The organism is Arthrobacter sp. 05T444 (genome assembly GCF_056395905.1).
In genome coordinates this window covers 56,769-112,280 of record NZ_JBFTKK010000001.1, presented here as the reverse complement: position 1 = coordinate 112,280, position 55,512 = coordinate 56,769, and the positions used below count along the sequence as shown (strand labels likewise).

The following is a 55,512-nucleotide window of genomic DNA, read 5'->3' as shown; positions in this document are numbered from 1 at the left end:
ACAACCGTGCCTGCGGCCAGCACGGCCACCCCTCCAGCCAGGCCGGCCAGCTTCAAGGGGGCCGTCCGAGGCGCCGGCGCGGCAGGCGCCATGGCGAGCTGCTGCGTCCGGAGCAGCAGCCGTGCCGTCAGTTCATCGCTGGCCGCGGGGACGGCAGCATCGCGGAGCTTTTCAAGGTACTGGCGCTGTCGGCGGAGTGCAGCGGCGCATTCGCTGCACTGGCGGACATGGTCGGGCGTGCCCGGATGCTGCCTCCCTGCCCCGGGCAGGGAGGCAGACAATTTCCTGAGGTCCTCCAGCAAGCGGTTCAGTTGACGCATGGCGCCGATCAGAGAACTCCGGCGATGCGGGGCATCTTGAGCCGCGGCTTGCGCGACTGCTGGGGACGCGGATCGCGGTGGGCAAGCTTTTCCCGCAGCATGGTCCGGCCACGGTGGATTCGCGAGCGCACTGTCCCCAGCTTCACGCCCAAGGCCTCGGCAACCTCGTCGTAGGACAGGCCCTCCAGGTCACACAGCACCACGGCGGCACGGAAGTCCGGCGGGAGCTCCTCCAAGGCGGCCTGGACGTCGAGGTCCAGGTTGTTGTGCTCGAAGCTTTGCTCAGGGCCCGGCTCCCGTCCCGGCAAGCGTGATTCGGCGTCCTCCGCCAGCGCGTCGAAGCGGATCCGGCTCTTGCGCCGGGCCTGGTCGAGAAACAGGTTCGTGGTGATCCGGTGCAGCCAGCCGTCCAATGTTCCCGGCTTGAAATTCTCCAGGGAGCGGAAGACCCGGACGAACACCTCCTGAGTGAGGTCCTCGGCGTCGTACTTGTTGCCGGTAAGACGGTACGCAAGCCGGTAGACCTTGGCAGAATGGTTGGTCACCACTTCTTCCCAGGTGGGCCTGACCCAGTCAGCCCCCGGTTCTTCAACTGCAGGGACAGGTGCCACAACTGATCCTGACATCGTCCACTCCCCTCGTGGATGTACTAACGCCTGATGCGATTTACATCATTGGTTCGGCGCCGATCACCACTTGGATGAGCGGATACTTATCATGTCAAATTTGGCTGGGAATTTCCTGACTGTGGGGCCCCCTTTAGCCGTGGGCGCAATGAACGCGGAGCGGTGGCAGCGGGGACGTCCAGCAATGGCATGCCGGGCCCTCTTCAGGGCCCCGATGGGGGGCACGGAGACGTCGGCTCCGGCTGCCCGCACGGAAGTAGCCGCCATCACAGCCGGCCCCGCCGTCACCTTCCGGCGGCACACCGCCGGACACAGTACGCTGTAAGAAACATCCCCCCTGCCGCCCAGAAAGCGAAACACATGAGCGCCGACAAGTCCACGAGCTGGTCCTACGCAGAAGATCTGCCTGCCGAGGATGAGGTCCTGCTGCGTGCCAGGGAACGCTCCTTCGAACTGGGTGTGACGCCTATCGGCCGGGGCGTCGGGGCCGTGCTGACTGTTCTGGCTGCGGCGTCGAAGGCGCAGACCGCCGTCGAAATCGGCACGGGCGCGGGCGTCTCCGGCGTCTGCCTCCTTCGCGGGCTCGGGCCGCAGGCCGTGCTGACCACCATCGACGTGGATGTCGAACACCTCAAGGCAGCACGCGAGGCCTTCCAGGAATCCGGCAGCCCGGCGAACCGGACACGAACCATTTCCGGCCGGGCCGGGGATGTTCTGCCAAGGCTGACTGACGCTGCCTACGACCTCGTTTTCATCGACGGGGACAAGCCCAGCTTCCCCCGCTACGTGGAGCAGGCCGTGCGCCTGCTCAAGTCCGGCGGTCTCCTCATCGTCAACGACGCTCTGGACAAGGACCGCGTGTCCAACCCCGCCGCCCGAGACTCCACCACTGTGGTGCTGCGGCAGGTGGGCAAGGCCGTCCGCGACGACGACCGGCTGGCCTCCGCCATGCTGCCCACCGGTGACGGGCTGCTGGTAGCGGTTAAGAAGTAAGGCCGGATGTTTCTTCGTTAAAGACGAAACGATCGTTGCAACTCCCAAAATCTCGGGGGTTGCAACGACCGCCAGAACCCAAGCCTTCCGGCTGCAGGCCCTGCGTGGCAATCTATTCGGTAACGCCTACGAGGCATTCCTTGAGGTTGGCCGCCTCAGCAGCATTGAGTTCGACCACGAGCCGACCTCCGCCTTCGAGCGGCACACGCATAATCAGGCTGCGGCCCTCCTTGGTTACTTCCATAGGGCCGTCGCCGGTGCGTGGTTTCATAGCCGCCATGAGGAAATTCCCCTCCAATAGTCCCAGGACTGAGCAGCCCGGCCGGGCTGAGTCCGCATGATCAAACAAGCCGCTATGGCGGCCCGTTCGGCAGCCGCCATGACTGAACGCTTCGAATGCTTTTGTCCTTGCTTACCCCCTATTATCCTGTAATTACCCGTCTGTAGCTAATCGATGGACATTCGATGCGGCTGGACGATAACCCGCGTGCCGACTCTGGGCCGGCATCGATCTCACGGCGGGTAGTCGCCTCCGCCTGGCAGTTGGGCCCACGCCCACAACCACACCACCCACACGATCTGTAGCAGGACGAACATGGTGATAACGGCCCCGCGGTAGGCGCGCGACCTTGAGACCATCGCCGCTCCCAACGCGAGCGGGAACAGCGGCAGCAGCATGCGGAAGGTGCTGGTCTGCGGATGCAGGAATACCAGCAGATACCCCATGTAGCAGGCGCACCACAGTCTGAGTTCCGTACCGAGTTGCAGCACAGGCCTGGACATCATGAGCAGCGCGAACGCAGCGACGAAAATGAACGGCGCCGCCAGGCCCAGCACCGGCCCGAACAGCAGCACGCCGGTGTCGAACCACGGTTTGACAGGCACCAGGTCGTGCCCGCGCCAGACAGTTTCGGTCTTGGTGTAGGCCTCAATGTCGCCCGTTGTTATCCAGGCGATGGCAGGCCACAGGAGCGCTGCTGCCCCACTGGCGGCGGTCAGCGCAGCCAAGGACCACAGTTCCCTGGGGCTATGCACGCGCGGTGCAGGTTCAGGGACCGCGACGCCCTTGCTTCGGCCGAGGATCCATACCTCCGCCGCCCGGTACAGGAAAAGAATCCCGGCCATCGCGGCAAAGGGTACCCCCGTGGGCCGGGAGAGGCACATCGCCAGGACCACCGGGATGGCCCAGATGTACTGCCTCCGGAGCACGAGCAGCAGGGCCGAGGCCAGCAGGAGGATGTTCAGGGATTCCGCATAAGGAACCTGGAGCACCGGGGAAACCGGAAACGCGGCAAAGAACGCAACGGCCCACAGGGCCGGCCCGTGTTCCGTCCGGCGACGGAAAAGGGCGTAGACCACCACAGACGCGGCGAGGCCGGCGAGCATCGCAATGACCGTGAGGGAGGCCGCGGGGCTGATACCCGTGGCAGCCGTGAGAGTCCGCGCCAGTACCGGGAACAGCGGATAGAACGCCCAGGTGTTTTCCTTGACGCTCCCGGCGCCGTCCACCGGCAGCTCCGACGGATAGCCATTCGCGATGACCTCGCCGTACCAGCGGGCATCCCAGATATTGATGAAGTTCCAATAGTCGGGTTTCGCCGGGAACCACGGATTGACCCCCTGGTGCAGCGCCGCCGACATGAAGATGCCGGCGCTGACCAGCCGGGCCGCCATGTAGATCACCATCACCTGGACCCACCACGGCCAGCGCGCGGCCCCTGCCGACAGCCGCGCCGTGGCCAGGCCGATCGTGCTGGCGGCGGCAGAACCGGTCAAGACCTGTCCTCGGCAGCAGTAAGGTCGTCGGCTGCGGGCCTTTCCTCAGCGGTGGCACGGGCCACGGCCGCAACGCCGGTGCCGTCGATACGGAGGCGGGCACGCAGCCGCTCGATTTCTGCGTCCTTGACTGCAAGCTGATCGCGGAGTTCATCGAGCACCTGGTCTACCTGGTCCATCCGGTAGCCCCGTAGCCCAAGGGCGAACCGCACGTGGTCGACATCGGCCGGCTTGGCGTCAGCCGGCAGCAAGACCGGCGGCAGGGAAGGTACAGGCTCATCGAAGCCGTCGTCAATCAGCCGGCCGCCCGGGCGGCTCTTCCGCAAAATGCCGGCCCCGATGTCTGTCCCGATGACGGCGGTGATGCCAATCAGGACTATGGCAAGGAAGACGAGGAAGAAACTCACATCACCCATCGTGCCAGACCACGGTCCCGCCGCTACTCAGGCCGCTGGTCCCCGTTGGTTGAGGGCGGGCGGACGTGGCCGTGGAGGACGAGGTTGACGGCCTCTTCGGGGTCGTCCACCACCTGCACCAGATCCAGGTCTTTCTCGGACACCATGCCTTCGGCGACCAGGGTGCCCTTGATCCATTCGATCATGGGCCCCCAGAACGACGAGCTCAGGAGAACGATGGGGAAGGAGGTCACCTTCTGCGTCTGGACCAGGACCATGGCCTCGAAGAGCTCATCAAGGGTGCCGAGTCCCCCTGGCAGGACGATGAAGCCCTGTGCGTATTTCACGAACATGGTCTTCCGCGCGAAGAAGTACCGGAAGTTGATGCCGAGGTCCACCCATTGGTTCAGGCCCTGCTCGAACGGCAACTCGATGCCCAGGCCGACGGAGACGCCATTGCCTTCCACAGCTCCCCGGTTGGCGGCCTCCATGGATCCCGGTCCGCCTCCGGTGATGACAGCGACGCCGGCCTCCGCCAGTTTGCGTCCCACTTCAACGCCCATTTCGTAGAACACGCTGCCCGGCTTGGTGCGCGCCGAGCCGAAGACGCTGACCGCCTGTCCCAGGTCAGAGAGTGCCCCGAAGCCTTCAACGAATTCGCTCTGGATCCGCATCACCCGCCACGGGTCGGTATGGATGAAGTGGCCCGGCCCCTTGGTATCGAGCAGCCGCTGATCCGACATCTCCACGGCAGCCTGTTTGCGGCGGAGCTCGAGGGGCCCCTTGCGGCGCGGCTGGACGGATTTAGACGGATCTGCGTTGATGCTCATCATCCAAGGCTAACCTGCCGCTGAACTGCAGGTATCTCTTGAATTACGATCAGCAGGAAGTCGGAGTGATTGCGGTCATAAGTCGCTGATGTTCGCTAGATTCTTCTTATGACTACTCAAGTGCCCGGCAATGCGCTCGTCTCCCTGAATGCCGTGAACAAGCATTACGGCCAGCTGCATGTTCTGAAGGACATCAATCTCCACGTCCGCAAGGGCGAGGTCGTGGTGGTCATCGGGCCTTCAGGCTCGGGCAAGTCCACGCTGTGCCGCGCCATCAACCGCCTCGAAACGATTGACGACGGCGACATCTCGATTGACGGCAAGATGCTGCCCGAGGAAGGCAAGGAGCTCGCGAGCCTTCGCGCCGACGTCGGGATGGTTTTCCAGTCCTTTAACCTGTTCGCCCACAAAACCATCCTCGAGAACGTGACGCTCGGACCCATTAAGGTCAAGGGCGTCGCCAAGGCTGAGGCGGACAAGGAAGCCATGGCCCTCCTGGAACGTGTCGGCGTCGGCCATCAGGCACCGAAGCTGCCGGCCCAGCTCTCCGGTGGCCAGCAGCAGCGCGTGGCCATCGCCCGCGCTCTGGCAATGAAGCCGAAGGTCATGCTGTTCGACGAGCCGACTTCGGCGCTGGACCCGGAAATGATCAACGAAGTCCTTGACGTCATGATCCAGCTGGCCAAGGAAGGCATGACCATGATCGTGGTGACCCATGAAATGGGGTTTGCCCGCAAGGCCGCCGACCGTGTGGTGTTCATGGCGGACGGCCAGATCGTGGAGGATGCCACGCCGGAAGAGTTCTTCAACAATCCGAAGAGCAGCCGTGCCAAGGATTTCCTGTCCAAGCTCCTCACTCACTGAACCCCCGAGTTCGCACCCAGGCCGTCTTCGGCGGCCGCCCAATGAAAGGAATGTCATGAAGGCATTTTTGACCCGAAGGAAATCCCTTCTGGTAGCAGCATCCGCAGCCTTGGCGCTGACCCTGAGTGCCTGCGGTGGTGGCGGCACCGGCGGCGGCACCAACCCCACGCCCGTCGAGAAGCCCAGTTTTGCCGCCGGCTCCACCATGGAAAAGCTCGCTTCTGCCGGCAAGATCACCATTGGCACCAAGTTTGACCAGCCGCTGTTCGGCCAGAAGGGCCTGGACGGCAAGCCCGTGGGCTTCGACGTGGAAATCGGCAAGCTCATCGCAGCCAAGCTGGGAATCCCCGCCGACAAGATCGAGTGGGTTGAAACGGTTTCCGCCAACCGCGAGCAGTTCATCAAGCAGGGCAAGGTGGATCTGATCGTTGCGACGTACACCATCAACGACAAGCGCAAAAAAGAAGTCAGCTTTGCCGGCCCGTACTACGAGGCAGGCCAGGCCCTCATGGTGAACAAGGACAACACGACCATCACCAAGCCTGAGGACGTAAAGGGCAAGAATGTCTGCTCCGTGACCGGCTCCACTCCCGCGGCCACGATCGTGGAGAAGTACGGCGCAGTCCTGGTGCCGGCCGCAACCTACTCCGCTTGCCTCGAGCCGCTGCGCAACAAGCAGGTGGAAGCCGTCACCACCGACAACGCCATCCTGGCCGGTTTCGTCAACAAGGAACCGGACGCCTTCAAGCTGGCATCCGAGGAGACCTTCACCAAGGAGCCCTACGGCATCGGCCTGAAGCTGGATGACACCGAATTCCGCAACTGGATCAATGACCAGCTGGAAAGCTTCGCCAAGGACGGGTCCTACAAGAAGGCCTGGGAAGGCACGGCCGGCGCCGTCATCAAGACGGCACCGGAACTTCCCGCCATCGACCGCTACTAGAACGGGCCTGGCGGTCACCGGCTGCCGGAAATCTTTCCGGCAGCCGGTGACCCCGCTCCCGTCTACCGCACATCCCCACAAACGCAGCTGAAGGATCCTATGGACGTCATCATTGAAAGCCTCCCGCAGTACTGGGACGGCTTTCTCAGAACCCTGTTCCTGGCCGTCGTTTCCGGCATCATTGCCTTGGTGGTGGGCACGCTCCTGGCCGCCGCCCGGGTATCACCGGTGACGGCCCTCCGCGGATTCAGCATGGCCTACGTGGAGGTGGTGCGAAACACTCCGCTGACCATCGCCTTCTTTTTCGCCGCGGTCGTTTTGCCCCGGCTTGGCGTCACGTTCCAGCAGTTCGAAATCGCGGCCATCATCGCGCTGAGCGCCTACACCTCGGCGTTCATTGCCGAGGCAGTGCGCTCGGGCGTCAACAGTGTCCCGGTGGGCCAGGCTGAGGCTGCGCGCAGCATCGGCATGAAATTCAGCCAGGTGCTGTCCCTCATCATCCTGCCCCAGGCGCTCCGCACAGTGATCCCGCCCATGATCAACATCCTGATCGCGCTCGTCAAGAACTCCTCCGTGGCCGGCGCTTTCTACGTGCTTGAGCTGTTTGGCTACGGCAAACAACTGGCGAACGAACACGGCGATGCGGTCATGTGGGTACTCGTGGGCGTTGCCTTCTTCTATCTCCTGATCACCGTGCCGCTGGGCTACGTGGCTCACCAGGTCGAACGAAAGGTGGCGATTGCACGATGACTTCTGTTCTCTACGACGTCCCGGGCCCCAAAGCCCGCAGAGTTTCCCTGATCGGCTCGATCATCGGCGTGGTGGTCATCGGCGCCCTTCTCGCCCTTGCCCTCGTCACACTTGCCCAGCAGGGAATCTTCCAGGCGCAACGGTGGGCGATCTTTGGCCAGGCGGACGTCTGGTCGCTGATCTTCAACGGCATCGGTGCAACATTGAGCGCCGCCGCGATCGCGGCAGTGATCGCCTTCCCGCTGGGACTCCTGCTCTGCCTAATGCGCATTTCCGATGTAGCCTGGATCCGGGTTCCCACAAGAATCGTGCTGGAGTTCCTCCGCGGCATGCCCGTGGTGCTGATGATGCTGTTCGTCCTGCTCGTGTTCGCCACAAGTTCGTTCATTGCCGTGGTGGCCGGGCTGGTGCTCTACAACGCGGCCATCTTCGCCGAGATCATCCGCGCCGGCATCCAGTCCCTTCCCAAGGGCCAGCGCGAGGCCGGCCTGGCGATCGGCCTGACCAGCTTCCAGTCACGGCTGAGCGTCGAACTCCCGCAGGCCATCCGGCGCATGCTCCCGTCCCTCGTGGCTCAGCTCGTCGTCCTGCTGAAGGACACCTCCCTGGGCTACATCGTTGCGTACGGCGAACTGCTCCGCGCGGTGCAGGTCATGGCGGACTTCCTCGGCCCGCAGTTCCTGTTCCCCGTGTTCTTCGTGGCTGCAGCGATCTACATCGCCATCAACCTTGCGGTGTCCCGCCTGGCCATCTGGATTGAGCGTCGCGGGTCCAAGAAGGCGGCCGGCGGCGTGGCGAAAGCTCCCACCGCCGGGGTGTCCACCATCGTGAAGTAGGCCCCCGGGCACGTTGACTGCAAACGACAGAAGGTCCGCAACCATCCCGGTTGCGGACCTTCTGTCATTACGGGCTGCTGTCCTGCGGCGTCAGGCCAGCCAGTTCTGCAGCGCACGGAGGCAGGCACGGATGGCCTCGGCCTCAACGTGCTCGTTGTCCTTGTGCGCCAGCAGCGGATCGCCGGGGCCGAAGTTCACCGCCGGGACTCCCAGCTCACTGAAACGCGCGACGTCGGTCCACCCGTATTTGGGTTTGGGCTCGGCTCCGACTGCGGCCACAAAGGACGCGGCGGCCGGGTGGTTCAGCCCGGGCCGGGCGCCTGCCGCGGCGTCGGTGCGGACCACATCGAATCCCTCCAGCAGCCCGCGCACATGTGCCTCAGCCTGGTCAGGTGACTTGTCCGGCGCGAAGCGGTAGTTGATCTCCACCACGCAGCGGTCCGGAATGACGTTGCCCGCGGTACCGCCATGGATTTTCACGGCGTTAAGGCTTTCGCGGTACTCCAGGCCGTCCACGTTGATGGTCTGCGGGCTGTACGCCGCAAGCCGTTGCAGGATGGGCGCAGCGGCGTGGATGGCGTTGCTTCCCATCCAGGCACGCGCTGAATGGGCGGCTTCCCCGAGTGTCGTAGCCTCAAGCCGCATGGTGCCGTTGCAGCCTCCCTCCACGGTGCCGTCCGTCGGCTCCAGCAGGATGGCAAAGTCGCCCTTGAGCAGGTCCCCGTGGTTCCGCACCAGTCTGCCCAGGCCGCTTTTGACGGCTTCCACTTCCTCGTGGTCGTAAAAGACGAAGGTGACGTCCTTGGACGGCGACGCGCCGCCGTCCAACATGGATGCCGCAAGCGCAAGCTGGACGGCGACGCCGCCCTTCATGTCCGTGGCTCCGCGGCCGTAGAGGACGCCGTCGCCAGGAATGCCCGATGGCCAGGTGGACGGGACAGTTCCCAGGGAGCCGTCCGTCACCGGCAACGGCACCGTATCCAGGTGCCCCGCGAGGATGACTCGCTCAGGGCGGCCGAGGGACGTGCGGGCGATGATGGAATCCCCGTCCCGGATTAGCTCAAGGCCAGGGAGCTGCCGGAGGGCCAGCTCGACGGCGTCGGCAAGCTCAGCTTCGTTGCCCGACACGCTGTTGATGTCGAGCAGCTTGGCGGTCAGCAGGGCAACGTCCTGGCGCAGGTCGAGGGTTACGGGGGCAGTTTCGGCAATCATCATCCAACTCTATCTCCCGGGCCCTGCCCGGTCGGGCAGCAGCAAATCCTCCATGTTGGCTACTTAACGGCGTCAAATGCGACCAGCCGGGCACGGATTCATTTCGGCGCGTGCACGACGGCTCGATACACTGGGGCCATGACTGAAACCGCTTCTTCCGCCGTGCCCGCTGCCCAAACGCTGTCCGACGATTCCCGCTCGGCCTACGGATTCGGAGTGGCCACCGTTGCCACCCGCAACGGTGAAGCCACGGTGCTGGATGTCTGGTTCCCGGCCCCCGCCCTGGGCGTGGCAGCCGAAAGCCTGCGCGCAGTCGAGAACGCCGATGAAACCCTTGGCGACATCGCGGCCGGCGGAGCGGACGCGGACCGCGGTACTGAGCAGAAGGTCGTGTTCGTCCAGATCAACCTGGACGAGGCACCGGCGGACACGGCGGATGCCTACCTTCGGCTGCACCTGCTGTCGCACCGACTCGTCCGTCCCAACACCATCAACCTGGACGGCATCTTCGGCAAGCTCCCGAACGTCGTGTGGACCAACTTCGGCCCCTGTGCCGTGGACGGCTTTGAGCTGACCCGCGCCAAATTGCGCAAGCGTGGCGCCGTGACCGTCTTCGGCGTCGACAAGTTCCCGCGCATGGTGGACTACGTGGTCCCCGCCGGCGTCCGCATTGCCGACGGGGACCGCGTCCGCCTGGGCGCGCACCTCGCCGAGGGCACCACTGTCATGCACGAGGGCTTCGTCAACTTCAATGCCGGCACGCTGGGCACCTCCATGGTCGAAGGCCGCATCTCCGCCGGCGTCGTGGCCGGGGACGGCACGGACGTCGGCGGCGGCGCCTCGATCATGGGTACCCTCTCCGGCGGCGGCAAGGAAAAGGTCGCCCTCGGCCAGCGGGTCCTGCTGGGCGCGAACTCCGGAGTCGGCATCAGCGTCGGCGACGACTCCGTGGTGGAGGCCGGGCTTTACGTCACTGCGGGCACCCGGGTACGGGTTATTGGCCCGAAGGACGCCGACGGCGAGGACACCAGCCGGATCGTCAAGGCCGTGGAGCTGTCGGGGGTTCCGAACCTGCTGTTCCGCCGCAACTCCACCACCGGCGAGGTGGAGGTACTCCCCCGCAAGGGCCAGACTGTGGAGCTGAACGACGCCCTGCACGCCAACTGACCGTCCAGGAGCGGCCGGCACCCGAACCGGCCGGCCGCCCCGGACCAAGGGAGTAACCTCGTGACACGCCGACGCAAGCTGCGCGGAGCGGTCGTTGTGCTGCTCTCCGTCGTGCTCGTCGGCGGCGGCATCTACACCGCCGTGGCCTTGCTGCAACAGTCGGAGCAGCTGGTCACGGAAGAATGTACCGCCGCCGTCGGTTCACAGCGGGCAGAACTCGCCACCGACCAGGCGGCAAACGCCGCCCTGATCACCGCCATTTCGGTGCGGCGGGGACTGCCGCCGCGCGCCGCAAGCATCGCCCTGGCGACTGCCATGCAGGAATCGAAGCTGCGGAACATCGAGCACGGCGACCTGGCGGGTCCGGATTCCCGGGGGCTTTTCCAGCAGCGCCCTTCGCAGGGCTGGGGCACCCTGGAACAGGTCATGGATCCGCACCACGCAACCAATGCCTTCTATGACGCGCTGGTCGAAGTGCCTGGCTACGCAGAGATGGACATCACCGAAGCAGCGCAACGTGTGCAGCGTTCGGCCTACCCGCGCGCCTACGCCCAGCACGAGGAGATGGGCCGGGCCTTCGCCTCGGCGCTGAGCGGCCAGGCGCATACTGCACTGGACTGCACTCTTCGCTCACCGGAGCGGGCCGGTGAGCCCGAGGCCTTGCTCCAGGAGCTCGAGGCCGCGTACGGCAGCATCCCTTCCTCGACCTCCGGCCCGACTCTGGTACTTGAGGCCACGGGCGACCTGGCGTGGTCGCTGGCCCACTGGGCAGTGGCAAATGCCAAGGAATTTGCGGTTGCACAGGTGGATGTGGACGGAAAGAGCTGGGACCGGCGGGCACGGAACGGGTGGCAGGATTCACCAGGCTCCGACGGTACGGTAACAATCACCTTTGCCGAGGCACCCGCCTGATGGTTCCCCGAACGGCCGGGATTCCCGCCCGGCCGGGTCACTCTTCCCTCAGACGAGAATTTCCACGACAGGCTGCACGTAGCTCCGGAACACTTCAGGCTGCTGCAGCAGACCATGGCTCATGATGATCTTGTCCGGTTCGAGGAACCATGCGCGCTGTTCGTCCAGCGGCAGTTCGATGATCGTCAGGTCGAAGTCGCGTGAGTTCCGGCCCACCTCCAGCAGCCGGTCCTCCACGATGTCTTCCAGCAGGTGCACCGATCCTCCGGCCACCCGCTCGGCCTCCAGTTCCGCATACTCCTTACGGCGTTCGCGCGCCCAGGTGAGCGCTGCGCCGAAATGTGCCTGCAGGACCCTCCGCAGCGCCGGGGAATTGGCGAACGACCGGAATCCGGGCGGCGACATTTCCGGGGACATTTGCGGATGCGCCTTCAGCAGTTGCTCCCACCACGCTTCCCACTCGGTCTTGAGGGCACTGATCCCGCCCACCTCGGCGGTCAGGTGGGAATGGTCCGCGTGCCTGACTTTCGGGGCGGCGTGGGACAGTGCCGGAAAGCCGGCACCGTCCAGCCCAGCGACGTCACGTATGTAAAGAGCAATGAGCATGGGCCCCGACGTGTCCATGGTGATCCGCCAGCCTGGACCGCCTGTGTGCTGCATCCGTATGCCTCCCTTGGCATGTTCCTATCCGCCCCCGATTGACGCGGCATCCCGCTCTCCGGCTCCAGTCTATTCCCCCAGCCCGGGGACGTTAATGCTTGGGTGCCAGCGGTCCTTCCAGCCCTGCCAGATGGGATTCAAGCACGTCCTGGCACATCTCCAGGGTCATCCACTCCGGCTGCAGGAGGGCATGCATCGTCAGGCCATCGAGCGTGGCGAGGAGCCGCTCCGCTTCGGTGACCAGCCGCTGTTGCCCGCCACCATCATCTTCGACAAGACCGGTGATCAACTGCCCGACGACGGCGGCCACCGCCCGGTGGCTTCGATCCGCCTCGGCAGCAAGGAACGGCCGGATTCTCGCGGCATTCTTGAAGGCCAGCCAGGCGCAGGCGTCCAGCGCGCGTTGTTCGTCCAGCGGAAGGAATTCACCCAGCAGGGTTAATACCGCCGAGCGCTGCGTCTCGCTGCCGGCTGACGAAGCGGACACGCCGGCATACGCGCCGCTCAGTCGTGCCACGATGCGGTCCACCACGGACGCAAAGGAGAAGGCCAGCAATTCCTCGCTGCTGGCGAAATAGTGCCGCACGGATCCGACCGCCAGGCCTGCTTCGTCGGCCACTTCCCGGAGGGATGCCCGCTCCAATCCGTCGGAGGCGATGATCCGGCAGACGGCATCTACGATCTCCTGGCGCCGGGCGGCGGCATCCACAATTTTCGGCACTCTTTGTTTTTAGCACGGATGTGCTGCAGGGATAGGCCGCCCCGCCGCAACGTGACCGGCCACACACAACGGACACATTCAGCGGGGTCCCTGCCTGCTGGGATAGCGTGGGAGCATGAAAATTCTGGTCACGGGTGGCACCGGCTACATTGGCTCGCACACCGTCTTGTCCCTGCAGGAAGCCGGTCATGAAGTCGTGGTGATCGACAATCTGGTGAACTCCAGCGAGGAGTCCCTGCGCCGGGTGGCTGAACTCACCGGCAAGGAAGCCGTCTTCCACCACGTGGATCTCGTGGACGAGGCCGCGGTCGGCGCCGTGTTCGACCAGCACGCCATCGATGCGGTCATCCACTTTGCCGGCCTCAAGGCTGTGGGCGAATCCGTCCGGGAACCGTTGAAGTACTACCACAACAACCTCGTCGGCACCCTGAACCTGATCCGTGTGATGGACCGGCATGACGTCCGCTCGATCGTCTTCAGCTCTTCGGCTACCGTCTACGGCGAGCACAATGCCGTCCCGTACGTAGAAAAGATGGAAATCGGCGCGAACAACCCCTACGGCCGCACCAAGGAGCAAATCGAGGACATCCTCGCCGACCTCGGTGCCGCCGACGAGCGCTGGCACATTGCGCTGCTGCGCTACTTCAACCCGGTCGGCGCCCACCCGTCGGGCCGGATCGGCGAGGACCCCCAGGGCATCCCGAACAACCTCGTGCCGTTCATTGCCCAGGTCGCGGTCGGCCGGCGCGAGAAGCTCATGGTCTTCGGGGGCGACTACGACACCCCGGACGGCACCTGCCTGCGCGACTACATCCACGTCGTGGACCTCGCCGACGGCCACGTCGCCGCCCTGAATCATGTGGCAGACCGCACCGGCGTGTTCCGGTGGAACCTCGGCTCCGGCAGGGGATCCTCTGTCCTGGAAGTCATCCGTTCCTTCGAAAAGGCCGTCGGGCGCCCCATCCCCTACGAAATCACGGGACGTCGCGCCGGCGACCTCCCTGCCTTCTGGGCAGACGCCACCTCGGCCCTCGCCGACCTTTCGTGGTCCACCACCAAGACGGTGGACCAGATGTGCGAGGACCACTGGCGCTGGCAGAAAAACAACCCCCTGGGCTACAGCTCCTGACCCCCCGACATCGGGGACAACGACGGCGGCCGCCCACCTCGGAAGGTGGGCGGCCGCCGTCGTTGTTGCTTGTGTCCCTGCTGCCTTAGCGTGCCGGGTACTGGCGCTCGGGCTCTCCTGTGTAGAGCTGCCGCGGGCGGCCGATCTTCGTATTAGGATCGCTGATCATTTCGCGCCACTGGGCAATCCAGCCCGGCAGGCGGCCGATCGCAAAGAGCACCGTGAACATCTTCTCGGGGAAGCCCATGGCCTTGTAGATCAGGCCGGTGTAGAAGTCCACGTTCGGGTAGAGCTTGCGCTGGATGAAGTAGTCGTCATTCAGGGCCTTCTCTTCGAGACGCAAGGCGATGTCCAGGAGTTCGTCGTTGCCGCCGAGCTTGGTGAGGATCTCGTGCGCCGTGGCCTTGACGATTTTGGCACGCGGGTCGTAGTTCTTGTAGACCCGGTGTCCGAAGCCCATGAGGCGGACGCCATCTTCCTTGTTCTTGACCTTCTCCATGTAGTCCTCGGGCCTGGTGCCGTCGGCCTGGATCTGGCGCAGCATCTTGAGCACGGCCTCGTTGGCGCCGCCGTGGGCGGGGCCGAAGAGGGCGTTGATGCCGGCGGAAACGGAGGCGAAGAGGTTGGCGTTGGAGGAACCCACGAGGCGCACTGTGGAGGTGGAACAGTTCTGCTCGTGGTCTGCGTGCAGGATCAGGAGCAGATCCAGCGCCTTGGCGACGACCGGGTCCACCTCGTACTGCTCGGCCGGAAGGCCGAAGCTCAGGCGCAGGAAGTTCTCCACGAGGTTGTGGGAGTTGTCCGGGTAGAGCATGGGCTGGCCGATGCTCTTCTTCAGGGCGTAGGCGGCGATGACCGGCATCTTGGCCAGCAGTCGGTAAGTGGAAACTTCCACCTGCTCGGCGTTGAACGGGTCCAGCGAGTCCTGGTAGAACGTGGACAGCGCCGACACAGCGGAGGAGAGCACCGGCATGGGGTGCGCATCGCGGGGGAAGCCGCTGAAGAAGCCCTTGAGCTCTTCGTGCAGCAGAGTGTGGTGGCGGATGCGCTGGTCAAAGGATTCCAGCTCAGTGGGGGTGGGCAGGTTGCCGTAGATCAGCAGGTAGGACACTTCCAGGAAGCTGGAGTGCTGGGCAAGCTGCTCGATCGGGTAGCCGCGGTACCGCAGGATCCCTGCGTCGCCGTCGATGTACGTGATCGCGGAGGTGGTGGCAGCGGTGTTCATGAAGCCAGGGTCAAAGGCAACGGCGCCGGTCTGCTTCAGCAGTTTGGAAACGTCGTAGCCTTCGTTTCCCTCTACAACCTTGATGCGCGGGAGCTCGAGCTCGCCGCCTGCGTGGCGCAGGGTTGCGCTGGTGGTCTCAGTCATGGAGTCCCCTTCATGAGGCATCTGGGCCTCTGTAGAAAGCTTGATCCAACATCAGGTGAGCCGCGCGGGGATCCCGCACAGGCGGGAATTCCAACGGCCGTGCTGCCTTCTTGTAGAAAGCCACCATTGATAGTCAGTTAAAAAGTACCGTCACTTTCAGCCTGCTACTAATCCGGGACACGCTTATACGCCGCAAAATGCGTCACTTGTGGCGGGTGTCACACCCATTGTTACGGGGCCGTTGCTCCGGAACCGCGGTTAGGCGGTCGCAGCCAGCCGGGCCACGGCAGTGTCGATCCGCTCGTCGCTGCCGGTCAGCGCCACACGAACGTAACCGTTGCCGGCCTCGCCGTAGAACACGCCCGGACCCGCCACGATCCCGCGTCCGGCGAGCCGCTCAATAGTGTCCCAGGTGGCTTCGCCTGCCGTGCACCACAGGTAAAGTCCCGCGGAGGACTCATGGATCTTCAGTCCGAAGCCTTCGAGGGCCGGCACAATCCGCGTCCGGCGGCCGCGGTACAGGTCCTTCTGCGCCTGAACGTGGGCGTCGTCGCCGAGGGCCACGCGCATTGCCTCCTGGACCGGGTAGGGAACGATCATCCCGGCATGCTTGCGGCTGTTCACCAGGTTCGCCATGATGGCCGGGTCTCCGGCCACGAACGCTGCCCGGTAGCCGGCCAGATTGGATTGCTTGCTCAGGGAATAGACGGCAAGGAGCCCGTCATGGGAACCGCCCGCCACCCGGGGATCCAGGATGCTGGGGACTGCCTGCCCGCCCCGCTGAAGATCCCACTCGCCCCAGCCGAGTTCCGCATAGCATTCGTCCGAAGCCACGAGCGCCCCGACGTCCCGCGCCTGGTCGACGAGTTTTTTCAGGGAGGCGGCGTCCCGGACACTTCCGGTCGGGTTGCCCGGGGAATTGACCCACACGAGCCGGACCTTCGCCCGGGTGGCAGCATCGAGTTCGTCGAGATCATCAGCAGCCACTGCCGTCGCTCCGGCGAACGTCGCACCGATGTCATACGTGGGGTAGGCAACGGCGGGACGGACGACGACGTCCCCCGGCTTCAGCCCAAGCAGGAACGGCAGCCATGCCACCAGTTCCTTGGAGCCCACCGTCGGCATGACGTCGCGGGGATCCAGCCCCTCAACGCCCCTGCGGCGTGCAAACCATCCGGCGATGGCCTCCCGGAGCGCCGGGGTGCCGTGCACTGTGGGATAGCCGGGAGCGTCTGCTGCGGCCCGGAGGGCCTCCTGGATCACCGCGGGCGTGGGATCCACCGGCGTCCCGATGGACAGATTGACTGCTCCACCCGGATAATCAGCCGCTTTGGCCAGGTAGGGCGCCATCGCCTCCCAGGGGTAGTCGGGAAGGCTCAGGCCGAAGCTCCGCACAGCTGTTGTCACCGAAGCGCCCGCCTCAGTCCTGGTTCTGCGGCGGCAGCGCGGCAATCATCGCGTGGTCGGTGTGGGTGTTGCCGACCTTCGCGGCGCCGCCCGGGGAACCGAGCTCGTCGAAGAACTCGACGTTGGCCTTGTAGTAGTCGGCCCACTCTTCCGGGGTGTCGTCCTCGTAGTAGATGGCCTCGACCGGGCAGACGGGCTCGCATGCACCGCAATCGACGCATTCATCGGGATGGATATAGAGGGAACGCTCGCCTTCGTAGATGCAATCGACGGGGCACTCCTCAATGCACGCCTTGTCTTTGACATCTACACACGGCTGCGCGATTACGTACGTCACGTCCCTTGCCTCTCCACGTTGGTTCCGGCGCTGGCCGGTTGGTGCTTCCGGCCTGCATGCCGGTCTATCGACTTCCGAGCCTATTATCTCCCAGCACCGTTCCGCGAATGAAGCGCCGCGTCACACTCGGGAAGCGGCATACGATAAACGCGTGAGTCTGACAACGCCCCCGCCCCGCGAGTTCCTGGCCGCCGCGTCCCCCGGGACCCGGGTGGTGGTGCGCTACAGGGTCGACGGCGGTTATACGGATGCGCTGGGAGACCTCCTGGAGTGCCGGGCAAGTGACTGCACCGTACGTACCCGAAGTGCCGACGTCGTGGTTCCCCTCGACCTCGTGGTGGCGGCAAAAGAGGTGCCGCCCGCACCCGCGCGGCGCAGACCGCAAACACGACACTGACTCCCGGTCAGCCTGCCTCGACCTGACTGGGCAGTTTCCGCATGCCCAGCAACGGCGAGAACAAGACCGGTGCGACCGCCAGGAAGCTTCCCGCCGTGCCGATCCAGATCACCGGCACGAGCCCAAGGTGCTCGCCAAGGAGGCCGGAGGCAAGCGCCGCCAGCGGCATCACTCCCCACACAACGAACCGGATGGACGCGTTCATCCGGCCCAGGAGCCTGGCCGGACACACCCGTTGGCGCATGCTGAGCTGCATGATGTTGTAGACCAGGACAACGAAGCCGAAACCGAACTCGGAAAGGAGCAGCAGCGCCAACGAAATCCCGGGCTGGGCAATCATGGCCGCCACTGGAACGGGTATCAGGAACACCGCGCTGACACTGGCGCAGACCGGTATGACGGTGCCCTCGCCGGCCCACTCGGCCAGGCGCGGGGCAGCGATGGCGCCCAGCAGTCCACCGACCGCGCCGGCCGCCATGATGAGACCCATGCCCTGCGGCCCAAGTCCGAGATTCCGGAGAATGAGCACCGGGAGCATGGTGAAAATCAACATGCCGCAGAAGTTCATCGCGCCGGTGCAGACGGCAATCCGGCTGATCAGCGGATGCCGGATCACGAACGAGAGTCCTTCTTTGATCTCGACACTCAGCGGCCGCCTGTCGGCTGCCGGCGCGGCCACCTCGCGGTCACGCGTGCGGGCGAGGAACACTGCGGAGAGCAGGTAGCCGGCGGCCTCCCCTATGAACAGCACCGGCGCAGTGACCACCGTCAGCAGGAGGCCTCCCGCTGCGGGTCCTCCGATTCTGGCTATCTGGGCCGTCGCTTCAAGTTTGGAGTTGGCCTGGCCGACGTTGCCGGGAGAAACGAGAACAGGCACGTAGCTCTGGTACGACACATCAAAGAACACCGTGGCCGTGCCCACTATCGCGGCGACGACGTACAGGTGCCAGACTTCCAGCAGGCCGCCCCACCACAGCAGCGGCACCGCCGCCATGGCGGCGGTCCTGACGATGTTGGCGGCGATCATGGTTCGCCTCTTCAGCCAGCGGTCTACCCACGCGCCGGCTGGCAGCCCCACGACCAGGAACGCTGCCAGGCCGGCAGCATTCAGCACGCCGACCTCGAATGCCGTGGCCTGCAGCATGGCCACGGCAAGCACCGGGAACGCCAACTGTCCCAGCTGGGCACCAAGCTGGCTCATGGTTTGGCCGGTCCAGAAAGTGGTGAAGTTACGGTCCAGCAACAGGGATCTGGTTGCTTCACCTGCAGCAGTGGATTCGGCGGTCACCGCATCAGTTTCCAGTGGTGATTGATATATGTCAATCACTTATTGCTGGCTAGACTTGCGCTATGACACCCGCGCCGGAGAGCGATGAAGCGGACCTGGTGGCGAAGGGCCGCGCGCTCAGCTCCCCGCTCAGGCTTCGGATTCTACGGCTGTGCCTGCACCAGGCCCGCACCAACAAGGAAATCGCAGAACTGCTGGGCATCAATCCCGCTTCCAGCCTTCATCATGTGCGCACGCTGGTGCGGACCGGTTTCCTGCTGGCGGAGGAGCGCCGGAAGGGTCGGCGGGGGGCAGCTGAGGTGCCCTACATCGCAAGCCGCAAGTCCTGGAGCACTCCGGTGGACAACGTCTCCCCCATCCTCATCGAGACGTTCCTGCAGGAAACCCGGGACCTTCCGCCGGAGGACATTGAGGTCTGGCGCCTGGGAGTGAAGTTCAACGATGCCCGGCGCGAGGAAATGCTGGGCAAGCTCCGCGCGGTGCTGGACGAGTACATGGCACTCCCTGCAGACGCCGACGGCCAGGCCACCTCTTTGATGATCGCCCACCACCGGGACCCCACAGCGGACTAGGCTGGCGCTCCGGTTGCCGGGCCCGGCGCGTTTGCGGCCGGAAGCCGGCGGCGGTACCGCCGGCACCATGCCAGCATCAGCACCGTGACAACGGCGATCCCGTAAACCCAAAAGTTCCCGGCGAGGTCCCCGGCAATGAGGCGCTTTCCGGGCTCCATGGCCGACCACCACCCTGCCAGGACATAGCAGAGAACTCCGCAGGCCGCCGTCGGGATAAGCGACCGGAACGCCGCACCCAGGAACAGTTGAAGCGAGCCCAGGAGCGCCAGGGCAGCCAGCGCGCCGAGCGGCAGCGCGACGTCGGCCGCCACCAGCAGTAGCTGGCGGTGCAGTGCCGTGCCGGCAACGGCAGCAAAAAGAGCTGCCGGCACGGCGGCGGCAACGCCGCCTGCCATGCCGGCAGCTCTATTGTTCACGAGGGTGATGACCGGAACGTGCCTGGATCAGACCTTCGCGCGGGCGCGGTTGGCCTTGGCGCGCTCGTTGGTGTCAAGGATGAGCTTGCGGATGCGGATGGACTCCGGGGTCACCTCAACGCACTCGTCCTCGCGCGCGAATTCGAGGGACTCTTCGAGGGTCAGATCGCGGGGCGGCGTCAGGTTCTCGAAGGTGTCAGAGGAAGCGGCACGCATGTTGGTGAGCTTCTTTTCCTTGGTGATGTTCACGTCCATGTCGTCGGCGCGGGAGTTCTCGCCAACGATCATGCCCTCGTAAACCTCGGACGTGGGCTTGACGAAGAAGGAGCCACGTTCCTGCAGGTTGATCATGGCGAACGGCGTCACAACACCGGCGCGGTCGGCGATCATCGAACCGTTGGTGCGGTACTCGATCGGACCGGCCCACGGCTCGTAGCCTTCGGAGATGGAGGCCGCGATGCCGGCGCCGCGGGTGTCCGTGAGGAACTTGGTGCGGAAACCGATCAGGCCACGGGCCGGAACGATGAATTCCATCCGGCACCAGCCGGTGCCGTGGTTGGCCATGTTGGTCATGCGGCCCTTGCGGGCAGCCATGAGCTGGGTGACGGCGCCGAGGTACTCTTCGGGCACGTCGATGGTCATGTGCTCCATCGGCTCGTGGACCTTGCCGTCGATGGTCCTGGTGACCACCTGCGGCTTGCCGACGGTCAGTTCGAAGCCTTCGCGGCGCATCTGCTCAACCAGGATGGCAAGGGCGAGCTCGCCACGGCCCTGGACTTCCCAAGCGTCGGGACGCTCGGTGGGCAGAACCTTGATGGAGACGTTACCGATCAGTTCCTTGTCCAGGCGGTCCTTCACCTGGCGGGCAGTGACCTTGGCGCCCTTGACCTTTCCGGCCAGCGGCGAGGTGTTGATACCGATGGTCATGGAGATCGCGGGATCATCCACGGTGATCAGCGGCAGCGGCTGGGGGTTCTCGGCGTCGGTCAGGGTCTCACCGATGGTGATCTCTTCGATGCCGGCGACGGCGACGATCTCGCCCGGTCCTGCGGACTCGGCCGGAACGCGGTCCAGTGCCTTGGTGGCCAGGAGTTCGGTGATCTTGACGTTCTTGAGCTCACCGTTGGCGCGTGCCCAGGCGACGGTCTGGCCCTTGCGCAGGGTGCCGTTGTAGATGCGGAGCAGCGCGAGGCGGCCAAGGAACGGGGAAGCGTCCAGGTTGGTCACGTGGGCCTGCAGCACGCCGTTCGGGTTATACGTGGGTGCCGGGATGTGCTCAATGATGGTCTTGAACAGGGGCTCAAGGTCCTCGTTCTCGGGCGCTGAGCCGTCGGCCGGCTGCTCGAGGGAGGCGCGGCCTACCTTGGCGGCTGCGTAAACCACGGGAACTTCGAGGATCTTGTCCAGGTCGAGGTCCGGAACCTCGTCCGCGAGGTCGGAGGCCAGGCCCAGGAGCAGGTCCATGGACTCGTGGACAACTTCTTCGATCCGCGCGTCGGGGCGGTCGGTCTTGTTGACCAGCAGGATGACCGGCAGGTGCGCGGCCAGGGCCTTGCGCAGTACGAAGCGGGTCTGGGGCAGCGGGCCCTCGGAAGCATCAACGAGGAGCACCACGCCGTCCACCATGGACAGGCCGCGCTCAACCTCGCCGCCGAAGTCAGCGTGGCCCGGGGTGTCGATCACGTTGATGGTGATGGTCTCACCCTTGGAGGACGGTCCGTTGTAGGCCACGGTGGTGTTCTTGGCCAGGATGGTGATGCCTTTTTCGCGCTCAAGGTCACCGGAGTCCATGACGCGGTCTTCGAGGTGGTTGTGCTCGGCAAAGGAGTTGGTCTGCTTGAGCATGGCGTCGACCAGGGTGGTCTTGCCGTGGTCAACGTGGGCCACGATCGCGACGTTGCGCAGGTCACTGCGCGATGCAGTGGCTACCGCAGTGTTGGTGGTGGTTTCAGACATGCGTTATTGCTCGATTCAGTGGTGAAGTCAGCTGTTGTATCGCGACATTTCCAACTGGAACGCACGACGGATCAGTCCCTTTAACACAGGGCACCTACAGCTAGTCTAAACGCTCTGCCATTTATTGGCCTAAAATCCGAAAGCGCGCCCTCCCCCGGCCCGTTACCAAATCGTGAGTCCGCACGCACGTCACGTGAGCAATCTCACTGGCTTTTCCCGAACTGATCCATCACTATTGCTTGGAACACTACGACCAGGCCAGGAGTCCACGGATGCTGCAAGCCTCAACGCGGGCCGTCCTGATCGCCCCGATCATCGCCGCCGGCGTGTTTTTGGCCGGCTGCGGGACGGCGTCCCCGCCAGCGCCGGGCACGGGCAACCCGGCCACGCCCCGCCCCGCTGCCCTGGCACCGGCCGCAGGGCCCGGCGAGGCCGTTGCCGCAGGCTCGCCCGTGGGAAGGGACCTCATCGCGGCGGACCCGGCAGGCCTTCCGGCCGGATCCCTCTTCCGGAACCCCGCGAACGGACGGGACGAAGTGATCATCGACAATATCGACCGAACGGCCCTGCTGATCGGCGATTCGCAGTCCGAACCGGAGGCAAGCTGGCCGCGCCGGGCCTTGACCGGGCTGGGTTACGAGGTCTTCTTCTGCGGCAAGGGCGGCACCGGCTTCGTTGCCTCCAACGGCACCACGGGAAACTACGTCGACGCCCTGCAGCGGGGCGACTGGCACCTGCCCTATGGCTTTCCTCCGCTCGTGGTCATTGAAGGCGGCGGCAACGACGCCAAGCAGGGCGCCGCTGACCGGGAGATCGTCGCGAATGCGGAGAGCCTGATCACCACACTCAAGCAGCGGTATCCGGGAGCAAAACTCGCCATGGTCGGCACGCTGGCCAAAGGTGCCGGCAACGGCGGCGGGAGGCGCACCGAAGTGGACGCGTTGCTGGGGAAAGTGGCGGCTGCCCATCGCATTCCGTTCGTCGGTGTCGGTGATTGGCTGACCCGCTACGGCCTGGAGGCCTCGCTTGCGGACAAGGTCCACATGAACGACGACGGCCACCGCGCCTTGGGGACGCTGCTGGGCAGCCGGCTCGCGGCCCTCGGGCTCGGCCCCGGCTAGGAGCGGAGAATCCTGGCGCGGAGAAGCCCATGCGGACGACAAAGGAGCCGGTGCGCACCTTCGGGTGGGCACCGGCTCCTTTAATGCGCATACTCTTGCTGCGGGACGGCGCCTAGGCCGTGGCCACCTCGGGAGGAAGCATAAGGTGGGCGCCGGGAATCGCGTTGAGCAAGGCCTTGGTGTAGTCCTGCCGCGGCGAATCGAATACATCATCCGTTGACCCGGTCTCCACCAGTTTGCCCTTCTCCATGACACACACGTGGTCGGCTATCTGCCGGACCACCGCCAGGTCGTGGGTGATGAACAGGTAGGTAAGGCCGAGGTTGGACTGCAGGTCCGCGAGCAGGTTCAGCACCTGCGCCTGGACCAGCACGTCGAGTGCGGAAACAGCCTCGTCGCAGATGATCACCTCCGGGTCCAGCGCAAGTGCGCGTGCGATGGCCACGCGCTGGCGCTGGCCGCCGGAGAGTTCATTCGGGTAGCGCTGCATGGCGGACTGGGGAAGCGCCACCTGGTCCAGCAGTTCGCGCACCTTCTTCTCGCGGCTGGCCTTGTTCCCCACTTTGTGGGTGCGCAGCGGCTCCTCGATGGTCCGGAAGATGTTGTACATCGGGTCCAGCGAGCCGTACGGGTCCTGGAAAATCGGCTGCACCCTGCGGCGGAAAGCGAACAGCTGCCTGCTGTTGAGCGTGGAAGTGTCAACGCCGTCGAAGACGATTTTCCCCGACGTAGGCGCCAGCAGGTTCAGCACCATCTGCGCCACCGTCGACTTGCCGGAGCCCGACTCCCCCACGATGGCTGTCGTCGTGCCGCGCTTGACGCTGAACGAGACGTTGTCCACCGCGGTGAAATCTGTCGACCTTCCGAGTGCGCCGCGGAGCTTGAAGACCTTGGTCAGGTCTTCAACCTTCAGGACGTCCTCGGGCAGCGCTTCCTCCACGACAACGGGTTCCGTCGGCGCCAGCAGGTCCGTGGATTCGACTCCCTGTTCCTTCGCCACCTGGATACGGCGGGAAGCCAGGGAGGGGGCGGACGAGACGAGCCGCTGCGTGTAGGGATGCCGGGGGTTTCGCAGCAGTTCCAGGGACGGGCCAGCTTCAACCACCTGGCCGCGGTACATGACCACCACTTTGTCTGCCCGTTCGGCCGCGAGGCCCAGGTCGTGGGTGATCAGCAGCACGGCAGTGCCGAGCTCGGTGGTCATCGTGTCGAGGTGATCCAGGATCTGCCGCTGAACGGTGACGTCCAGGGCCGACGTCGGCTCGTCGGCAATCAGCAGCCGGGGCTGGCATGAGAGGCCAATGGCGATCAGCGCACGCTGCCGCATGCCGCCGGAGAATTCGTGCGGATACTGCTTGGCGCGCCGCGCCGCATCCGGCAATCCTGCCTGGGAAAGCACCTCGGCAACATCGTCGGGGCCGCTGGGCAGCCCGTTCGCCTTGAGCGTCTCGCGGACCTGGAACCCGATCTTCCACACCGGGTTGAGGTTGGACATCGGATCCTGCGGCACCATGCCAATGTGGCTGCCGCGGAGTTCGATCATCCGCTTTTCGCTGGCGTTCGAAATGTCCTCGCCGTCGAAAAGGATCTGGCCGCCGGCCACCCGGCCGTTGGTGGGAAGAAGGCCGATCGCGGCCAGCGCCGTCGTGGATTTTCCCGAACCTGATTCGCCCACGATGGCGACCGTTTCGCCGGGCATGATGGTCAGGTGCGCATTACGCACGGCATTGACGTCGCCGTGGCTGGTGCGGAAGTTGATTGCCAGGTCTTTGATTTCAAGAAGCGGACGCTCGACGTCGGACCCTTGTTCCCGAAACTGGACAGCGGAGCTCATGGCGTCTCCTTTCATCGCTTGCGCGCTTTCGGATCGAGGGCATCACGCAGGGCGTCGCCCAGCATGATGAAACTCAGGACGGTGATGGACAGCGCAATGGCCGGGTAGATCAGGGGCATCGGGTTGGATCTCAGGGAGGCCTGCGCCGACTGGATGTCGTTGCCCCAGGACATCACGCTGGGCGGCAGCCCGATTCCCAGAAACGACAGCGTCGATTCGGCAACAATGAAGGTGCCGAGGGATATGGTGGCCACGACGATGATCGGCGCCAACGAGTTAGGCATGACGTGGCGCATGAGCGAGCCGAACTTTGAGACGCCCAGGGAGCGCGCGGCCGTCACGAAGTCCGCGTTGCGGACCTCTATCACGGCGCCGCGGGTAATGCGGGCGATCTGCGGCCAGCCGAAGGTGACCAGGATCAACACGAGCGTCCAGGCCGTGCGGTTGGCACGGAACACAGGCAGCTGCATCATCACGATGGCGCCGAGGATCAGCGGCAACGCGAAGAAGATGTCGTTGATGCGGGCCAGGATGGCATCCACCCAGCCGCCGTAGTATCCGGCGAGGGCTCCCGTGATGCCGCCGATCATGAGGACGCCAAGGGTGGTGAAGAGGCCCACAGTCACCGAGGAACGCGTGCCGAAGATGACGCGCGCGTACACGTCGCAGCCCAGCTGGGTGAAGCCCAGCGGGTGTCCGGTCGCCGGTCCGGCATCGGAGTTGGCCAGCTGGCACGCTTCTGAGGCCGGGTCGATGCCGGAAAAGAGCCAGGGGAAGAGTGACACGGCGACGACGACGAGGATCAGGAATGCGGAGATCAGGAAGAGCGGCTGCCTGCGCAGGTTCTTCCAGGCCTCTCCCCAAAGGCTCAGCGGGGCCTGGTCTTCCTGGACCTTGTCGGTTGCTTGCAGCGGTGTCTCGGAAAAGTCGGCAACGAAGTGTTCGACGTGCCGCCTCGCCGGCGCCGCAGTGCGCAGGTCTGGGGTCATGTTCTCAGGCGTCATAGCGGATCCTTGGGTCAAGCCAGGCGTACAGCAGGTCTACAAGCAGGTTGGATACGACATAGATCAGCACCAGCACGGTGACGATCGAGACGACCGTGGGGCCTTCACCCTGTGTGACGGCGCGGTAGAGCCGGTTGCCGACACCCGGCACGTTGAAGATGCCCTCGGTGACGATGGCTCCGCCCATCAGGGCGCCCAGGTCCGCGCCGAGGAAGGTGATGACCGGGATCAGCGAGTTACGGAGGATGTGCACGCGGACCACGCGGAAACGGGACAGGCCCTTGGCAGTGGCGGTGCGTACGTAGTCGGCGTTCATGTTTTCGATGACGCTGGTCCGGGTGAGGCGCAGGACATAGGCGAAGGAGCCCAGCCCGAGGACGATCGCCGGCAGGATTAGATCCTGGACCGTGGCGGCCGAACTGACGGTCGGTTTGGCCCAGCCGAGCTGGACGCCGATGGTGAACTGCAGCAGGAAGCCGAGCACGAAGATCGGGATGCCGATCACGATCAGGGATGCGATCAGGACGGTCGCGTCGAAGAACTTGCCCTTGCGGAGTCCCGCGATCAGGCCGAAGATGATGCCGAAGACGGCTTCGAAGATCAGCGCCATGACGGCCAGCCGGGCCGTCACCGGGAAGACCTCGCCCAGCACTGCGGCGATCGGTCGTCCGGAGAAGTCCTGGCCCAGGTCGAAGGTGAAGATCCCCTTGAGGTACAGCAGGTATTGGATCCAGAACGGCTGGTCAAGGTGGTACTGCGCGCGGAGCTGGGCAGCCACGGCCTCATTGACGGGCTTGTCGCCGAACAGTGCCACGATGGGGTCGCCAGGCAGGCTGAAGACCAGGAAATACACCAGCAGCGTGGCGCCCAAGAATACCGGAATCAGCTGCAGGAAACGCTTGAGGATGTAAGTCGCCATCAGCGAAGGACACCCCCGTCAGCAGGCATCCTGTCCAAGGATGCGGCGGAGTTGTTCATCAAAGAACCTTTTCACTATGGGTGCAGCCGACGCCGGTGCGGTCACGGCGGGCCGGCTGCGAAGTGCACCGGGCGAAGCGGGTGCTGAGAAATTGGGTGGAAGCAAGACAACGGCGGAGGCCCCAATCCAGGCAGCCCCCGCCGTCGTTTTAGTAGTTACTTGCCAGTGATGTTGTAGTAGAGCGGAACACCGTTCCACGCGTAGTCAACATTGGTGACCTGGTCGCTCCAGCCACCCTGGGAGACCTGGTACCACAGCGGGATGGCCGGAAGGTCCTGCAGGAGGATCTCCTGGGCCTTGTTCATCGCCGTGTTGCCCTCGCTGACCGAGGAGGCTTTCAGGCCATCGGAGACGGCCTTGTCGAACGCCGGGTTTGCGTATTCGGCGTCGTTGGAGCCTGCACCGGTCTTGTAGATCGGGCCGAGGAAGTTGTACAGCGACGGGTAGTCCGCCTGCCAGCCGGCGCGGATGGAGCCGGTCAGCGTCTTGGCGGTGGCGTCGTTGCGGGCTTCCTTGAACGTCGCATACGGCTTGCCTTCAACCTTGATGCCGAGGTTGTTCTTCAGCTGGTTGACGACTGCTTCAACCCAGGCCTTGTGGCCGCCCTTGTCGGCGTTGTAGGCAATGGTGAACGTCTTGTTGGCGTCCCACTTCTGGATGGCGTCGGCCTTGGCCCAGAGGTCCTTGGCCTTGGCGGCGTCGAACTTCAGGTTTTCCGAACCCGGGATGCTGTCGCTGTAGCCGTCCAGCACGGGAGCGGTGAAGTCCATGGCCGGCTTGCGCGCACCGTTGAAGATCACCTTGGTGATCTCGTCGCGGTTCATGGCCATGGAGATGGCCTGGCGGCGCAGCTTGCCCGCTTCGCCGCTCCACTCGGGCAGGTATTCCGGGATGGCGATCGTCTGGTTGCCGGCGTACGGCTTCTCGATGGTCCGCTCGCCCAGGTCGGACTTGAAGTTCTTGAGCGCGCTCGTGGGGATCGTCTGCAGCACGTCGAGGTTGTTGGACAGCAGGTCCTGGTACGCGGCGTCGTCGTTCTGGAAGATCTTGAAGGTCACGCCGGCGTTCTTGGCCTTGCGGGGACCGTTGTAGTCCGGATTCGGCACAAGCTGGATCTGCACGTTGTGCTGCCAGCCGCCGTCGGCCATCTTGTACGGGCCGTTGCCGACGGGCTTTTCGCCGTAACCCTTCGGGTCCTTCAGTGCGGCGGACGGAACCGGCACGAATGCGGAGTAACCGAGGCGCAGCGGCCAGTCGGATTCCGGCTGCTTCAGCTCAACGGTGAACGTCTGGTCGTCAACGACCTTCAGGCCGGACATAGTGTCTACCTTGGAGCCCTCTGCGCTGGCTTCGTCGTAGCCCTTGATGCTTTCAAAGAACGCACCGCTGAGCTGCGCGTTCTTCGCGGCGGCGCCGAAGTTCCAGGAATCCACGAAGGTCTTGGCGGTGATGACCTCGCCGTTGGTGAACTTCTGGTCCTTCTTGATCTTGATCGTGTAGTGCTGGGCGTCTTTGCCCTCGATCGACTCGGCGAGTTCGTTGACCGATTTGCCGCTGGGGTCATAGCTGACAAGACCTGCGAACATCATGTCGATGACCTTGCCGCCGCCAACTTCATTGGTGTCGGCCGGCATGAGCGGGCGCTGGGGTTCGGATCCATCGGCAAGAATGACCTTGCTCGAGTTTCCGGCTGCGTTGGAGCTGCCGGAGTTGGATCCGCCGCCGCCGCATCCGGTCAGGGCAAGTGCGGCGATAGCCATCATGCCCAGTGCTTTGGAAGTGCGCGAAAAACGCATTCCGCCTCCTATGTGTTGTGGGAGAGATTCAGGGGATATCTTTTGCATCCCCGCAGTCCAGGCACAGACGTATTGTGTGACGTGGGCTACATGAGGAAGAAGCCTAACCGCAAGTAGTCCAAATAGTGGTACGCCGTTGCCAAACCGTGACCGGGTTCAATCGCTTTAGCGCAGAGACCGCAAGTCACAAGTTACCGTCGAGTACTATACTCCACAAAATGTGGCGCAGGTTACTCCGCCGCCGTGGCGAGCAGCTGCGCCCTCAGCTCGCGCCGTTCGCGCTGCCTTTCCGGATCCGGCAGCGGTACGGCCGCCAGCAGCCTCTGCGTGTAGGGCTCCTGGGGGCTCCTGAGGATCTGGTCGCGCGTCCCCTGCTCCACGATGCGACCGCGCTGCATGACGCAGATCCTGTCCGCCAGGACGTCCACCACGGCAAGGTCATGCGTGACGAAGAGGCAGGCGAAGCCGAGCTCGCGCTGCAGGTTCTGGAAAAGCTCCAGGACCTTCGCCTGCACGGACACGTCCAGTGCCGACGTTGGCTCATCTGCCACCATGAGCTTGGGTTTCAGCGAGAGGGCGCGGGCAATACCCACGCGCTGTTTCTGCCCGCCGGAGAGCTCATGCGGATACCGGTTGCGGTAGTCGCGGGGAAGCTCAACCTGGTCTAGCAGCGCCTCGATGCGCTTCTGCAGGTCAGGACCCTTCGCCACCCCGGCGAGATACATAGGTTCGCCGATGCTTTCCCCGATGGGCAGGCGCGGGTTCAGGGACGAAGACGGATCCTGAAAGACCATCCCGATGTGGCGCCGCACCTGGTGCAGTTGCTTGCCGTTTTTCTTGGCCGCGGAAATATCCTGGCCCACCACGTGCATCTTGCCGGCGGCCACAGGCAGCAGCCCCACGGCTGCGCGCCCAATGGTGGTTTTTCCGGACCCTGACTCCCCAACGAGCCCCACGACCTGGCCGGGGTAGATGGTCAGGTTGGCACCCTCCACCGCCCGGAAGGCGGGCACGCGCCCCTGCTTGGGGTACTCGATGGCGACGTCCGTCAGTTCGAGGACCGGTTCGCCGGAGGCCCTGGCCGCCTCGGCAGCGGCCAGGGCCGCGGCATTCTCGCGCTCCCGGCGGGCCAGCTCCTCGCGGTCCACCGATTCAAGTTCGGCGTGCGTGGCGGCAGCCAGCGCGGCCGTCACGTCCACCTCCCCCTCTGAACCGGCGCCGCCCTGTCCGAGGTGGGGCACGGCGGCAAGCAGCGCCTGCGTGTAGGGGTGCTGAGGGTTGTGGAAGATCTGGTCGGCGGTGCCGGTCTCGACGATCAGCCCGCGGCGCATCACTGCGATCCGGTCGGCGAGGTCAGCGACGACGCCCATGTCGTGGGTGATTAGGACGATTGCACTATCGAGCTTGTTCCGCAGGTTCCTCATCAGGTCAAGGATTTCGGCCTGGACTGTCACGTCGAGGGCCGTCGTGGGTTCGTCCGCAATCAGCAGTTTGGGATCGCAGGAGAGCGACTGGGCGATCATGGCGCGTTGCCTTTGCCCGCCTGAGAGCTGGTGGGGGTATGACTTGAACGCCTTCTCGGGATCCGGGAGTTCCACGAGGTCCAGCATGCGCAGCGCGCGTTCCCGGGCCTCCCCGGGTGACACTTCGTTGTGCAGGCGCACAGTTTCGACAATTTGGGCGCCCACCGTGTAGACCGGGTTCAGGGCGGTCATGGGCTCCTGGAAAATGACGGCCACGTCCTTGCCGCGGACACTGCGAATGTTGGAGGCGTCGCCGCCGAGCAACTCCTTACCCGAGAGCTTGACACTGCCGGAGACCCGGCTGTTGCTGGGAAGCAGGCCCAGCAACGCCATGGAACTGGCACTCTTTCCCGAACCTGATTCACCGACGATCGCCAGGACCTCGCCGGCCCGGACTTCGTAGTTAAGTCCGACGGCGGCCGGAACCCACTTCTTGTCCACGCCGAAGTCGACGCTCAGGTCGCGCACCTCAAGGACGACAGCACCTATATTCTCGGGGCCGGTGAGGGCAGGGCCGTGGCTGATGTAGTCAGACATGTTGGGGTTTTCCTTCCACCCGGGCCAGCGGAGCAGCTGAAATTAGTGCTGCGGCTCGGAATCCTGAATTATTGGGGGCATGAGCACTGCGCCGCACGCCGAAAATGCTGTGATCTTCAAAGCCCGCACCAACAAATGGTTCGCCGGGCTTGCCTGGCTTGTGGCCGGCGTCGGGCTCGTCGGCACAGCAGTGACGGGCGGGGCCGGGTCGATGCTCGGCACCGGCCCGCTGCTCCTTATCGCCTATCTTGGCTGGCTGTTGTTTTGGCGGCCGTCCGTGGTGGTCCACGACGCCGGCGTCCGGCTCGAGAACCCCTTCCGGTCCGTCATGGTGCCCTGGGCTGCCCTCGTCCATGTGGATACGAGGTACGCCCTGACCCTGGTCACACCGTCCAGAAGCTACGGTGCCTGGGCAGCGCCCGCTCCCGGCATCTGGGGCGGACGCAACGCCCGCCCGGAAGACCTCCACGGCCTGCCGGGGACCACCTACGGCCCCGGGAATTCCGTCCGGCCAGGTGACCTGAAAAGCACCGACTCCGGGCAGGCGGCACAGCTGGTCCGCACCCGCTGGCAGCAGCTGGTCGAATCCGGGGCCATTGACGCCGGAAACGCTGCGGCCACCCCGGTGTTGATAACCGTCCGCTGGCTGGAGGTGGGCGGCACCGTGCTGCTCCTTGCGTTCAGCATCTGGGGCGTTGCCCTGCTGTAGCCCTGGGCGCTGCGGTAGCACGTCAGGCTCCCCGGTGTTCGCCGGCCGCGTTCCCGCCCACGGTTCCGCCGTCAATGGCCGTCACCGGCGTTTTCTCCGCTGCTGGAGAGCCGCCTGCGGCCCGCGCCTTCTTGGCATTGAACTTCTTCTGGCGCGGATCAAACGCGTCCCGCAGTCCGTCGCCGATGAAGTTGATGCTGAGGCAAATGAGGACGATGAAGAGGCCCGGGAACCAGAACAGCCACGGCCGGGTCGCAAAGGCTTCCTGGTTCTGCGAAATGAGCAGGCCGAGGGAGGTGTCAGGAGACTTGACGCCGACGCCCAGGTAGCTCAGTGCGGTCTCGGTCAGAATCGCCGCGGACATCGTCAGCGTGACGTTGACGATCAGCACTCCCACGGCGTTGGGCAGGATGTGCTTGAAGATGATCCTGGCGTTGCTCGCTCCCGATATCCGCGCGGCGTCAACAAATTCACGCTCCCGCAGGGAGAGGAATTCACCGCGCATGAGCCTTGCCAGCCCCACCCAGCTGATCAGCCCGAGGAAAATGCCGAGTGCCAGGACGCCGTTGGAGCTGGCGAAGGTGGCAAACCAGCTGCCCTCATCCCGCCGGCCCGCGAACTGGGCCATGACCGCCGCGAGGAGCAGTGCAGGGACGATGATGATGACGTCCGTGAGGCGCATGAGGATGGCTTCCATCCAGCCCCTGAAGTAGCCGGACAGGGCGCCGACGACCACGCCGATGAGCCCGGCAATAAGACCGATGACCAGCATGATGGTGATGGACTGCTGGGCCCCGCGCATTGTCATGGCGAACAGGTCGCGGCCGATCCGGTCCTGTCCGAAAGGATGTTCACCCCAGGCCAGAGGCCAAAGCGAAGCTGTTGGCGCACCGTCGTTGACCAGCGGCGAAACGTCCTCGTGGCCGTAGCGCCACCATCCGGGGATCCCTGCATACCCCACGGCGGTGAAGGCCATGATGAAAATGATGGCAAAGACGATGAGGCCCACGATCGCCCCGGAATGGCCGAGGAACCGCTTGCGGACGATCTGTCCCTGGCTTAGTCCTTTGGCCTCGATAACGGGCTCGATGCCGGCAGCCGCCTGCTGTTTCAGGCTGGCCTGCTCCGCCACGATTTCGTCCTGCTGACTCGGCTGGCTCATGCTTTTACCCTTACTCGTGGATCCAGTGCGGAGTAGGCAAGGTCCGCGATGAGGTTGAACACCATGGCCGTGATGGCGACGCAGATAAAGACGCCCATGACCGGGTTGGGGTCAACGTGCAGAATGCCATCGAGGAACAGGAAGCCCATGCCGCGGACGGAGAACACCGTCTCCGTGATCACGGCACCGCCGATGAGCCCGCCAATGTCGAAGGCAACGATCGTGGCGACCGGGATGAGGGCGTTCCGGAACGCGTGGCGCATCACCACGGTCCGTTCAGAAACGCCTTTGGCCCGGGCCGTTCGAATGTAGTCCATGTTCATGATTTCGAGCATGGAGGCTCGGGTGAACCTGGTGTAGCCGGCCAGCGAGATGAGGATGAGCGCCGTGGTGGGCAGGATCAGGTGGGTGAATGAATCGAGCCCAAGTACCCAGAAATCCCCCTCGATGTTCGGGGTGCCGGCACCGATGGTGGCGATGGGGCGTCCCCGCACCCTCCCGTTGTTGAAGTACGCCGGCCACGCCTGCATGAACCGGTCCAGCAGGACGAGAAATCCCAGGAGGACGGACGTAATGGCTGCGGCGCGCATGGATTGGCCGCGGTCATAGCCGCCCACCAAGTAGCCGATCGCCATGCCGACAAGAACGGTGGCGACGGCGAGCAGCACAATCATGAGGAAGGTCGCCTGATTGAGCAGCGGCTGGATGAGGAAGTACGCGACCACGCCCACGCAGACGGCGATGAGTGCGGACTGCAACGCCTTCCGGTTCCTGAGCCCTGCCGTCAACAGGGTCACCGCAAAGGCGAGTCCGACGCCGGCAATGGCGATGACCACAGGCCCGAGCCCTGGAGTCTTAAACCATTGGGTGACCGAGAAGTAGATGAGCACTGCCGTCACGACGGCGAATACGATCCCGCCCGTCAATACCCGCCGCTTCGTGTCCCCACCTGCAACCACCATGGCCACCAGGCCGAACACCACGCCGATGCCTATGGCCAGCGGAAGCGGTATCTGCGGATTCCTGAGGAAGTCGTTGAAGCCGATGGCGCCGAATTCCTTAAGCAGTACGGCGACCCAGAAAATGGGGAGGGAAAAGAACAGGAAGGCCATGAAAGTCACGCCGTAGTCCAACGTGCTGTACTGCCGCAATGCCGTGATGATGCCGAGCGTAATGCCCACGAGGATCGCCAGGACGGCGGCGCCGGTAACCAGCGTGAGTGTCTGCACGAGGGCATGCCCCAACGCATCGGTTATGGGCTGTCCAGCGATGTTCTTGCCGAGATCGCAGGAGCCGGCGAACGGCACGAGGCACTTGGCGGCGCCGCCGAGCCATTTGAAGTACCGCAGCGGAGCCGGGGTGTCCAGATCCAGGAGTGCGGACCTTGAATCCATCAGCTGCTGTTTATTGGGCTGGCTGCTGGCCCGGAACTCTGCAAGCGGATCACCGGACGCCGCGGTCAGCAGATACACCAGGAAGGATGCACCCAGAAGAATGAGTGCCGCGGTGACTAGCCGCCGGACGATGTAGGTCACCATTTTGATAGAACCTCAGTATTCGGGCCCAGGGATTGCCCGGACCGGTCGCAGGTTTGGCCGTGCCCGCCTGTTGTGTTTCGGCAGCGGCACAGGCGGGAGATGTCGCTGCAAGGCGCCGGGACCATGGTGCTTGATCCCGGCGCCTCAGCTACCTTGTTGCGGTTGTGGTCATCGGCTTACTTCTCGGCCCACTCCCAGAAGTTCCACCAGACGCCCGTCTGGTTCGGCATGAACTTCACTCCGGTGATGCGGTCGCTGTAGGCGTCCACTCCAACGGACTGGAACAGAGGAAGGCCGTAGGCAGAGGCCCAGATCTTCTTGTCGACCTGCTTGATGAGGTCGTCCTGCTTGCCCCGGTCGGTCGTCACGATGAGTTCATCCATCAGCTTGTCGGCCTCGGGATCGCTGAACTTGTTGAAGTTGGAACCGTTGCCCGTCCGGAAGATCTGCGGCACGCCGGAGACTCCAACGCCCGGGTTGATCCAACCGAAGATCGTGGCGTCGTAACCGCCCTTGCCCAGCGCCTTACCCCAGTCAGAGGCGCCAAGGCCGCCGTCGACGATCTTGAAGCCCGCCTTGGTTGCCGACTCGCGGATCAGGGAGAAGGCATCCACACGGTTCGGGTTGTCCTTGTTGTACATGATCCGGATTTCCGGAGTCTTGCCGGCGAGGAGCTTCTTGGCTCCGTCAACGTCAGCGTCCTGGTACGCCGAGGCGCCGTTTTCCTTCACGGAGTCTGCGTAGGCAGGCTGGGCCGGAACAAAGAGCTGCGAATCCAGCGGCTTCGCTTCCGGATCAAGCTTCTTTACGATCTTGTCGACGATGTCCTTGCGGGGAACCGTCTTCATGAATGCTTCGCGGACGTTCTTGTCTGCCAGCGGTCCTGAGAAGTTAAGGTCGATGTGGTCGTAGGAGAGCTGGTTGCCCTGCTCTACGGTCACGCCCTGGCTCTCAAGTGCCTTCAGCTGGTCAAGCGTGTCTGCGGAGGCCTGCGGGGCGATGATATCCGCCTCGCCATTTTTCAGTGCCTGGACCTGGGCAGGAGAGGAACCGATGTAGCGGACGGTGATTTCATCGAGCTTGGCTTCGGGGCCCCAGTTGTAGTCCTTGTTCTTGACCATGGTCAGGGACTGGTCCTGGTTGACGCTCTTGACGATGAAGGGACCGTTGGACAGGAACAGGCTCGGATCACTCGGCAGGGTCTTGGAGTCGAATCCGGTGTTCCAGAGATCAGACATTGCCTTAAGCTTGGCGTCGGCAGGCTTCGGGGCCTTGGAGTCGCCGCGCGGCATGCCCTTGAGGAGGTCAATGAACGCCTGGGTGTCCGCCAGGCCGGCTTTCTTCGCCAGCACGTGCGCCGGGATGTCAATCCCGGGTCCGCCAAGTGCGATTTCCCAGTCAGCGAACGGCTTGGAGTACTTGATGGTCATCGAGTGGTTGTTGTCGCCGATTTCCGGGAAGTCCGTGAGGGCGAGGCCGGTGGGGTCACCCGCGTAGGAGAAGTACGACGTTCCGGCTTTCCCATCGGCGTCGGCGTCGTTGTAGTAGCCGGAGAAGGCAGCCCATTGGAGGAGGAGATCCGCTGCCGTGACGGGCGTGCCGTCCGACCATTTGACGCCTTCGTTGATGGTGTACTTGACGGTCAAGGGATCATCGGAGGTCTTTTCCATCTTGCCGAACTTTTCATTGCGGACAACGTTGAGCTTGTTGTCGATGTAGTAAAAGCCCGAGTGGGTGGCGTAGCTGACCTTCGAGTTGATGTCAGTGTTGCCGTCGGCCGTATTGGGGTTGAACGTATTGAACGCATTCACCTCGACCACAGTGGCGGTGCCCCCCTGTTTGCCGGCCGCGTTGCTTGACGGGGTTGTCCCGGTGTTGGTGCTGGCGCAGGCGCTGAGCGCCAGCGCCGCAGCCGCGGCAACGCCTACTGCTTTGGAAATACGACCAAATCGCATTCCGCCTCCTATGTCTCTTTAGTGTGGAAAGGACCGCCGCTGTAGACGCCGGCCAGACCGCCACATCCCCCCAGTGAGCATGTGGCATGTCTCACATGGGAAGTAGCCTAGACCCGAAGGCGGGGGCTGCGGACCGAAAGTTGTCCCTCAGTAAAGGTTGTTATCGAGATGCAACCTAGGCGGAAACTGGAGGTGGCATTCTGCAAGAAACGCTTGACTGCATCGGTGCGGGTGGGTATGCGCGCCAATCACAGCAAAAGCCCCGATCCTAGGGATCAGGGCTCCTACTTGTTAATTCTCAATCACTGAAGAGTGCGTACCGCAACCTCAGACGTTGAAGCGGAACTCGACGACGTCGCCGTCGGCCATGACGTATTCCTTGCCTTCGATGCGGACCTTGCCGCGGGACTTCGCCTCGGCCATGGAACCGGCATCGATGAGGTCCCCGAAGGAAACAACTTCGGCCTTGATGAACCCGCGCTGAAAGTCCGAGTGGATGACGCCGGCCGCCTGCGGCGCGGTGTCGCCCTGGTGGATGGTCCACGCGCGGGTTTCCTTCGGGCCTGCCGTCAGGTACGTCTGCAGCCCGAGGGTGTGGAAGCCCACTCGGGCAAGTTGGTCCAGGCCGGATTCATCCTGCCCGTTCATTTCCAGCATTTCACGCGCTTCCTCCTCATCCAGCTCCACGAGGTCGGACTCGAGCTTGGCGTCGAGGAAGATGCAGTCTGCAGGCGCGACCATGGCGCGGAGCTCTTCCTGCTTCTCGGGGCTGCCCAGGATTCCTTCGTCCGCGTTGAAGACGTAGATGAAAGGCTTGGCCGTCAGGAGGCTGAGTTCCTTGAGGTGCTCCATCTCAAGCTTGTCGCTCTTGACCGAGGAGAAGATGGTGTCGCCGCGTTCCAGCACCACCTGGGCCGCCTTGATGGCGGCCAGCTCCGCGGCCTCGCGCTTCTTGATCTTGACTTCTTTTTCGATCCTGGGGACGGCCTTTTCGATCGTCTGGAGGTCAGCCAGGATCAGCTCGGTGTTGATGGTCTCCATGTCGGAGCGCGGGTCCACCTTGCCGTCGACGTGGATAACGTCGGGGTCGTCGAACACGCGGACGACCTGGGCGATCGCCTCGGCCTCCCGGATGTTGGCGAGGAACTGGTTGCCCAGGCCCTCGCCTTCGGACGCACCTTTGACGATGCCGGCGATGTCAACAAAAGACACCGCGGCCGGCAGCAAACGCTGGGACCCGAAAATCTCCGCGAGCTGCTGAAGCCGGGGGTCGGGCAGGTTCACGACGCCGACATTCGGTTCGATGGTGGCGAACGGATAGTTCGCCGCAAGCACCTGATTACGGGTCAGGGCGTTGAAAAGAGTTGATTTGCCGACGTTGGGCAGTCCGACGATGCCAATAGTAAGAGCCACGGACATTGATTCTACCCGTTACGGCGGCGCCGGCGGCTACCGGCGCCCCGCTGCCGGACGCGCGGGCCTGCGGCAGACACAGTTCAATTGAGGCCTGCGGCCGTGGCGCCGTTGCCTTCGGCAAAAATGTCGCACCTGCATGCCACAGTGAATGCATGGATTCTTTTTCAGTCATTCTGGCCCTCCTGATGCTGCTGCTCGGCGCCCTGGCGGGGGCAGCCTTCGCCTACACGGTCTTGCGCCGCCGGAGCGCCGCGCTTGAAGCGGATTTCGACGGCGTTTCGGCGCGGCTTTCGGAGGTCAGCGCCCACTACGCTGCTGCCGACGCCGAGCGGAAGCTGCTGGCCGTCCAGAACAGGGAGCTGGGCGAATCCCGGCAGCAGGACGGCAGCGTGCTGCGGGCTTTGGCGCCGGTTGCCGAAAAACTGACGGCCGTCCAGCAACAGGTCTCCCTGCTGGAACGGGACAGGCTCGAGCAATATGGGCAGCTGGCACAGCAACTGCAGGAAGCCAGGCTCTCGGACGAACAGCTGATGAGGTCCACGCACGCACTCGAATCGGCGCTGCGTTCCAACAGCGCGCGCGGCCAGTGGGGCGAGGTGCAGTTGCGCCGGGTGGTTGAAGCCGCCGGGATGCTTCGCCACGTCGATTTCCACGAGCAACTCCACAGCCAGGGTTCTGACTCGTCGGTCCGTCCGGACCTGGTGGTTCAGCTGCCCGGCGACAAGCAGCTCGTGGTGGACGCCAAGGTGCCGCTGTCCGCGTACCTTGAGGCACAGGATCTTGGCCAGCCGGACAGGGACAAGGCTGTGCTGACCCAGTCAACCCAGCAGGCACTCCTGACAGCCCATGCCAAGGCTCTCAAGACCCATGTGGATGCCCTCAGCAACAAGAAGTACTGGGACATATCGGGCAACTCCCCTGAACTCGTCATTTGCTTCCTGCCGGCGGAGTCAATCCTCGCCGCCGCGCTGTCCGCTGATCCCGGGCTTTTGGACCACGCCCTTTCCAAGAACGTGGTCCTTGCTTCGCCCGGCACGCTCCTGGCCGTACTCAAGTCCGTGGCGTTCACGTGGCGGCAGGACGTCCTGACGGACAGTGCCCGCGAACTGTTCGAACTCGCCCGGCAGCTCTACGAGCGGATGGGGACACTCGGCGACAACGTCAGCAAGCTGGGGTCTTCGCTGAAATCGTCGGTCGACCGTTACAACTCAATGGTGGGCACCCTTGAAGCACGGGTCCTCCCCACGGCGCGGAAACTGAATGCCCTTGACGCGGCCGGGCTTGTGACGCCTCCGGCGGTCCAGGTCACACCCCGCTCCGTTTCCGCTCCCGAACTGCAGGCCACCGACCAGACCGGCCGGGAACTCGAGGAAGCGTCCGAAGACGCCGCGTAGGCAGGCGCCACGTCCGGGAGCCGCCGGGCCGACCGCACTTCCGGACACGGCCCCGTCGGGAAGGTGAGTTAGCGCGAGCGCCTGCCGCCGAGGGCACGGGAGACGTCGCCGGCTTCCTTGAGGGTGGCGCGGAGCTCCTTGGGCAGGGAGAACAGCAGATCCTCCTCTGCGGTGACTACCTCCTCGACAGCGCCGTAGCCGTAGTCGGCCAGGAGGCGGAGGACGTCCTTTACCAGCACCTCCGGCACGGATGCACCGGACGTGACTCCAACGGTGGCGACACCTTCAAACCAGGCCTCATCCACCTCGTTCGCGAAATCCACGCGGTAGGAAGCCTTGGCACCATACTCCAAGGCGACCTCAACCAGCCGCACCGAGTTGGAAGAGTTCGCCGATCCGACGACGATTACCAGATCCGCCTGGGGCGCAATCTTCTTGATGGCCACCTGGCGGTTCGTGGTGGCGTAGCAGATGTCATCACTGGGCGGGTCCTGGAGGGTCGGGAACCGAGCCTTGAGCAGCCTAACAGTTTCCATGGTTTCGTCAACGCTCAGTGTGGTCTGGGAAAGCCAGATCACCTTTTCCGGGTCCCGGACGGTCACCTTGTCCACTTCGTGCGGGCCGTTGATGATTTGGATGTGCTCCGGGGCTTCGCCGGCGGTTCCCTCGACTTCCTCGTGGCCGTCGTGGCCGATGAGGAGGATGTCGAAGTCGTCTTTCGCGAAGCGGACCGCTTCCTTGTGGACCTTGGTCACCAGGGGGCACGTGGCGTCGATGGTGCGCAGACCGCGCTCCTCAGCAGACTGGACCACGGCCGGGGACACGCCGTGGGCTGAGAAGATCACCAGGGCGCCCTCGGGCACCTCATCGGTTTCATCGACGAAAATGGCGCCCTGTTCTTCAAGGGAACTGACCACGTGCACGTTGTGGACGATTTGCTTGCGGACGTATACAGGGGGCCCGTAGTGTTCCAGAGCCTTCTCAACGGCGATCACGGCGCGGTCCACACCGGCGCAGTATCCGCGCGGAGCCGCCAGCAGAACCCTCTTGGTGCCGGTAACCGGCGCGGCTGCCAGAACTTCCTCCGGCGGACGCCGCCTGCGCGGGACGGTTGGCATCGAAAGGGAGACTGCTGAGGAGGTCATTTCTCCATGCTACCGGGTGCGGGACTTCGCCCCGGGTGCGCGGCCGCTACTGTAAATCGGCCGCTCCGGTAAATCGGTCGGTCCGGCGATTCAGCCGGTCCGTCACGCCGGGGGTGATCACGGCGAGAGGTGCTCAGCCCTTGCGGGCGCGGGCGCCGATGATCCCGGCCACGAGTCCTGCTGCCAGAAGCGCGGCTCCGGTGATCGCGGCAGCGAGGATCCAGGACCCGAAACCAGCCGTCGATGCTGCCACGAACTCCCGCTTGAACAGGTCCGCCACTTCGTTTCCGCTTGCAGTGCCCACGACGGCGTCCGAGGCCCAGCTTGACCCCAGGTTCCACAGCCCGGCAAGCGCAAGCGCTCCGATACCGATTCCTGCCAGCACTTTCCAGCGGCGCCGGGCAACAAGGAGGGCCAGGAGGAACGCGATTCCTGCCCCGATGGCCAGACTGTAACCGACCGGGGCGTACACGGCGACCCGTTCGATAAGCTGCCGCTGGTTGGACTGGCCGATGTTTACGAGGGTCTGGGCCGGCGCCTCCAGCGGAACCCCCGCCTTGGCCGAGACCTGTTTCGTCACCAGGGCCACGAGTGGCGCCACATCCAGGGTGACGGAAGTCGCGGAGTCGGCGTCGGGCGGAAGGGTGGCTGGGGCTGCAAAGTTGAGGCGGTGGCTCTTTCGCAGCGTCTCTTCCCAGGCTGCAGGGTATCCCGGCAGTCCCGTGAGAGACGCGGCAGCCGATTCCAGCACCGGCCGGACGAGCTCTGACAGGGGTCCGGGGATGCTGCCCGCCGTGTCGATACTCGCCACGGCTGCAGTTGCAAGGCGCTTCTGAAAAGTCGGATCCTTACCCAAGGGGGCGGCCAGTGCCGCAAATCCGTCCTCCTGCACGATATTGCGGTCCACCCAGATGGCCGGGACAGCAATCGCTGACAGCAGCAGGCCAAGGATGACGGCCAAGGCCGAAACAAAAGAGCGCAAGGGGGTTCCTAGCTGGTCGGGGTTCCTGGCTGGCAGTTGGGACACTGCCATCCTAGGGGCGTCGCCGCATGTTCAAAAAATGTCGGCAACCGGTGATAAAGCTATGGATAGAGTTGGTTAACCCACCGCGAAGGCAAAGGACCGCCACATGCATCAGGCAATCACGGCTACCCGGGCAGCGCATGGCTGAAAATGCCACCGTGCCGGCCGGGGGTCCCACAACGGTGCCCGCCACCGCCGCCGATACCAGCCCGGACAACCCGTGGCCGCTGCAGTTGCTGTCCCAAAAACTCAAGACGCACATTGAACGGGCACCGGCCGCGTGGGTGGAGGGACAGGTCATCGAGCTGAACCGCCGCGGCAGCAGCGCATTCCTGACACTCCGGGACGTGGATGCCGAGATTTCCCTTCCGGCTTCCATCTGGTCCAAGGTCCTCGACCGCCAGGAGACCCCGCTCGAACGCGGAAGCAGGGTGGTAGCCCTCCTCAAGGCCGAGTTCTGGCTGAAGACCGGCCGCCTGAACATGTCCGTCAAAGACATCCGCCCGGTGGGCCTGGGCGACCTCCTCGCCCGGATCGAACGGCTGCGCCACGCCCTCGCTGCCGAAGGTCTCTTCGCCGAGTCCCGGAAGAAGCGGCTGCCACTCCTCCCCCACCGCATCGGCCTGATCACCGGCCGGGACTCGGACGCCAAGAAGGATGTCCTCCGCAACGCGGCCCTGCGCTGGCCCGCCGTCGAGTTTGAGGTCCGCGAAGTCGCCGTCCAGGGAAATACAGCGGTTGCACAGATTATTGGTGCCCTGAGGGAACTCGACTCCCGCCCCGACGTCGACGTCATCGTCATTGCACGCGGAGGCGGCGCACTGGAGGACCTCCTGCCCTTCAGCAACGAGGAACTGATCCGTGCCGTCGCCGGCGTCCTGACCCCTGTCGTGAGCGCTATCGGGCACGAGGCGGACCGTCCCATCCTGGACGACGTCGCCGACCTGCGCGCGTCCACCCCGACGGACGCCGCCAAGCGGATAGTTCCGGAGGTCTCTGAAGAGCTCGCCCGAGTGCGCCAGGCCGAGGCCCAACTGCACCGCTCGGTGACGCAGCTCGTTGCCAGGGAGTCCGACCGCCTCGCCGCGCTGAGGTCCCGCCCCGTCCTTGCCGCGCCCGAAGGCATGGTCTCCGCGCGCGCGGACGACGTGGAACGGCTTGGCCGCCGATCGACTGCAGCCATCAGCGCCGCCGTCACAAGGGCCGCCGACCAGCTTGTGCATCTTCAGGCCCAGGTCCGCGCCCTGTCACCCCAGCAGACCCTGGACCGCGGATACGCCGTGGTCCAGCTCGCCGGAGGCAAGGCCCCGGGCACGGAAGGGGCCGTCGTTCGCCATCCGGCCCAGGTTCCGTCCGGGACAGAGCTCTCCGTCCGTGTCGCGGGCGGGCGGTTCGGTGCCACCTCCATTGGAGGGCACCAGGCGTCAGGTGCCTGACCCAGCGAACCCGGCCCCATCCTCCGAATTAATCCCACCCGCGAAACCAGCCAGACCAACCCGACAGGTGAAACCGACATGACAGACCGCTCCGACCAGACCGGCTCCAGCAGCGCGGCAGCGACAGCGCTGCCGGCAGAGATAGAGGCCCTCAGCTACGAGGAAGCCCGCGAACAACTGGTGGGCGTCGTGTCCAAACTTGAAGCAGGCGGCACAAGCCTTGAAGATTCACTAGCCCTCTGGGAGCGCGGTGAGGCCTTGGCCCGGCGCTGTGAAGAATGGCTGGAGGGCGCGCGGAAGAGGCTGGCTGCCGCCCGCAAGGACGGCTAGAACGGCTAGGACTTCTCGAGGAGGCGGCGCTCGGCGTCGACGTCGAAGTCAGCCTTGGGCCACTCCAGCTTGAGGGCCATGAGCGCCTCGAGCAGCAGCTGCTGCACCGCGATGCGCGCATACCATTTCTTGTTCGCCGGAACGACGTACCAAGGGGCGCCGTCCGTCGACGTGGCATCGAACGCAGCCTGGTAAGCGGCCATATAGTCATCCCAGAAGGCGCGCTCCTTCAGATCCCCGGTGCTGTATTTCCAGTGCTTCGCCGGTGTGTCCAACCGTGCCAGCAGCCGCTTCTTCTGCTCGTCACTGCTGATGTTCAGCATGACCTTGATGACCGCGGTACCCACTGCCGTCTGCCTGGCTTCGAATTCGTTGATGGCGGCGTACCGCCGCTGAAGTTCTTTCGGGTCGGCCCAGCCGTGGACACGGTGGATCAGGACATCCTCGTAGTGCGAACGGTCGAAGACGCCCATCGTGCCCGCAGCGGGCACTACCTTTTCAATCCGCCAGAGAAAGTCGTAGGCCTTCTCCTCATCGGTGGGCGCCTTGAACGACTTGAACCTGACCCCTTGGGGATCCATCGCGCCCAGGACGTGCTTCACGATTCCGCCTTTACCTGCGGTGTCCATTCCCTGCAGGATCAGCAGGACCCGTTTGGAGCCGCCAAACTTGGCCTCAGCGAACAGCTTCTCCTGCAGCTCGGCCAGCTTGCCGTCAAGATCCGCGAGCAGCTCCTCGCCGTCGGCTTTCTTCCCGGTGTAGCCAGGCGTCGCATTGGGGTCCACATCCTCAAGCTTGAATCCCTTGTCAACTCTCAAAGTCCCGGAGGGGAACTTCCCGAATTCCACGACGCCGGCCATGGTGACCTCTTTCTGCAGTTGTACGTGGGAACAGGCTAGTTCCCTTGGTACCTGCTGAGGAAGTCTCCCATGCGGCCGATTGCCTCCTCGATGTCCTTGACGTTCGGCAGGGTCACCATCCTGAAGTGGTCAGGCCGCACCCAGTTGAAGGCCCGGCCGTGGGACACCAGGATTTTCTGCTCCCTGAGGAGGTCCAGGACGAACTTTTCATCATCGCGGATGTGGTAAACATCGGGGTCCAGCCTGGGGAACAGGTACAGGGCTCCCCTGGCCTGCTGAGTGCTCACGCCGGGAATGGCGTTCAGCATGTCATAGGCCTTGTTCCGCTGCTCCAGCAGGCGGCCGCCGGGAAGAATGAGGTCGTTGATGCTCTGATAGCCGCCCAGCGCGGTCTGGATGGCATGCTGTGCCGGTACATTGGCGCACAGCCTCATATTGGCGAGCAGATTGATGCCTTCGAGGTAATCCGAGGCGTCCTTCTTCGGCCCCGAGATGGCCATCCACCCTGCCCGATAGCCGCACACACGGTAGGCCTTGGACAATCCGCTGAAGGTCAGGCACAGCACGTCGTCGCCGGTCAGGCTGGCCAGGTTCACGTGAACGGCATCCTCGTACAGGATCTTCTCGTAGATTTCGTCCGCGAAGAGGACCAGACCGTGCTTCTCAGCCAGGGCCACAATCTTCTTGAGGGTCTCCTCCGGGTACACGGCACCGGTGGGGTTGTTCGGGTTGATCACCACGATGCCCTTGGTGCGCGGCGTGATCTTGGACTCGAGGTCCTCCAGGTCCGGCTGCCAGCCCGATTCCTCATCGCACAGGTAGTGCACGGGCCGCCCGCTCGCCAGAGCCACCGAGGCAGTCCACAGCGGGTAATCCGGAGTGGGGATGAGGACCTCGTCGCCGTCGTCAAGGAGCGCCATTAGCGACATGGTGATGAGCTCGCTCACGCCGTTGCCGAGGTAGATATCATCCACGTGGATGTTCTGGATGCCCCGGGTCTGGTAGTACTGCGAGACTGCTGTACGAGCCGAGAAGATGCCCCGCGAGTCGCTGTAGCCCTGGGCATGTGGCAAGTGGCGGATCATGTCCACCAGGATCGCGTCCGGCGCTTCAAAACCGAAAGGTGCCGGGTTTCCGATGTTCAGTTTGAGGATCCGGTGACCCTCCGCCTCCATCTGCTGGGCGGCCTGAAGAATCGGTCCACGGATGTCGTAAAGGACATTATGAAGCTTGGTGGACTGCTTGAATTCTGCCATCCATCAAATATGCCATATGCGGGTTGTACTTCCGGGGAGACTTGGCTCACACGGAACGGCCGGACCATCGCATCCGCTGAGGTCCGTTAAACCCCGACGGCGGCTGCCGGCACCCCCAGCTGGGTCCGGCAGCCGCCGTCGTCGTTAGCTCAAGTGCTGTACCGCTGTTTCAGCGCAGGACAGCAAAGGGTTTACTTGACGATGCCCTTGTCCTTGAGCCAGGCGGCTGCGGCGTCCTTGGCGTTCTGCTTCTGGCTGCCGCTCACTGCCCGGTTGAGGTTGATAAGGTCCTCCGTGGTGAGAGTCTTTGAGACACTGTTCAGCGCTTCCTTTGCCTTGTCTGTCACCTTGGCCTCGTTGTAGAGCGGCAGCACCTGCTGGGCCTTGAAGTTGCTCTTGGGGTCTTCCAGGACCACGAGGTCGTTGTCGGCGATGGACGGTGTGGTGGTGAAGATGTCGGCCACCTGGACCTCATCATTCAGGAGGGCCTTCAGGGTCAGGTTTCCGCCGCCGTCGCTGAAGGGCTTCAAAGCCTTGAGCTCGCAGCCATAGTTCGTCTTCAGGCCCGGGAATCCATAGGACCGGGTTTCGAAGGTGGCCGGAGCTGCCATGGTGAGGTCCTTGCAGACCTTGGCGAGGTCTTCAATGGACTTCAGCTGGTACTTTTCCGCGGTGGCCTTGGTGACCACCATGGCGTCCTTGTCCTCAGCCTTGGAAGGTTCCAGGACTGCGACGCCCTTGGGAAGCTTTTCCGGCAACGCCTTGAAGATGTCGTCCGCCGAAACTTCGGGCGCCTCGGTGTTTACAAAGGACAGCAGGTTACCGGAGTAGTCCGGAACAACGTCAACGGACCCGTCCTGGACAGCCTTGAAGTAGATCTCCCGGGAGCCGATGTTCGGTTTTGTGGTTGCTGTGACACCGGCAGCGTTCAGGGCACCGGCGTAAATCTCGGCGATGATCTGGCTCTCGGGAAAGTCTGCGGAACCGACCACCAGGGAACCGCCGGCGGCCGCACTGCCCGCACTGGTGGTCGGTGAGGACAGCGGACTACCGCTGCTGCACGCGGAGAGGGCAAGGGCAATACCGACACCAGCGGCCAGGCCGCCCAGGCCACGGCGGGTGATGGTCGTGTGGACGGGGTGATTCATTGGGAGCCTCCTTGAACAGCGGCCGCCGCGGGTGCGGCAGCCGTGAGATCGGTGACGGCCTTGCGGCCGCCCTTGGAACGGGTGGAAAGTCCGGGTGACACCAGCAGCCGCTGGGCTGCTGCCAGGATAAGGTCGACGGCGATTGCCAGGCCTGCGATCAGCAGTGAGCCCGCCAGCATCCGCGGAAAGTCCTGAAGGACGAGCCCGTCGAACAGGTAACGTCCGAGGCCGCCGAGCGGAAGGTAGGCCACCACGGAGACAGTGGCGATGACCTGGAGCACGGCGGTGCGGATGCCGCCGAACATCACCTGCAGTCCGTTGGGAAGCTCCACGCTGAACAGGATCTGCAGTTCCTTCATGCCCATGGCGCGTGCGGCGTCCACCACCGTGGTGTCCACGCTCGAGATGCCCGCGTAGGTACCTGCCAGCAGCGGCGGGACGGTGAGGATCACCAGCGCCCATACCGGTGGCATGAGCCCGCTGCCGGCAATCAGGGCGAACAGCACCAGGAGTCCCAGCGTCGGCAAGGCGCGCAGGGCACCTGCCACGGCCACGGCTGCCACCCGGCCCCTCCCGGTGTGCCCGATGTACAGCCCCACGGGAAGGGCGATGGCCGCGGCGATGACAAGCACAAGGCCGCTGTACTGCAGGTGCTCCAGCAGCCGCACGGGGATTCCGGAGCTTCCGGACCAGTGCTTAGGATCCGCGAGCCAGGCGAAGGTATCGGTAAAGATGTCGCTCACGATCCCGCCCCCGCATGGACGTGCGTCTCGGCGATGAACTCAGCACCCGTTTTCACATCGGAGCGCGGCGAGGCGGCCGACGCCCGGGTCCACGGTGTGAGCAACCTTTCCAGCACAACCAGGATCGCGTCCATGAGCAGCGCCAGCAGCAGGATGGCAACGATCCCCACCACCACTTCGGTGACAAAGTTGCGCTGCAGTCCGTCGGTAAACAGCATTCCCAGGTTTCCCACCCCGAGCAGCGCCGCCACGCTGACGAGCGAAATATTGCTGACCGAGACCACGCGGAGACCTGCAAAAAGGACAGGCAGGGACAGCGGCAGGTCGATCTGCAGGAAGCGCGCGCCAGGCTTGTAGCCCATGGCCACAGCCGCCTGGCGGAGGTCGTCATCCACCGAATCGAAGGCATCCATCGCGGCCCGTACCAGGAGCGCCACCGCATAAATAGTCAGGGCGACTACGACGTTCGCAGGGTCCAGGATCCGGGTCCCCAGCAGGGGCGGCAGGATGATGAACAGCGCCAGTGAGGGGATGGTATAGAGCAGCGAACTGATGGTGTTCACGAGCGACCTGAGCGCGGTGTGGCGGCGTGAAAGCTGCGCCAGCGGAATGGAAATCAGCAGGCCAAGGAGCATCGGAACCAGGGCCAGGACCAGGTGCTGCCCCGCCCGTTCAAAGACCATGCCGTTGTTGGCCAGGAACCAGTCCATCAGAGCGCGGCCTGCCGGACCTGGCGGGCAGACTCGATGACGGCCAGCACTTCGGCAGCCTTGACCACGCCCGCGACCCGTCCGTCACCGTCCACCGCGACTCCCAGCCCTGACGGGGAGGAGAGTGCCGAGTCCAGAGCCCGCCGTAGCGTCTCGCCGGACCGGAACAGCGAACCGCCGGGGATGAGCTCCGCATCACGGTCCGGGCTTTCCCAACCCAGCGGCCGCGACTCCTGGTCCACCACCAGGCGCCAGCCGTCAGAAGAATCCGCCAGCGGGGCTGAGCTGTTGCCGCCCCTGGTGACAGTCGGCACAGGATGGATGGTCACGCCGTCGGCCGCGGTGAAGGCCAGGTGCCGGAACCCGCGGTCGCGGCCCACGAAGGAAGCAACAAACTCGTTGGCGGGGGCCCGCAGGATCTCCTCCGGCGTCGCGTATTGCGCCAGTTTGCCGCCGACGGCGAAGACCGCCACCTTGTCCCCCAGGACTGTCGCCTCGTCGATGTCATGGGTGACAAAGACAATCGTCTTCGCCAGATCTCGCTGCAGCCGCAGCAGCTCGTGCTGGAGCTCGTCCCGCACCACGGGATCCACCGCGCTGAAGGGCTCGTCCATGAGCAGAACCGGCGGGTCGGCGGCGAGCGCGCGGGCCACGCCGACGCGCTGCTGCTGGCCGCCGGAGAGCTGCGACGGATACCGCTTCCCGAGCATCGACGCCAGCCCGACGACGTCGAGCAGTTCCTCCGCCCGTTTGCGGGCGTCGGCTTTGGACACGCCGTTCAGGCGCGGCACGGTAGCGATGTTGTCCAGGACCGACCGGTGCGGCATGAGCCCGGAGGACTGCATAACGTACCCCATGGACCGCCGCAGTTCTGCCGCCGGAACGGATGTGACGTCTTTGCCGTCCACGGTGATGGTTCCGGACGTGGGCTCAACCATCCGGTTGATCATGCGCAGGGATGTCGTCTTGCCGCAGCCTGATGGTCCGACGAACACCGTGATGGAGCCTTTGTCGATGGACATGCTCAACTGGTCCACTGCCGGCTGTCCGCTCTGGTACCTCTTGGTGACGCTCTCGAACTCAATCATGGCTTCGGCCATTCCCTGGCTTACCTAACTGTTGGCGGCAACTTTGGACGGTGAAGCGAGCTGATCATAAGCCCGCCCATTTTTAGGTGTAAAGCACGTCTTGACAAAGCGTAACCAGTGCCCGCAGCAATGTAACCGCCGACGCGGATACCGTAACCATTCGGAGACAACGCGGGTTGGGATGGGTCAGCGTTTCCTGGGCCGGTCACCTGCGCGCTGGGTTCTGGCCGCCACGGCGACCTTCTGGTGCCATTCACGCTGGTACGCCCTCCGTGCCGCGGCGTCGTGGCGCCGGTTCAGGGCCGCCAGTTCACGCTGCAGCTTCAGGTAACTCGCCCACCTCCTGGGATCGAGGGAGCCGTCGTCGAGCGCGGTCCGGACTGCGCAGTCAGGCTCCCGGTCATGGGCACAGTCGGAAAAACGGCACTGCCTGAAGAGTTCCGCCAGATCACCGAACATCTCGCCCATGCCGTCATCGGCATCAAAGAGGCCAAAGCCGCGGACGCCGGGCGTGTCCATGAGCACTGCACCGCCGGGCAGCGGCACCAGCTCCCGCGACGTGGTGGTGTGCTTTCCCTTCCCGTCCGCGGCGCGCACTTCCCCGGTGGACTGGACCTCGTGGCCGGCGAGCGCGTTGATGAGCGTGGACTTTCCGGCCCCGGACGGCCCGAGCAACACGAGCGTCCCGCCCGGCGGCACATGGGCCAGCAGCTCGTCCAGGCCGTCGCCCTGCTCCGCGGAGGTGGTCACCACGTCCACTCCGGCGGCCTGCAGGATCACCTTTCCCACGACGTCATCCGCCAGGTCGGACAGATCGGCCTTCGTGATGATCACCAGGGGCACGGCACCGGAATCCCAGGCGGCCACAAGGGTCCGCTCCAGCCTGTTGTGGGTCAGCGGCCGGTCCACCGGGACCACCACGCCAACCACGTCAATGTTGGCGCCGAGAACCTGCGCGTCAGAGGACGCTTCGAATGCCCGCTTGCGGCTCAGCTCGGACGTGCGCGGAAGCACGGCCGCGACACCGGGTCCACCGGCATGGATGGGCCCGAGCCAGACCCAGTCGCCGGTGGCCGGCACCGGTCCGGCAGACGGGTAGGGCACGCTCATCTGACCGTCTGCCGTTGCGACGAGAAGGCGGTTGCGGTCCACCCGCACAACCCGGCCCGGCGTCTGTCCGCCGCCTGCCGGGTGGGCCCTGAAGCGCACGGCGGCACTCTCCGTAAAGCCAAACTGCACGGGTCCCCTCAGCTTTTCGGTGCCGGCAATAGGGGTTGCCGCTTCGCCGTGGCTCGGGGTCGGATCGGAATTGTGGCTTGAACTGGAACCATGGCTTGAACTGGAACTGTTGGTTGATTGCTGCACTGCGGCCGCTAAAGGGCCGGAAGATATTTTCACTGTGAACCTCAGGGTGGGCCCCTGGCACCGCATCGGCCGTCTTGTGCGTTCCGTCGTTGCCCATCAAATGTCCTGGCATTTGTCGCTCAGGCCAACGGATGGAGGGGGGAAGGCTGCGCTGACTGCCGTTAGGCGGTGCGCAATATCGGGGCAGGATTAATGAAGGAGACTTTGCTGGTGCGCGGCGCGCACAGGAATTCTGCAGTCATCAGGTCCACCTCCCCGTTTTTGCGTTCGGTGCCGGATCACCTGTCCGGAAGCTCCCCCTAGGATAGCCAGCCGGTTCCCGGCTTGGCTAGGGAAATGTTGTCAGGAAACTTTGGTCAGGAAACTTTTCTGAGGAAATTCTGGCCAGGCAAACGCCGCAGCCGAAGCATCAGTCAAGCTTGCCGTTGGCGGGACGCTCCCGGAAGAGCCGCAGCGCCGCATCCACCAGCGAGACCCTGTTCAGCGAGCCGACCTCGGGGAGCGGTATCCACGCGGCATGAGTGGTGGTACCGTCCACTTCGTGGCTGAGTTCCCCGCCGGTCACCCGGGCCTCGTAGACAAGGCGGAGGGCCTGGAAATCCCTGTCGATGCCGTCCAGCCGTGTTCCGGCCGGCCAGTGGCCCACATCGATGCCCAGCATGGAACCGATCTCGGCGTGGTAGCCGGTTTCCTCAAAGACTTCCCGGATGCAGCCGTCCACCGGATGCTCGGCGAGGTCCAGGCCGCCGCCGGGAAGCGTCCAGCCCTCCTTGCCGTCCTGCTTCCAGTACGCCAGCAGGATGGCGTCATCGCGGATGATGACCGCGTAGGCAGCAGGGCGGGTATCGAAGAGAACGCTCATGGAGTCAGCCTAGCCCGGAGCTATGCCCCGGGGTGCGGCGGTCCTAGAGTGGGACTGTGACGAATCTGGAGGTCCTCCCCCAGGAGGAAGTGTGCCCGCCCGCAGGACCCGACGCCGGGACGGGCACCGGTCCGTGCGTGCAGCTCTGGCCAGCGCGTGAGGTGCCGCTCGGCGGTGTCCGCGCCATGAACGTGCTCCGCACCCTGCCGCAGCGAGGCCTGCCCACCGTGGGGGCCTGGTGTTTCCTGGACAGCTTCGGTCCGGACCGGATAGCGATGTCCGTCCTGCCGCACCCGCACACCGGGCTTCAGACCGTCACCTGGCCGCTCGCGGGACACATCCGCCACCGGGACAGCGTGGGCAGCGACGTGATCGTGCGCCCGGGCGAACTCAACATCATGACCGCCGGCCACGGTGTCTCGCATTCAGAGTTCGCCGTGCTGCCTGCTGAGAGTGGCGCGGCGGAAGGCGCTCCGGAAGGCGACGGCAGCCAAACTCACGACGGCGGCGCGCAGCTTCCGCTGCAGCGCGGCCTCCAGCTCTGGGTGGCTTTGCCGGATGCCGAACGGCACCGTCCTCCGGCCTTCGAACAGCACCGCAACCTCCCCACCGTCCGGGGTCCTGGCTACACCGCCACGGTGATGGTGGGCACGTTCGCCGGCGGCACGTCCCCCGCCACCATGTACACGCCGATTGTCGGCGCGGATGTCCGGTGCGACGGCCCCGCGGGCCTCCCGCTGGAACCGGAGTTCGAGCACGCGGTCCTGGTGCTCGACGGCGGCCTGACGGTGGATGGGCAGCAGATCGGGCCCGGGCCGCTGGGCTACCTGGGGGCCGGCCGCGAACTGCTCCGGGTGGACGCTCTGCCGGGTACGCGCTTCCTCCTGATTGGCGGTGAGCCCCTCGAGGAGGAACTCCTCATGTGGTGGAACTTCGTGGGCAGGACCCATGACGAGGTGGCGCAGGCCAGGGCGGAGTGGGAAGCGCAGGCCACGATGCCGGACGCCGCTGCCGAAGCCGCCCGCTTCGGACTCGTCCGGGGCCACGGTCCTGACGCCGGGCGCGAGGCCGGCCGCATTCCCGCGCCCCCGCTGCCCGGCGTGCAGCTCAAGCCGCGGACGCGCGCCTGACACCGTTCGTTGGAACCGGTTTCTCCGTCACCCCAGTTCGCCGACGAGCTGCAGAACACCGAAGACGGGCTCCCGGTCCAGCACGCGGACGTCCGTGACGCCGGCCGCAGCGAGGTGGTTCCTGAACGAGTCCTGAAGCCGGACGACGTTCATGCCCAGTCCGCTTCCCAGAATGACAGGGCCCTCGAGCTTCAGTTGCCGGAGGACCTGCGCGGCCATCTCGGCCAGGTCCCTGCCCGCCTGGTCGACGAGCCCCTGGCTGACCCCGTGGCCGGCGTCTGCGGCCTCCACCACCAGCCGGGCCTGCTGGGCCCAGTATCGGCGTCCCGTGGCAGGCGAATGGAACAGGGCGATCAGCTTGTTGGGCTCGTCAAGGCCGCAGGACTCCAGGAGGGCACGCGTGAGCGCGTCCGGCTCCAGCCCCTGGTTCATGCGGCGCAGGCTGTGGCGGACGGCTTCCCGGCCCAGCCAGTAGCCGCTGCCTTCGTCGCCGAGGAGATAACCCCAGCCGCCGGCCCGCGCCTCTTCACCCAGCCCGTTCCGGCCCCAGGCCGCCGAGCCGGTGCCCGCGATGACAGCCACCCCCTCGCTCGCCCCGCCGGCCGCCAGCAGCAGGCGGGAGTCATGGACCACTGTGATCCTGGCACCCGGCACGTGGGGCTCGATGAGAGCAGCCAGCGCGGCCGCGTCCTCAGCGGTGTCGATGCCGCCGGCCCCTGCGTAAACGAAGGCCACGGGTCCCTGGCCAATTTTTGCGAACAGCTCCGCCAGATGCGACGCCGCTTCGTCGCGGCTGACGTTCTGGACGTTGGAGCTGCCGACGATTTCGTCGGCGACGGGCTTGCCGTTCTCGAAGCGGACGCCCCGCGTCTTGGTGCCGCCGATGTCCAGGCCGATCACGACGCCCGCGGAGGGGACAGCACCGGCAAGAGGAAGGGCATCCGCGGAAGCAGCTGCCCCGGAAGAAGGAACAGCGCTGCCGGAGGGAACAGACAGGGCATCGGGTAGGTTGTCAGAGTCAGTCACCCCAACAGCCTACTGAAGCGTCTCGAGGAGCAGGCAATGTCCCACGGCATATTTGGCACCCGGATCATCGCAGCGCCCATGGCCGGCGGCACGTCCACCACCCGCTTCGTTGAGGCCGTCCACCGCTCCGGCGGTCTCGGCTTCCTAGCAGCCGGGTACAAGTCGGTTGCGGCCATGAGCGATGAGATGCGGGTCGCCCGCGCGGCCGGCGTCCGGTTCGGCATGAATGTTTTTGTCCCGGATCCCCAGCAGCTGCAGCCCTCCCCCGCGGCCGTGGCACTGCTGGAGCACTACCGCGACCGCCTTGCCGCTGATGCCGCCCGCTATGGCGTCGAGGTTCCGCCTCTGATCCTCGGCGACGATGATGGCTGGCAGCACAAGATCGACGAACTGCTGCTCCATCCTGCCGAATTTGTCAGCTTCACCTTCGGGTTGCCCGACGCCCGCGTCATCGCCGGGCTCCGCAAGGCCGGCTCCACAGTCCTTGCCACGGTCACGAGTACGGCTGAAGCGGCGCTCGCCGCGGACCGCGGCGTGGACGCGCTCGTCGTGCAGCACGGCAGCGCCGGTGCTCACAGCGGCGCCTTCCTGGCGGACACTGCCCGGAGCAGCGTCCCGTCCACGACGGCGGCGCTGGTCCTGCAGGTGCGCGCCGCCGTCGGCCTTCCGCTGGTGGCTGCCGGTGCCGTGTCCGATGCTGCGGCGGTGGGGTCGGCACTCGCTGCCGGCGCGGAAGCGGTGCAGGTGGGCACAGCCCTCCTGCGGACGGACGAAAGCGGTGCCCGGCAACTGCACAAGGACGCGCTGGGGGCTGACCGGTTCACGGAGACGCAGCCGACGCGCGCTTTCACCGGCCGCTACGCGCGTGCCCTGGTCAACGCGTTCGTGCGGGACCATCAGGACGCCCCGGACGGCTACCCGGCCATCCACCACCTCACTGCGCCCATCCGGGCCGCTGCCGCTGCAGCAGGGGACGCGGAACGCCTGAACCTGTGGGCGGGAACGGGCTGGCAGAGCGCCCGGCCGGGCCCCGTGGCCGACGTCATGAGCCGTCTTCTCGCCGAGGAGTGAGATCCAGGCACTCTGACTCAACAGGCACTCTGACTCAACAGGCTCTCCGACTCAACAGGCGCTCTGACGCTACCTGAGCGCCTGGATCTCACGCCCCGATGAACGCTGTATCCCGATGAAGGGTCACACACCCGAGGGGGCAGAGACCAGCCCGGCCAACAGCGCCGGGCCTTCCCCGAGTACGAGTTCGCGGAAGAGGCGCACAGGATCTGGCTCGGAATCGCGCCCTCGGCGCTCGCGCCAGGCGAGGCCGATTTCGCGGTACGCCAGTTCCGATTCCAGCGGTATCTCCACCCAGCCCAAATCTCCGGTACTGGCCGCTGTGCCTGGACCTGCACCGCCGCCCGGCGGCAGGATACTCACCCCCAGTCCGGCTGAGACCAGACCGCGGACAGTGTGGGAATCCTGGCTTTCGAAGGCGATCCGGGGGCGGAAGCCGGCTTCGCGGAACATCGCATCCGTGAGGGACCGCATGCCGTATCCGGGCCCCATGGCAACAAAGGGGTCCCTCCTGATATCCCCCACCGCTGCCGCCTGCCGGCCGGCAAGGCGGTGCCGGCGATGCACCACGAGCCGAAGCGGCTCCCTGTAGAGAGCGGCCGAACCGATGCTCCGGCTGGCAACAGCCACCGGGGCCGTCAGGGCGAGATCTGCCGTTCCAGAGGCGAGCTCCGCGAGACAGCTGTCCCTGGATCCCTGGCTGAGGTCAAATTCCGCCTGCGGGTGACGGTTCCGGAACGCGCTGATCAGCAGCGGCAGGGTGGCCTCGCCGAAGGTGTGCTGGAAGGTCACCGCGATCCGGCCGCGGACCACCTCGGATTCGTGTTGCACCAGATCAAGACCGGTCCGGAATTCTGCGAGCGCGGACTCGATGTACGGGAGCAGGGCCTTGGCGGCGGGCGTGAGGCGGACACCCCGGCCCTCGCGGATGAGCAGCTCCGTGCCCACCGCGGCGCTGGCGCGGGCCATCGCCCGGCTCACCGTGGATTGCGGAACGCCGAGCAGCTCGGCCGTTTCTGTGATGTGCTGCGTGCGGCCGAGTTCCGCCAGCACCGGCAGAATGGGCAGCAGCTGGGCCAGTTGCTTGTGCTGAATATCCATGGCTCCCCGGATCGAAATACGTGCGTTAGTGCATGAATCCGCACTGAATCATGCATTGGATGCTAAATCAGGGTAGATCTACGCTGGAAGAATGCCAATGCCCCAAAGTCCGAACCCCAGCTTTGAATCCGGTTCCGCTCCGCAAGCGCTGTGGGAGGGTCATCCAAAGGGTTCGGCCGCGTACGGCAAGGTCCTCGCCGGGCTTGCCTTTGCGGGTGTGGCAACCTTCGCGCAGCTCTACTCCACGCAGGCGGTGCTGCCGCTGATGTCCAGGGAGCTCGGGGTGACGGCGGCCGAGGCCGCGCTGACCATTTCACTGGCCACGGTGGGGCTGGCGCTCACCGTCATCCCCTGGTCGTTCCTGGCCGACAGA

The 55,512-nt window shown here is 64.8% G+C and carries 54 protein-coding genes (2 of these 54 running past the window's edge); 18 read left to right on the top strand and 36 right to left on the bottom strand.

From position 1 onward, the window contains the following. On the bottom strand, positions 1-320 hold the start of the coding sequence (locus AC1DD3_RS00530) for an anti-sigma factor (RefSeq protein WP_230119060.1). The gene continues 703 nt to the left of window position 1, outside the view; the window shows 320 of its 1,023 coding nt (coding positions 1-320); the start codon lies at positions 318-320; its stop codon lies off the left edge, out of view. Between the two features lie 8 nt (positions 321-328). Continuing rightward, positions 329-946 carry an RNA polymerase sigma factor SigE gene (gene sigE / locus AC1DD3_RS00525; RefSeq protein WP_230119059.1) on the bottom strand — a complete coding sequence of 206 codons (618 nt, stop codon included), beginning with the start codon at positions 944-946 and terminating at the stop codon, positions 329-331. A 360-nt stretch (positions 947-1,306) separates the two neighbouring features. Between sigE and AC1DD3_RS00520 the strand changes: the two genes are divergently transcribed. Next, complete coding sequence (locus AC1DD3_RS00520; protein ID WP_230119058.1) at positions 1,307-1,939, top strand: O-methyltransferase; 633 nt, start codon at positions 1,307-1,309, stop codon at positions 1,937-1,939. A gap of 112 nt (positions 1,940-2,051) precedes the next feature. On the opposite strand, the gene AC1DD3_RS00515 is transcribed toward AC1DD3_RS00520, so the two are convergent. The 4 genes from AC1DD3_RS00515 to AC1DD3_RS00500 form a co-directional block, all read right to left on the bottom strand. Next, positions 2,052-2,219: a DUF3117 domain-containing protein gene (locus AC1DD3_RS00515; protein ID WP_009357720.1), complete on the bottom strand. Its 168-nt coding sequence runs from the start codon at positions 2,217-2,219 to the stop codon at positions 2,052-2,054. A gap of 233 nt (positions 2,220-2,452) precedes the next feature. Next, positions 2,453-3,625 (bottom strand): hypothetical protein, encoded by a 1,173-nt coding sequence (locus AC1DD3_RS00510; RefSeq protein WP_476880855.1) that lies wholly within the window; start codon positions 3,623-3,625, stop codon positions 2,453-2,455. Between the two features lie 86 nt (positions 3,626-3,711). Then, positions 3,712-4,131, bottom strand: coding sequence for a DivIVA domain-containing protein (locus AC1DD3_RS00505; protein ID WP_476880744.1), 420 nt, complete (start codon positions 4,129-4,131; stop codon positions 3,712-3,714). A gap of 23 nt (positions 4,132-4,154) precedes the next feature. Then, positions 4,155-4,940 carry an LOG family protein gene (locus AC1DD3_RS00500; RefSeq protein ID WP_230119056.1) on the bottom strand — a complete coding sequence of 262 codons (786 nt, stop codon included), beginning with the start codon at positions 4,938-4,940 and terminating at the stop codon, positions 4,155-4,157. Positions 4,941-5,048: 108 nt separating this feature from the next. On the opposite strand from AC1DD3_RS00500, the gene AC1DD3_RS00495 reads away from it, so the two are divergent. The 4 genes from AC1DD3_RS00495 to AC1DD3_RS00480 all read left to right on the top strand — a co-directional run bounded on the left by AC1DD3_RS00495 (position 5,049) and on the right by AC1DD3_RS00480 (position 8,333). Continuing rightward, positions 5,049-5,804: an amino acid ABC transporter ATP-binding protein gene (locus AC1DD3_RS00495; protein WP_230119055.1), complete on the top strand. Its 756-nt coding sequence runs from the start codon at positions 5,049-5,051 to the stop codon at positions 5,802-5,804. Between the two features lie 55 nt (positions 5,805-5,859). Beyond that, positions 5,860-6,747, top strand: coding sequence for a glutamate ABC transporter substrate-binding protein (locus tag AC1DD3_RS00490; RefSeq protein ID WP_230119054.1), 888 nt, complete (start codon positions 5,860-5,862; stop codon positions 6,745-6,747). A 99-nt stretch (positions 6,748-6,846) separates the two neighbouring features. Continuing rightward, entirely contained in the window at positions 6,847-7,497 is a 651-nt protein-coding gene (locus AC1DD3_RS00485; protein ID WP_230119053.1) for an amino acid ABC transporter permease, read from the top strand. Next, positions 7,494-8,333 carry an amino acid ABC transporter permease gene (locus AC1DD3_RS00480; protein ID WP_230119052.1) on the top strand — a complete coding sequence of 280 codons (840 nt, stop codon included), beginning with the start codon at positions 7,494-7,496 and terminating at the stop codon, positions 8,331-8,333. The genes AC1DD3_RS00485 and AC1DD3_RS00480 overlap by 4 nt, the downstream gene beginning before the upstream one ends. A 90-nt stretch (positions 8,334-8,423) precedes the next feature. On the opposite strand, the gene dapE is transcribed toward AC1DD3_RS00480, so the two are convergent. Next, positions 8,424-9,545, bottom strand: a complete 1,122-nt coding sequence (dapE, locus tag AC1DD3_RS00475) for a succinyl-diaminopimelate desuccinylase (protein ID WP_230119051.1) — start codon at positions 9,543-9,545, stop codon at positions 8,424-8,426. A gap of 138 nt (positions 9,546-9,683) precedes the next feature. Between dapE and dapD the strand changes: the two genes are divergently transcribed. Together dapD and AC1DD3_RS00465 are read left to right on the top strand one after the other, a co-directional pair. Further along, positions 9,684-10,712, top strand: a complete 1,029-nt coding sequence (dapD, locus tag AC1DD3_RS00470; protein ID WP_476880743.1) for a 2,3,4,5-tetrahydropyridine-2,6-dicarboxylate N-succinyltransferase — start codon at positions 9,684-9,686, stop codon at positions 10,710-10,712. A gap of 60 nt (positions 10,713-10,772) precedes the next feature. After that, positions 10,773-11,624, top strand: coding sequence for a hypothetical protein (locus AC1DD3_RS00465; protein ID WP_476880742.1), 852 nt, complete (start codon positions 10,773-10,775; stop codon positions 11,622-11,624). Positions 11,625-11,672: 48 nt separating this feature from the next. On the opposite strand, the gene AC1DD3_RS00460 is transcribed toward AC1DD3_RS00465, so the two are convergent. Together AC1DD3_RS00460 and AC1DD3_RS00455 are read right to left on the bottom strand one after the other, a co-directional pair. Continuing rightward, entirely contained in the window at positions 11,673-12,284 is a 612-nt protein-coding gene (locus AC1DD3_RS00460) for a hypothetical protein (protein WP_230119048.1), read from the bottom strand. A gap of 91 nt (positions 12,285-12,375) precedes the next feature. Next, positions 12,376-13,005: a TetR/AcrR family transcriptional regulator gene (locus AC1DD3_RS00455; protein WP_230119047.1), complete on the bottom strand. Its 630-nt coding sequence runs from the start codon at positions 13,003-13,005 to the stop codon at positions 12,376-12,378. Between the two features lie 115 nt (positions 13,006-13,120). On the opposite strand from AC1DD3_RS00455, the gene galE reads away from it, so the two are divergent. Beyond that, positions 13,121-14,134, top strand: a complete 1,014-nt coding sequence (gene galE, locus AC1DD3_RS00450; protein WP_476880741.1) for a UDP-glucose 4-epimerase GalE — start codon at positions 13,121-13,123, stop codon at positions 14,132-14,134. A gap of 85 nt (positions 14,135-14,219) precedes the next feature. Here galE and AC1DD3_RS00445 read toward each other — a convergent pair whose 3' ends face one another. The 3 genes from AC1DD3_RS00445 to fdxA all read right to left on the bottom strand — a co-directional run bounded on the left by AC1DD3_RS00445 (position 14,220) and on the right by fdxA (position 17,247). After that, on the bottom strand, positions 14,220-15,503 hold the full coding sequence (locus tag AC1DD3_RS00445) for a citrate synthase (RefSeq protein ID WP_230121516.1): 1,284 nt from the start codon (positions 15,501-15,503) through the stop codon (positions 14,220-14,222). A 258-nt stretch (positions 15,504-15,761) separates the two neighbouring features. Further along, a complete protein-coding gene (gene dapC / locus AC1DD3_RS00440; protein WP_476874569.1) occupies positions 15,762-16,910 on the bottom strand; it encodes a succinyldiaminopimelate transaminase in 1,149 nt (382 codons plus the stop codon). A 13-nt stretch (positions 16,911-16,923) separates the two neighbouring features. Beyond that, the gene (gene fdxA, locus AC1DD3_RS00435) at positions 16,924-17,247 is read right to left on the bottom strand and encodes a ferredoxin (RefSeq protein WP_230121517.1); all 324 of its coding nucleotides are present in this window, start codon (positions 17,245-17,247) and stop codon (positions 16,924-16,926) included. A gap of 151 nt (positions 17,248-17,398) precedes the next feature. On the opposite strand from fdxA, the gene AC1DD3_RS00430 reads away from it, so the two are divergent. After that, positions 17,399-17,644: a putative acetyltransferase gene (locus AC1DD3_RS00430; protein WP_476874568.1), complete on the top strand. Its 246-nt coding sequence runs from the start codon at positions 17,399-17,401 to the stop codon at positions 17,642-17,644. Between the two features lie 7 nt (positions 17,645-17,651). Here AC1DD3_RS00430 and AC1DD3_RS00425 read toward each other — a convergent pair whose 3' ends face one another. Next, positions 17,652-18,932, bottom strand: coding sequence for an MFS transporter (locus AC1DD3_RS00425; RefSeq protein WP_230118683.1), 1,281 nt, complete (start codon positions 18,930-18,932; stop codon positions 17,652-17,654). A gap of 62 nt (positions 18,933-18,994) precedes the next feature. Here AC1DD3_RS00425 and AC1DD3_RS00420 point away from each other — a divergent pair, with 62 nt between their 5' ends. After that, complete coding sequence (locus AC1DD3_RS00420; protein WP_230118682.1) at positions 18,995-19,504, top strand: helix-turn-helix domain-containing protein; 510 nt, start codon at positions 18,995-18,997, stop codon at positions 19,502-19,504. Here the strand turns inward: AC1DD3_RS00420 and AC1DD3_RS00415 are convergent. Both AC1DD3_RS00415 and typA read right to left on the bottom strand, forming a co-directional pair. After that, on the bottom strand, positions 19,501-19,899 hold the full coding sequence (locus tag AC1DD3_RS00415; RefSeq protein ID WP_230118681.1) for a hypothetical protein: 399 nt from the start codon (positions 19,897-19,899) through the stop codon (positions 19,501-19,503). The genes AC1DD3_RS00420 and AC1DD3_RS00415 overlap by 4 nt on opposite strands. A gap of 48 nt (positions 19,900-19,947) precedes the next feature. Then, positions 19,948-21,876 (bottom strand): translational GTPase TypA, encoded by a 1,929-nt coding sequence (typA, locus tag AC1DD3_RS00410; RefSeq protein ID WP_230118680.1) that lies wholly within the window; start codon positions 21,874-21,876, stop codon positions 19,948-19,950. Positions 21,877-22,148: 272 nt separating this feature from the next. Here typA and AC1DD3_RS00405 point away from each other — a divergent pair, with 272 nt between their 5' ends. Next, complete coding sequence (locus tag AC1DD3_RS00405) at positions 22,149-22,997, top strand: SGNH/GDSL hydrolase family protein (RefSeq protein WP_230118679.1); 849 nt, start codon at positions 22,149-22,151, stop codon at positions 22,995-22,997. 112 nt (positions 22,998-23,109) lie between these two features. Here the strand turns inward: AC1DD3_RS00405 and AC1DD3_RS00400 are convergent, their stop codons facing one another. The 5 genes from AC1DD3_RS00400 to AC1DD3_RS00380 all read right to left on the bottom strand — a co-directional run bounded on the left by AC1DD3_RS00400 (position 23,110) and on the right by AC1DD3_RS00380 (position 30,670). Next, positions 23,110-24,831, bottom strand: a complete 1,722-nt coding sequence (locus tag AC1DD3_RS00400) for a dipeptide ABC transporter ATP-binding protein (RefSeq protein ID WP_476880740.1) — start codon at positions 24,829-24,831, stop codon at positions 23,110-23,112. A gap of 11 nt (positions 24,832-24,842) precedes the next feature. Next, positions 24,843-25,835 carry an ABC transporter permease gene (locus AC1DD3_RS00395; RefSeq protein WP_230118677.1) on the bottom strand — a complete coding sequence of 331 codons (993 nt, stop codon included), beginning with the start codon at positions 25,833-25,835 and terminating at the stop codon, positions 24,843-24,845. Further along, complete coding sequence (locus AC1DD3_RS00390; RefSeq protein ID WP_230118676.1) at positions 25,825-26,754, bottom strand: ABC transporter permease; 930 nt, start codon at positions 26,752-26,754, stop codon at positions 25,825-25,827. Before AC1DD3_RS00390 ends, AC1DD3_RS00395 begins: the two co-directional genes overlap by 11 nt. Positions 26,755-26,969: 215 nt before the next feature. Beyond that, the gene (locus AC1DD3_RS00385) at positions 26,970-28,610 is read right to left on the bottom strand and encodes a peptide ABC transporter substrate-binding protein (protein WP_230118675.1); all 1,641 of its coding nucleotides are present in this window, start codon (positions 28,608-28,610) and stop codon (positions 26,970-26,972) included. A gap of 230 nt (positions 28,611-28,840) precedes the next feature. Then, the gene (locus AC1DD3_RS00380; protein ID WP_230118674.1) at positions 28,841-30,670 is read right to left on the bottom strand and encodes an ABC transporter ATP-binding protein; all 1,830 of its coding nucleotides are present in this window, start codon (positions 30,668-30,670) and stop codon (positions 28,841-28,843) included. Between the two features lie 79 nt (positions 30,671-30,749). On the opposite strand from AC1DD3_RS00380, the gene AC1DD3_RS00375 reads away from it, so the two are divergent. Continuing rightward, entirely contained in the window at positions 30,750-31,379 is a 630-nt protein-coding gene (locus AC1DD3_RS00375) for a PH domain-containing protein (RefSeq protein WP_230118673.1), read from the top strand. Between the two features lie 22 nt (positions 31,380-31,401). On the opposite strand, the gene AC1DD3_RS00370 is transcribed toward AC1DD3_RS00375, so the two are convergent. From AC1DD3_RS00370 to ychF, 4 genes are all read right to left on the bottom strand, one after another. After that, the gene (locus AC1DD3_RS00370; RefSeq protein ID WP_230118672.1) at positions 31,402-32,541 is read right to left on the bottom strand and encodes an ABC transporter permease; all 1,140 of its coding nucleotides are present in this window, start codon (positions 32,539-32,541) and stop codon (positions 31,402-31,404) included. Further along, positions 32,538-34,079: an ABC transporter permease subunit gene (locus tag AC1DD3_RS00365; RefSeq protein ID WP_230118671.1), complete on the bottom strand. Its 1,542-nt coding sequence runs from the start codon at positions 34,077-34,079 to the stop codon at positions 32,538-32,540. Before AC1DD3_RS00365 ends, AC1DD3_RS00370 begins: the two co-directional genes overlap by 4 nt. A gap of 176 nt (positions 34,080-34,255) precedes the next feature. Next, entirely contained in the window at positions 34,256-36,034 is a 1,779-nt protein-coding gene (locus AC1DD3_RS00360) for an ABC transporter family substrate-binding protein (RefSeq protein ID WP_230118670.1), read from the bottom strand. A 327-nt stretch (positions 36,035-36,361) separates the two neighbouring features. Beyond that, entirely contained in the window at positions 36,362-37,447 is a 1,086-nt protein-coding gene (gene ychF, locus AC1DD3_RS00355; RefSeq protein WP_230118669.1) for a redox-regulated ATPase YchF, read from the bottom strand. Positions 37,448-37,602: 155 nt separating this feature from the next. On the opposite strand from ychF, the gene AC1DD3_RS00350 reads away from it, so the two are divergent. Continuing rightward, complete coding sequence (locus tag AC1DD3_RS00350; protein WP_476880739.1) at positions 37,603-38,844, top strand: DNA recombination protein RmuC; 1,242 nt, start codon at positions 37,603-37,605, stop codon at positions 38,842-38,844. 68 nt (positions 38,845-38,912) lie between these two features. On the opposite strand, the gene AC1DD3_RS00345 is transcribed toward AC1DD3_RS00350, so the two are convergent. Together AC1DD3_RS00345 and AC1DD3_RS00340 are read right to left on the bottom strand one after the other, a co-directional pair. Continuing rightward, a complete protein-coding gene (locus tag AC1DD3_RS00345; protein ID WP_476880738.1) occupies positions 38,913-39,989 on the bottom strand; it encodes a 4-hydroxy-3-methylbut-2-enyl diphosphate reductase in 1,077 nt (358 codons plus the stop codon). A 133-nt stretch (positions 39,990-40,122) separates the two neighbouring features. Continuing rightward, a complete protein-coding gene (locus AC1DD3_RS00340) occupies positions 40,123-40,971 on the bottom strand; it encodes a hypothetical protein (RefSeq protein WP_476880737.1) in 849 nt (282 codons plus the stop codon). 182 nt (positions 40,972-41,153) lie between these two features. Here AC1DD3_RS00340 and xseA point away from each other — a divergent pair, with 182 nt between their 5' ends. Continuing rightward, positions 41,154-42,449 (top strand): exodeoxyribonuclease VII large subunit, encoded by a 1,296-nt coding sequence (gene xseA, locus AC1DD3_RS00335; RefSeq protein ID WP_476880736.1) that lies wholly within the window; start codon positions 41,154-41,156, stop codon positions 42,447-42,449. A 78-nt stretch (positions 42,450-42,527) separates the two neighbouring features. After that, entirely contained in the window at positions 42,528-42,779 is a 252-nt protein-coding gene (locus AC1DD3_RS00330; RefSeq protein WP_230118664.1) for an exodeoxyribonuclease VII small subunit, read from the top strand. Between the two features lie 5 nt (positions 42,780-42,784). On the opposite strand, the gene AC1DD3_RS00325 is transcribed toward AC1DD3_RS00330, so the two are convergent. The 8 genes from AC1DD3_RS00325 to AC1DD3_RS00290 form a co-directional block, all read right to left on the bottom strand. Next, entirely contained in the window at positions 42,785-43,639 is an 855-nt protein-coding gene (locus tag AC1DD3_RS00325) for a polyphosphate kinase 2 family protein (protein ID WP_476880735.1), read from the bottom strand. Between the two features lie 35 nt (positions 43,640-43,674). Continuing rightward, entirely contained in the window at positions 43,675-44,895 is a 1,221-nt protein-coding gene (locus AC1DD3_RS00320; protein WP_230118662.1) for a pyridoxal phosphate-dependent aminotransferase, read from the bottom strand. Between the two features lie 191 nt (positions 44,896-45,086). Further along, positions 45,087-46,043: an ABC transporter substrate-binding protein gene (locus AC1DD3_RS00315; protein WP_230118661.1), complete on the bottom strand. Its 957-nt coding sequence runs from the start codon at positions 46,041-46,043 to the stop codon at positions 45,087-45,089. Next, on the bottom strand, positions 46,040-46,786 hold the full coding sequence (locus AC1DD3_RS00310) for an ABC transporter permease (RefSeq protein ID WP_230118660.1): 747 nt from the start codon (positions 46,784-46,786) through the stop codon (positions 46,040-46,042). Before AC1DD3_RS00310 ends, AC1DD3_RS00315 begins: the two co-directional genes overlap by 4 nt. Next, on the bottom strand, positions 46,783-47,496 hold the full coding sequence (locus tag AC1DD3_RS00305; RefSeq protein WP_230118659.1) for an ABC transporter permease: 714 nt from the start codon (positions 47,494-47,496) through the stop codon (positions 46,783-46,785). Before AC1DD3_RS00305 ends, AC1DD3_RS00310 begins: the two co-directional genes overlap by 4 nt. After that, on the bottom strand, positions 47,496-48,596 hold the full coding sequence (locus tag AC1DD3_RS00300) for an ABC transporter ATP-binding protein (protein ID WP_290369752.1): 1,101 nt from the start codon (positions 48,594-48,596) through the stop codon (positions 47,496-47,498). Before AC1DD3_RS00300 ends, AC1DD3_RS00305 begins: the two co-directional genes overlap by 1 nt. Before the next feature lie 174 nt (positions 48,597-48,770). Beyond that, positions 48,771-49,835, bottom strand: a complete 1,065-nt coding sequence (gene rsgA, locus AC1DD3_RS00295; RefSeq protein WP_476880854.1) for a ribosome small subunit-dependent GTPase A — start codon at positions 49,833-49,835, stop codon at positions 48,771-48,773. A gap of 523 nt (positions 49,836-50,358) precedes the next feature. Beyond that, positions 50,359-50,811: an NUDIX hydrolase gene (locus AC1DD3_RS00290; RefSeq protein ID WP_230118657.1), complete on the bottom strand. Its 453-nt coding sequence runs from the start codon at positions 50,809-50,811 to the stop codon at positions 50,359-50,361. A 56-nt stretch (positions 50,812-50,867) separates the two neighbouring features. Here AC1DD3_RS00290 and AC1DD3_RS00285 point away from each other — a divergent pair, with 56 nt between their 5' ends. Continuing rightward, on the top strand, positions 50,868-51,941 hold the full coding sequence (locus AC1DD3_RS00285; RefSeq protein WP_230118656.1) for a pirin family protein: 1,074 nt from the start codon (positions 50,868-50,870) through the stop codon (positions 51,939-51,941). Between the two features lie 27 nt (positions 51,942-51,968). Here AC1DD3_RS00285 and AC1DD3_RS00280 read toward each other — a convergent pair whose 3' ends face one another. Next, complete coding sequence (locus AC1DD3_RS00280) at positions 51,969-52,841, bottom strand: N-acetylglucosamine kinase (RefSeq protein ID WP_476880853.1); 873 nt, start codon at positions 52,839-52,841, stop codon at positions 51,969-51,971. A gap of 162 nt (positions 52,842-53,003) precedes the next feature. Between AC1DD3_RS00280 and AC1DD3_RS00275 the strand changes: the two genes are divergently transcribed. Beyond that, entirely contained in the window at positions 53,004-54,038 is a 1,035-nt protein-coding gene (locus AC1DD3_RS00275; RefSeq protein WP_476880734.1) for a nitronate monooxygenase, read from the top strand. Between the two features lie 123 nt (positions 54,039-54,161). Here AC1DD3_RS00275 and AC1DD3_RS00270 read toward each other — a convergent pair whose 3' ends face one another. Beyond that, entirely contained in the window at positions 54,162-55,139 is a 978-nt protein-coding gene (locus AC1DD3_RS00270; protein ID WP_230118654.1) for a LysR substrate-binding domain-containing protein, read from the bottom strand. Positions 55,140-55,236: 97 nt separating this feature from the next. Between AC1DD3_RS00270 and AC1DD3_RS00265 the strand changes: the two genes are divergently transcribed. Further along, positions 55,237-55,512, top strand: partial view of an MFS transporter gene (locus AC1DD3_RS00265; protein WP_230118653.1) — the 5' end (the start) only. Its footprint extends 1,041 nt past the window's final position; the window shows 276 of its 1,317 coding nt (coding positions 1-276); the start codon lies at positions 55,237-55,239; its stop codon lies beyond the right edge, outside the window.

Bases quoted from the DNA above. Each gene is read 5' to 3' on its own strand.
- sigE (WP_230119059.1), bottom strand. From the start codon at position 946: ATGTCAGGATCAGTTGTGGCACCTGTCCCTGCAGTTGAAGAACCGGGG.
- AC1DD3_RS00520 (WP_230119058.1), top strand. From the start codon at position 1,307: ATGAGCGCCGACAAGTCCACGAGCTGGTCCTACGCAGAAGATCTGCCT.
- AC1DD3_RS00515 (WP_009357720.1), bottom strand. From the start codon at position 2,219: ATGGCGGCTATGAAACCACGCACCGGCGACGGCCCTATGGAAGTAACC.
- AC1DD3_RS00510 (WP_476880855.1), bottom strand. From the start codon at position 3,625: ATGGTGATCTACATGGCGGCCCGGCTGGTCAGCGCCGGCATCTTCATG.
- AC1DD3_RS00505 (WP_476880744.1), bottom strand. From the start codon at position 4,131: ATGGGTGATGTGAGTTTCTTCCTCGTCTTCCTTGCCATAGTCCTGATT.
- AC1DD3_RS00500 (WP_230119056.1), bottom strand. From the start codon at position 4,940: ATGAGCATCAACGCAGATCCGTCTAAATCCGTCCAGCCGCGCCGCAAG.
- AC1DD3_RS00495 (WP_230119055.1), top strand. From the start codon at position 5,049: ATGACTACTCAAGTGCCCGGCAATGCGCTCGTCTCCCTGAATGCCGTG.
- AC1DD3_RS00490 (WP_230119054.1), top strand. From the start codon at position 5,860: ATGAAGGCATTTTTGACCCGAAGGAAATCCCTTCTGGTAGCAGCATCC.
- AC1DD3_RS00485 (WP_230119053.1), top strand. From the start codon at position 6,847: ATGGACGTCATCATTGAAAGCCTCCCGCAGTACTGGGACGGCTTTCTC.
- AC1DD3_RS00480 (WP_230119052.1), top strand. From the start codon at position 7,494: ATGACTTCTGTTCTCTACGACGTCCCGGGCCCCAAAGCCCGCAGAGTT.
- dapE (WP_230119051.1), bottom strand. From the start codon at position 9,545: ATGATTGCCGAAACTGCCCCCGTAACCCTCGACCTGCGCCAGGACGTT.
- dapD (WP_476880743.1), top strand. From the start codon at position 9,684: ATGACTGAAACCGCTTCTTCCGCCGTGCCCGCTGCCCAAACGCTGTCC.
- AC1DD3_RS00460 (WP_230119048.1), bottom strand. From the start codon at position 12,284: ATGCAGCACACAGGCGGTCCAGGCTGGCGGATCACCATGGACACGTCG.
- galE (WP_476880741.1), top strand. From the start codon at position 13,121: ATGAAAATTCTGGTCACGGGTGGCACCGGCTACATTGGCTCGCACACC.
- AC1DD3_RS00445 (WP_230121516.1), bottom strand. From the start codon at position 15,503: ATGACTGAGACCACCAGCGCAACCCTGCGCCACGCAGGCGGCGAGCTC.
- AC1DD3_RS00420 (WP_230118682.1), top strand. From the start codon at position 18,995: ATGACACCCGCGCCGGAGAGCGATGAAGCGGACCTGGTGGCGAAGGGC.
- AC1DD3_RS00415 (WP_230118681.1), bottom strand. From the start codon at position 19,899: ATGGCAGGCGGCGTTGCCGCCGCCGTGCCGGCAGCTCTTTTTGCTGCC.
- typA (WP_230118680.1), bottom strand. From the start codon at position 21,876: ATGTCTGAAACCACCACCAACACTGCGGTAGCCACTGCATCGCGCAGT.
- AC1DD3_RS00405 (WP_230118679.1), top strand. From the start codon at position 22,149: ATGCTGCAAGCCTCAACGCGGGCCGTCCTGATCGCCCCGATCATCGCC.
- AC1DD3_RS00400 (WP_476880740.1), bottom strand. From the start codon at position 24,831: ATGAGCTCCGCTGTCCAGTTTCGGGAACAAGGGTCCGACGTCGAGCGT.
- AC1DD3_RS00395 (WP_230118677.1), bottom strand. From the start codon at position 25,835: ATGACGCCTGAGAACATGACCCCAGACCTGCGCACTGCGGCGCCGGCG.
- AC1DD3_RS00390 (WP_230118676.1), bottom strand. From the start codon at position 26,754: ATGGCGACTTACATCCTCAAGCGTTTCCTGCAGCTGATTCCGGTATTC.
- AC1DD3_RS00385 (WP_230118675.1), bottom strand. From the start codon at position 28,610: ATGCGTTTTTCGCGCACTTCCAAAGCACTGGGCATGATGGCTATCGCC.
- AC1DD3_RS00380 (WP_230118674.1), bottom strand. From the start codon at position 30,670: ATGTCTGACTACATCAGCCACGGCCCTGCCCTCACCGGCCCCGAGAAT.
- AC1DD3_RS00375 (WP_230118673.1), top strand. From the start codon at position 30,750: ATGAGCACTGCGCCGCACGCCGAAAATGCTGTGATCTTCAAAGCCCGC.
- AC1DD3_RS00370 (WP_230118672.1), bottom strand. From the start codon at position 32,541: ATGAGCCAGCCGAGTCAGCAGGACGAAATCGTGGCGGAGCAGGCCAGC.
- AC1DD3_RS00365 (WP_230118671.1), bottom strand. From the start codon at position 34,079: ATGGTGACCTACATCGTCCGGCGGCTAGTCACCGCGGCACTCATTCTT.
- AC1DD3_RS00360 (WP_230118670.1), bottom strand. From the start codon at position 36,034: ATGCGATTTGGTCGTATTTCCAAAGCAGTAGGCGTTGCCGCGGCTGCG.
- AC1DD3_RS00350 (WP_476880739.1), top strand. From the start codon at position 37,603: ATGGATTCTTTTTCAGTCATTCTGGCCCTCCTGATGCTGCTGCTCGGC.
- AC1DD3_RS00345 (WP_476880738.1), bottom strand. From the start codon at position 39,989: ATGACCTCCTCAGCAGTCTCCCTTTCGATGCCAACCGTCCCGCGCAGG.
- xseA (WP_476880736.1), top strand. From the start codon at position 41,154: ATGGCTGAAAATGCCACCGTGCCGGCCGGGGGTCCCACAACGGTGCCC.
- AC1DD3_RS00330 (WP_230118664.1), top strand. From the start codon at position 42,528: ATGACAGACCGCTCCGACCAGACCGGCTCCAGCAGCGCGGCAGCGACA.
- AC1DD3_RS00325 (WP_476880735.1), bottom strand. From the start codon at position 43,639: ATGGCCGGCGTCGTGGAATTCGGGAAGTTCCCCTCCGGGACTTTGAGA.
- AC1DD3_RS00320 (WP_230118662.1), bottom strand. From the start codon at position 44,895: ATGGCAGAATTCAAGCAGTCCACCAAGCTTCATAATGTCCTTTACGAC.
- AC1DD3_RS00315 (WP_230118661.1), bottom strand. From the start codon at position 46,043: ATGAATCACCCCGTCCACACGACCATCACCCGCCGTGGCCTGGGCGGC.
- AC1DD3_RS00305 (WP_230118659.1), bottom strand. From the start codon at position 47,496: ATGGACTGGTTCCTGGCCAACAACGGCATGGTCTTTGAACGGGCGGGG.
- AC1DD3_RS00300 (WP_290369752.1), bottom strand. From the start codon at position 48,596: ATGGCCGAAGCCATGATTGAGTTCGAGAGCGTCACCAAGAGGTACCAG.
- AC1DD3_RS00290 (WP_230118657.1), bottom strand. From the start codon at position 50,811: ATGAGCGTTCTCTTCGATACCCGCCCTGCTGCCTACGCGGTCATCATC.
- AC1DD3_RS00275 (WP_476880734.1), top strand. From the start codon at position 53,004: ATGTCCCACGGCATATTTGGCACCCGGATCATCGCAGCGCCCATGGCC.
- AC1DD3_RS00270 (WP_230118654.1), bottom strand. From the start codon at position 55,139: ATGGATATTCAGCACAAGCAACTGGCCCAGCTGCTGCCCATTCTGCCG.